The organism is Peribacillus deserti (assembly GCF_016909175.1).
GTDB lineage: Bacteria > Bacillota > Bacilli > Bacillales > DSM-1321 > Paraperibacillus > Paraperibacillus deserti.
Window position 1 is genome coordinate 1 of sequence record NZ_JAFBFI010000021.1, and the last position, 48,689, is coordinate 48,689.

49 protein-coding genes and 2 pseudogenes are annotated in these 48,689 nt (G+C 35.8%); 31 read left to right on the top strand and 20 right to left on the bottom strand.

The features are described from left to right. Positions 1 to 227: 227 nt before the first annotated feature. Both JOC77_RS17915 and JOC77_RS17920 read left to right on the top strand, forming a co-directional pair. A protein-coding gene (locus JOC77_RS17915) for an IS1182 family transposase (protein WP_204546359.1) occupies positions 228 to 1,576 on the top strand; the annotation gives its coding sequence in 2 pieces (ribosomal slippage) (positions 228 to 792 and positions 792 to 1,576; 1,350 coding nt in all). Positions 1,577 to 1,808: 232 nt separating this feature from the next. Continuing rightward, entirely contained in the window at positions 1,809 to 2,237 is a 429-nt protein-coding gene (locus JOC77_RS17920; RefSeq protein WP_204546362.1) for a hypothetical protein, read from the top strand. 437 nt (positions 2,238 to 2,674) lie between these two features. Here the strand turns inward: JOC77_RS17920 and JOC77_RS17925 are convergent, their stop codons facing one another. Further along, complete coding sequence (locus JOC77_RS17925) at positions 2,675 to 3,142, bottom strand: hypothetical protein (protein ID WP_239558883.1); 468 nt, start codon at positions 3,140 to 3,142, stop codon at positions 2,675 to 2,677. 227 nt (positions 3,143 to 3,369) lie between these two features. After that, positions 3,370 to 4,191 carry an STAS domain-containing protein gene (locus JOC77_RS17930; RefSeq protein ID WP_204546365.1) on the bottom strand — a complete coding sequence of 274 codons (822 nt, stop codon included), beginning with the start codon at positions 4,189 to 4,191 and terminating at the stop codon, positions 3,370 to 3,372. A gap of 296 nt (positions 4,192 to 4,487) precedes the next feature. On the opposite strand from JOC77_RS17930, the gene JOC77_RS17935 reads away from it, so the two are divergent. Further along, positions 4,488 to 4,922, top strand: a complete 435-nt coding sequence (locus tag JOC77_RS17935; RefSeq protein ID WP_204546368.1) for a GNAT family N-acetyltransferase — start codon at positions 4,488 to 4,490, stop codon at positions 4,920 to 4,922. A gap of 425 nt (positions 4,923 to 5,347) precedes the next feature. On the opposite strand, the gene JOC77_RS17940 is transcribed toward JOC77_RS17935, so the two are convergent. After that, positions 5,348 to 5,668, bottom strand: a complete 321-nt coding sequence (locus JOC77_RS17940) for a winged helix-turn-helix transcriptional regulator (RefSeq protein ID WP_204546370.1) — start codon at positions 5,666 to 5,668, stop codon at positions 5,348 to 5,350. 238 nt (positions 5,669 to 5,906) lie between these two features. Between JOC77_RS17940 and JOC77_RS17945 the strand changes: the two genes are divergently transcribed. After that, a complete protein-coding gene (locus tag JOC77_RS17945) occupies positions 5,907 to 7,313 on the top strand; it encodes a DHA2 family efflux MFS transporter permease subunit (RefSeq protein ID WP_239558885.1) in 1,407 nt (468 codons plus the stop codon). A 424-nt stretch (positions 7,314 to 7,737) separates the two neighbouring features. Here the strand turns inward: JOC77_RS17945 and JOC77_RS17950 are convergent, their stop codons facing one another. Further along, on the bottom strand, positions 7,738 to 7,950 hold the full coding sequence (locus JOC77_RS17950; RefSeq protein ID WP_204546376.1) for a hypothetical protein: 213 nt from the start codon (positions 7,948 to 7,950) through the stop codon (positions 7,738 to 7,740). A gap of 75 nt (positions 7,951 to 8,025) precedes the next feature. On the opposite strand from JOC77_RS17950, the gene JOC77_RS17955 reads away from it, so the two are divergent. Beyond that, positions 8,026 to 8,403 (top strand): DUF3888 domain-containing protein, encoded by a 378-nt coding sequence (locus tag JOC77_RS17955; RefSeq protein WP_204546379.1) that lies wholly within the window; start codon positions 8,026 to 8,028, stop codon positions 8,401 to 8,403. Positions 8,404 to 8,432: 29 nt separating this feature from the next. Here the strand turns inward: JOC77_RS17955 and JOC77_RS17960 are convergent, their stop codons facing one another. Together JOC77_RS17960 and JOC77_RS17965 are read right to left on the bottom strand one after the other, a co-directional pair. Further along, complete coding sequence (locus JOC77_RS17960) at positions 8,433 to 8,765, bottom strand: DUF3889 domain-containing protein (RefSeq protein WP_239558886.1); 333 nt, start codon at positions 8,763 to 8,765, stop codon at positions 8,433 to 8,435. A gap of 75 nt (positions 8,766 to 8,840) precedes the next feature. Next, positions 8,841 to 9,257, bottom strand: coding sequence for a hypothetical protein (locus JOC77_RS17965; RefSeq protein ID WP_204546384.1), 417 nt, complete (start codon positions 9,255 to 9,257; stop codon positions 8,841 to 8,843). A 244-nt stretch (positions 9,258 to 9,501) separates the two neighbouring features. On the opposite strand from JOC77_RS17965, the gene JOC77_RS17970 reads away from it, so the two are divergent. From JOC77_RS17970 to JOC77_RS17985, 4 genes are all read left to right on the top strand, one after another. Further along, positions 9,502 to 9,675, top strand: a complete 174-nt coding sequence (locus tag JOC77_RS17970) for a hypothetical protein (protein WP_204546394.1) — start codon at positions 9,502 to 9,504, stop codon at positions 9,673 to 9,675. A gap of 91 nt (positions 9,676 to 9,766) precedes the next feature. Continuing rightward, complete coding sequence (locus JOC77_RS17975) at positions 9,767 to 10,249, top strand: DUF3888 domain-containing protein (protein WP_204546396.1); 483 nt, start codon at positions 9,767 to 9,769, stop codon at positions 10,247 to 10,249. 451 nt (positions 10,250 to 10,700) lie between these two features. Then, complete coding sequence (locus JOC77_RS17980) at positions 10,701 to 10,961, top strand: NUDIX hydrolase (protein WP_204546398.1); 261 nt, start codon at positions 10,701 to 10,703, stop codon at positions 10,959 to 10,961. Between the two features lie 280 nt (positions 10,962 to 11,241). Next, complete coding sequence (locus JOC77_RS17985; RefSeq protein WP_204546401.1) at positions 11,242 to 11,760, top strand: NUDIX hydrolase; 519 nt, start codon at positions 11,242 to 11,244, stop codon at positions 11,758 to 11,760. Between the two features lie 281 nt (positions 11,761 to 12,041). On the opposite strand, the gene JOC77_RS17990 is transcribed toward JOC77_RS17985, so the two are convergent. Both JOC77_RS17990 and JOC77_RS17995 read right to left on the bottom strand, forming a co-directional pair. Continuing rightward, on the bottom strand, positions 12,042 to 12,473 hold the full coding sequence (locus JOC77_RS17990; protein ID WP_204546404.1) for a DUF3888 domain-containing protein: 432 nt from the start codon (positions 12,471 to 12,473) through the stop codon (positions 12,042 to 12,044). Between the two features lie 223 nt (positions 12,474 to 12,696). Further along, the gene (locus JOC77_RS17995) at positions 12,697 to 13,020 is read right to left on the bottom strand and encodes a winged helix-turn-helix transcriptional regulator (RefSeq protein WP_204546407.1); all 324 of its coding nucleotides are present in this window, start codon (positions 13,018 to 13,020) and stop codon (positions 12,697 to 12,699) included. Between the two features lie 120 nt (positions 13,021 to 13,140). Between JOC77_RS17995 and JOC77_RS18000 the strand changes: the two genes are divergently transcribed. Next, positions 13,141 to 14,061 (top strand): NmrA/HSCARG family protein, encoded by a 921-nt coding sequence (locus JOC77_RS18000; RefSeq protein ID WP_204546410.1) that lies wholly within the window; start codon positions 13,141 to 13,143, stop codon positions 14,059 to 14,061. Positions 14,062 to 14,526: 465 nt separating this feature from the next. Here the strand turns inward: JOC77_RS18000 and JOC77_RS18005 are convergent, their stop codons facing one another. Next, positions 14,527 to 15,744, bottom strand: coding sequence for an IS110 family RNA-guided transposase (locus tag JOC77_RS18005; RefSeq protein ID WP_204546413.1), 1,218 nt, complete (start codon positions 15,742 to 15,744; stop codon positions 14,527 to 14,529). A 448-nt stretch (positions 15,745 to 16,192) separates the two neighbouring features. On the opposite strand from JOC77_RS18005, the gene JOC77_RS18010 reads away from it, so the two are divergent. The 6 genes from JOC77_RS18010 (at position 16,193) to JOC77_RS18035 (ending at position 20,488) form a co-directional block, all read left to right on the top strand. Continuing rightward, complete coding sequence (locus JOC77_RS18010) at positions 16,193 to 16,522, top strand: hypothetical protein (protein ID WP_204546415.1); 330 nt, start codon at positions 16,193 to 16,195, stop codon at positions 16,520 to 16,522. Positions 16,523 to 16,932: 410 nt separating this feature from the next. Next, complete coding sequence (locus tag JOC77_RS18015) at positions 16,933 to 17,898, top strand: helix-turn-helix transcriptional regulator (protein ID WP_204546417.1); 966 nt, start codon at positions 16,933 to 16,935, stop codon at positions 17,896 to 17,898. 70 nt (positions 17,899 to 17,968) lie between these two features. Then, entirely contained in the window at positions 17,969 to 18,601 is a 633-nt protein-coding gene (locus tag JOC77_RS18020) for a type 1 glutamine amidotransferase family protein (RefSeq protein WP_204546419.1), read from the top strand. A 424-nt stretch (positions 18,602 to 19,025) separates the two neighbouring features. Next, positions 19,026 to 19,244 (top strand): hypothetical protein, encoded by a 219-nt coding sequence (locus JOC77_RS18025; protein WP_204546421.1) that lies wholly within the window; start codon positions 19,026 to 19,028, stop codon positions 19,242 to 19,244. 290 nt (positions 19,245 to 19,534) lie between these two features. Further along, on the top strand, positions 19,535 to 20,005 hold the full coding sequence (locus JOC77_RS18030; protein WP_204546423.1) for a GNAT family N-acetyltransferase: 471 nt from the start codon (positions 19,535 to 19,537) through the stop codon (positions 20,003 to 20,005). Positions 20,006 to 20,197: 192 nt separating this feature from the next. Then, positions 20,198 to 20,488 carry a DUF5316 domain-containing protein gene (locus tag JOC77_RS18035; RefSeq protein ID WP_204546425.1) on the top strand — a complete coding sequence of 97 codons (291 nt, stop codon included), beginning with the start codon at positions 20,198 to 20,200 and terminating at the stop codon, positions 20,486 to 20,488. Positions 20,489 to 20,639: 151 nt separating this feature from the next. On the opposite strand, the gene JOC77_RS18040 is transcribed toward JOC77_RS18035, so the two are convergent. Together JOC77_RS18040 and JOC77_RS18045 are read right to left on the bottom strand one after the other, a co-directional pair. Next, a complete protein-coding gene (locus JOC77_RS18040) occupies positions 20,640 to 21,473 on the bottom strand; it encodes an SDR family oxidoreductase (RefSeq protein WP_204546427.1) in 834 nt (277 codons plus the stop codon). A gap of 543 nt (positions 21,474 to 22,016) precedes the next feature. Continuing rightward, a complete protein-coding gene (locus JOC77_RS18045; RefSeq protein ID WP_204546429.1) occupies positions 22,017 to 22,229 on the bottom strand; it encodes a hypothetical protein in 213 nt (70 codons plus the stop codon). 983 nt (positions 22,230 to 23,212) lie between these two features. Between JOC77_RS18045 and JOC77_RS18050 the strand changes: the two are divergent. Continuing rightward, positions 23,213 to 23,985, top strand: a pseudogene (locus JOC77_RS18050) (Cof-type HAD-IIB family hydrolase). 223 nt (positions 23,986 to 24,208) lie between these two features. Here the strand turns inward: JOC77_RS18050 and JOC77_RS18055 are convergent. Next, the gene (locus tag JOC77_RS18055; RefSeq protein WP_204546432.1) at positions 24,209 to 25,810 is read right to left on the bottom strand and encodes a phospholipase D-like domain-containing protein; all 1,602 of its coding nucleotides are present in this window, start codon (positions 25,808 to 25,810) and stop codon (positions 24,209 to 24,211) included. 294 nt (positions 25,811 to 26,104) lie between these two features. On the opposite strand from JOC77_RS18055, the gene JOC77_RS18060 reads away from it, so the two are divergent. The 4 genes from JOC77_RS18060 to JOC77_RS18075 all read left to right on the top strand — a co-directional run bounded on the left by JOC77_RS18060 (position 26,105) and on the right by JOC77_RS18075 (position 29,692). Next, positions 26,105 to 26,752 (top strand): pentapeptide repeat-containing protein, encoded by a 648-nt coding sequence (locus JOC77_RS18060; RefSeq protein ID WP_204546435.1) that lies wholly within the window; start codon positions 26,105 to 26,107, stop codon positions 26,750 to 26,752. Positions 26,753 to 27,225: 473 nt separating this feature from the next. Continuing rightward, the gene (locus JOC77_RS18065; RefSeq protein ID WP_204546438.1) at positions 27,226 to 27,714 is read left to right on the top strand and encodes an RNA polymerase sigma factor; all 489 of its coding nucleotides are present in this window, start codon (positions 27,226 to 27,228) and stop codon (positions 27,712 to 27,714) included. Continuing rightward, positions 27,711 to 29,183, top strand: a complete 1,473-nt coding sequence (locus tag JOC77_RS18070) for a zf-HC2 domain-containing protein (RefSeq protein ID WP_204546441.1) — start codon at positions 27,711 to 27,713, stop codon at positions 29,181 to 29,183. Before JOC77_RS18065 ends, JOC77_RS18070 begins: the two co-directional genes overlap by 4 nt. A 242-nt stretch (positions 29,184 to 29,425) precedes the next feature. Next, positions 29,426 to 29,692, top strand: a complete 267-nt coding sequence (locus tag JOC77_RS18075) for a hypothetical protein (protein ID WP_204546443.1) — start codon at positions 29,426 to 29,428, stop codon at positions 29,690 to 29,692. Positions 29,693 to 30,510: 818 nt separating this feature from the next. Here the strand turns inward: JOC77_RS18075 and JOC77_RS18080 are convergent. After that, a complete protein-coding gene (locus JOC77_RS18080) occupies positions 30,511 to 31,275 on the bottom strand; it encodes a PAS domain S-box protein (protein WP_204546446.1) in 765 nt (254 codons plus the stop codon). Between the two features lie 230 nt (positions 31,276 to 31,505). Here JOC77_RS18080 and JOC77_RS18085 point away from each other — a divergent pair, with 230 nt between their 5' ends. The 3 genes from JOC77_RS18085 (at position 31,506) to pdxR (ending at position 35,327) form a co-directional block, all read left to right on the top strand. Next, positions 31,506 to 31,676 carry a hypothetical protein gene (locus JOC77_RS18085; protein WP_204546449.1) on the top strand — a complete coding sequence of 57 codons (171 nt, stop codon included), beginning with the start codon at positions 31,506 to 31,508 and terminating at the stop codon, positions 31,674 to 31,676. 221 nt (positions 31,677 to 31,897) lie between these two features. Beyond that, positions 31,898 to 33,205, top strand: coding sequence for an MATE family efflux transporter (locus JOC77_RS18090; protein WP_204546452.1), 1,308 nt, complete (start codon positions 31,898 to 31,900; stop codon positions 33,203 to 33,205). 691 nt (positions 33,206 to 33,896) lie between these two features. Then, a complete protein-coding gene (gene pdxR / locus JOC77_RS18095; RefSeq protein ID WP_204546455.1) occupies positions 33,897 to 35,327 on the top strand; it encodes a MocR-like pyridoxine biosynthesis transcription factor PdxR in 1,431 nt (476 codons plus the stop codon). A 91-nt stretch (positions 35,328 to 35,418) separates the two neighbouring features. Here pdxR and JOC77_RS18100 read toward each other — a convergent pair whose 3' ends face one another. From JOC77_RS18100 to JOC77_RS18115, 4 genes are all read right to left on the bottom strand, one after another. Continuing rightward, positions 35,419 to 35,841: a YfmQ family protein gene (locus JOC77_RS18100; RefSeq protein WP_204546463.1), complete on the bottom strand. Its 423-nt coding sequence runs from the start codon at positions 35,839 to 35,841 to the stop codon at positions 35,419 to 35,421. Positions 35,842 to 36,196: 355 nt separating this feature from the next. Continuing rightward, positions 36,197 to 36,658 (bottom strand): DMT family transporter, encoded by a 462-nt coding sequence (locus tag JOC77_RS18105; RefSeq protein WP_204546465.1) that lies wholly within the window; start codon positions 36,656 to 36,658, stop codon positions 36,197 to 36,199. Positions 36,659 to 36,670: 12 nt separating this feature from the next. Further along, positions 36,671 to 37,099: a DMT family transporter gene (locus JOC77_RS18110; protein WP_204546468.1), complete on the bottom strand. Its 429-nt coding sequence runs from the start codon at positions 37,097 to 37,099 to the stop codon at positions 36,671 to 36,673. 81 nt (positions 37,100 to 37,180) lie between these two features. After that, positions 37,181 to 37,495 (bottom strand): ArsR/SmtB family transcription factor, encoded by a 315-nt coding sequence (locus JOC77_RS18115; protein WP_204546470.1) that lies wholly within the window; start codon positions 37,493 to 37,495, stop codon positions 37,181 to 37,183. Positions 37,496 to 37,890: 395 nt separating this feature from the next. Between JOC77_RS18115 and JOC77_RS18120 the strand changes: the two genes are divergently transcribed. Beyond that, positions 37,891 to 38,628 carry a cytochrome P460 family protein gene (locus JOC77_RS18120; protein ID WP_204546472.1) on the top strand — a complete coding sequence of 246 codons (738 nt, stop codon included), beginning with the start codon at positions 37,891 to 37,893 and terminating at the stop codon, positions 38,626 to 38,628. Between the two features lie 97 nt (positions 38,629 to 38,725). Continuing rightward, positions 38,726 to 39,442, top strand: a complete 717-nt coding sequence (locus tag JOC77_RS18125) for a DUF4405 domain-containing protein (RefSeq protein WP_204546474.1) — start codon at positions 38,726 to 38,728, stop codon at positions 39,440 to 39,442. Between the two features lie 161 nt (positions 39,443 to 39,603). Here the strand turns inward: JOC77_RS18125 and JOC77_RS18130 are convergent, their stop codons facing one another. Then, complete coding sequence (locus tag JOC77_RS18130; protein ID WP_204546477.1) at positions 39,604 to 40,503, bottom strand: AraC family transcriptional regulator; 900 nt, start codon at positions 40,501 to 40,503, stop codon at positions 39,604 to 39,606. 216 nt (positions 40,504 to 40,719) lie between these two features. On the opposite strand from JOC77_RS18130, the gene JOC77_RS18135 reads away from it, so the two are divergent. From JOC77_RS18135 to JOC77_RS18145, 3 genes are all read left to right on the top strand, one after another. After that, the gene (locus JOC77_RS18135) at positions 40,720 to 41,703 is read left to right on the top strand and encodes an aldo/keto reductase (protein WP_204546479.1); all 984 of its coding nucleotides are present in this window, start codon (positions 40,720 to 40,722) and stop codon (positions 41,701 to 41,703) included. A gap of 35 nt (positions 41,704 to 41,738) precedes the next feature. Beyond that, positions 41,739 to 42,590, top strand: a complete 852-nt coding sequence (locus tag JOC77_RS18140; protein ID WP_204546481.1) for an aldo/keto reductase — start codon at positions 41,739 to 41,741, stop codon at positions 42,588 to 42,590. A gap of 194 nt (positions 42,591 to 42,784) precedes the next feature. Then, positions 42,785 to 43,099 carry an HPr family phosphocarrier protein gene (locus JOC77_RS18145; protein WP_204546492.1) on the top strand — a complete coding sequence of 105 codons (315 nt, stop codon included), beginning with the start codon at positions 42,785 to 42,787 and terminating at the stop codon, positions 43,097 to 43,099. A gap of 411 nt (positions 43,100 to 43,510) precedes the next feature. On the opposite strand, the gene JOC77_RS18150 is transcribed toward JOC77_RS18145, so the two are convergent. Continuing rightward, complete coding sequence (locus JOC77_RS18150) at positions 43,511 to 43,990, bottom strand: small multi-drug export protein (protein ID WP_204546483.1); 480 nt, start codon at positions 43,988 to 43,990, stop codon at positions 43,511 to 43,513. 1,109 nt (positions 43,991 to 45,099) lie between these two features. On the opposite strand from JOC77_RS18150, the pseudogene JOC77_RS21415 reads away from it, so the two are divergent. Together JOC77_RS21415 and JOC77_RS21900 are read left to right on the top strand one after the other, a co-directional pair. Then, positions 45,100 to 45,397, top strand: a pseudogene (locus tag JOC77_RS21415) (hypothetical protein). A gap of 1,150 nt (positions 45,398 to 46,547) precedes the next feature. Further along, entirely contained in the window at positions 46,548 to 47,009 is a 462-nt protein-coding gene (locus JOC77_RS21900) for a CBO0543 family protein (RefSeq protein ID WP_377337311.1), read from the top strand. 150 nt (positions 47,010 to 47,159) lie between these two features. Here JOC77_RS21900 and JOC77_RS18155 read toward each other — a convergent pair whose 3' ends face one another. Continuing rightward, complete coding sequence (locus JOC77_RS18155) at positions 47,160 to 47,981, bottom strand: STAS domain-containing protein (protein WP_204546486.1); 822 nt, start codon at positions 47,979 to 47,981, stop codon at positions 47,160 to 47,162. Positions 47,982 to 48,689: the final 708 nt, after the last annotated feature.

Consider the following 48,689-nt stretch of genomic DNA (forward strand, 5'->3'; position numbering starts at 1 on the left):
TCCTAGCCGTAAGATCAGTATGGACAGGAAACCCATTTTCATATTCTGTGGTGCAGCAGTGCTGCATGATTGGCTAACGGGTGCGTTAGTTGAAGAACATTCGGCTGCTTATGCAGCCTCAGGCTGTCGAGAAACTCTCGACAGCCTTTACTTTTTTTATACACTTCATTAATTCACCGCGTTAATTTGGCATAATATAGGTAATCAAATTTAGGACGGTGGATTGTATGTTTAAGCCAAAAAGAGAGATTCAGAATGAAGCTGAGTTTGTATTTATTGATGATTTGGTACCTCAGGACCATCTGCTTAGAAAAGTAGATAAATACATTGATTTTTCCTTTATTGGCGAGAAGGTGCGTCCGTTTTATTCGGCGAACAACGGGCGTCCTTCGGACCCCATTATGCTTTTTATGATGATGTTTATCGGTTATTTTTACGGTATCCGATCTGAGCGTCAATTAGAACGGGAAATACAAACCAACGTGGCATATCGGTGGTTTTTGGGATTAAAGTTGAATGATCCTGTACCTGATCATTCGACTATTAGTTGGAATCGGCGTACACGCTTCAAGGACACGAATATTTTTCAGGACATTTTTGATGAAATTGTTCTTCAAGCCATCAATCATAAAATGGTTGGAGGAAGAGTTTTATTTTCTGACTCTACCCACTTAAAAGCCAATGCAAATAAACATAAATTTACTAGAATGGAAGTAGAAGTAGAAACTCGCGAATATATGGAACAGCTGAATAAGGCAGTTGACGAAGACCGGAATTCACATGGAAAAAAGCTTTAAAGGACCGGGAGGAGGTGAAGGAAACAAAAGAAATACGGCAAAGCACGACTGATCCTGATTGCGGTTTTATGTCTAGGGAAAACAAACAGGAAATGTTTTGTTATTTGGATCACCGGACAACGGATATGAAGTTCAATATCATTACGGATTCTTATGTCACACCTGGCAACGTTCATGACTCTGTGCCTTACCTTTCCCGCTTAGATCGCCAAACTGAACGATTTGGGTTTAAAGTAGAAGCAGTTGCATTAGATTCTGGATATTTAACCAACCCTATATGTAAAGGACTTCATGATCGCAACATATACGGAGTAATCGCACATAGAAGATATCATCCGACAAAAGGTCTTTTTCCAAAATGGAAATTTACATACGATAGAGAACGTGATCTATATATATGTCCAAATAAACAGGAGTTAGTTTACCGTACAACAACTAGAGAGGGTTACCGAGAATATAAATCTGATCCCAAAAAGTGTTCACAATGCCCACTCCTGAAGGAGTGTACTAGGTCAAAAAACAAACAGAAAGTTGTAACACGTCACGTATGGGAAGAACACAAGGAGAAAGTAAGGCTAAACAGGCTTTCCCCTTCCGGGAAAGTTCTTTATAAATATAGAAAAGAAAAAGTAGAGCGAAGCTTCGCAGATTCAAAAGAACTGCATGGGCTTCGCTATTGCCGGTTGCGGGGACTACGAAAAGCGAGTGAGCAGGTATTACTCACAGCAGCCTGCCAGAATATGAAAAAGATCGCCACATACCTAGCCAAACAAGGCTAGGTATGTGGCGATCTTTTCCGTAACCAAAAAGCCCCTCTTTTTTAGGGTCTTATTGTAAATAAAAATGCTTGTGGAAGAATAAGCACCTTTCTCCACAAGCTGCGGCTGCTTATGCAGCCTTTTTTTCCACTAACGGACAGGTTAGGAAAAGAAGAATTATTATTAAATTCAATCGATTGGATAATTGTGGTAAAATAAAAAATAATTGAAAATAATTAAGGCGGGGAATATTTTGAAAAAGAGAATTATTGCTTTGACAGCTTTTGGTATTATAGGAATAGGTAGTTTAATCAGTTATCCTCAGATTTTTAATGAAAAGCAACATTCTTCTATTAAAGTAAGCCAAGAAAACATTGCAACAGCAAGTATGAATCAATCTGATATACCACTAAATCAGGAGTGGGTTATTACATACGACAATGGATTAAATCGGGATATAATTAGTGAAAAATCGATTTATGTTATAGACGATGATAACAACAAAGTGCCCGTAAAAGTAAACGTTGAAGATTCTAATAATTTGTTAATAAAACCACCAAGTGAGGGCTATCTGCAAGGGAAATCATATGATTTATACTTAGATAGAGACCTAGATTTAGAAAACGATGGAAATGAAAATTTGCCTTATCAATATCATTTCTCAACCATTAACAATCTTTAATAATTATTCAAGTCAATTTGTGAAGGAATGTACTTAAACTAAAGGGTGCGTTAGTTAAGTGTAACAATCGGAGCATAGGTGTATATACTAAATTAAGCTATATCACCACTTTTTCTATATATCCTTCAATGGGCAGTAAGCAGGTACTCTACTTCTGCCCATAAAAAAATCCCTCTTTGTTACTGAGGGAAGCAATGGATGTATGCATTAAAGGAAAATGAAAAGTAATTAAATATATGCACTTAGATTATAAAATAGAACGAGGTCTAATAAAGTCCGCAGTTGGTGGAGCTTTTTTGTGCAGAACTTCAATGCATGTAACCAAGAATGAGTTTTTTTTGAATAAAGATGTTCCCGTTTCTTGTACTCGGGTATAGTTGAAGAGTGTATGGTTGCTCGGCAAATTACTTGATGTTCTACAAAGTTGGTAGCTCGAATCAGTTTGATTTTCGGGCAAAAACTAATTCATGAAAATACTGATATCCATACATTAAAATTGATTTTAATAAAAATAAAAGTGAAAGCTGAAACTTATTGATTCTTATTAGTGAAACATAGCCAATCCGTTTAAACCAATTCATCATAAAATATGTGAAAAATGTATCGATTATAACATTAAGTAACAAGTATTTTTTAAAATTGCCAAAGGTTAATTTTAAAGTCCACAGTGAACCGACAAAAAAAGGCCCAAGGATAAGCGGCATCTCAGCTAACACGTTTGGTTTTATTGGATATGGAAACCACCACCATTTCTTCTTTTCCGCTAGATAACCTTCCAAAGTAACATATACGCTCATAAATATGGTTCCTGGAAGATATCTCTTAAAGCTACTTCTACCAAGCAATGGAATAGAAAGCCAAGGGATGAATAGCATTAAAAGGACATATATTGTTAATTTTCTCAATAAGAAAACATCCTCTAATTAGTTTTGTATTAGTATCTCAAAGCTTCTAAAAGAAATGCATAATTTAAAGTGCTTTTTAAACTAACTGGTGCATTAGTTTAAGAAGGATTAACCTCCTTTTTTTGTAGAATTCCTTATATGATAACGGGGCAGGTCGACTCACTAAGCCTGCATTTTAAAATGAATAAAAAATAAACAAGACCGTTTCAATGGTCTTGTTCCCGTAATTAAAGATATTTCTTTAAAGTCTCTTGGAGAGTACCTTTCGTTTCTGCGTCATTTTCAAATCGTATACCTGCATGTACCATCTTTCTTACAAGGTCAGGTCGCATTCCAGTTAGAATGGCTTTGCAACCCATCATAGATACCCCAGCTAAGATTTTTTCAAAATGATTAATTACATCCATCTCCATCATAGCTACACCTGATAGGTCTATAACAAGGGTTTGGAATCTTGTGGAACCTATTTCGTTTAATACTTTCTCTTCTATTATTTCAACCCTGTAAGTGTCAAGTGTACCAATTAAAGGTAAAACGGAAACATTTTCACTGATTGGTATAATTGGAACCGATAAATGTTCAACTATTTTTCTCTGGTTAAAGAGCATTTCATCTTTAAATTTTGAGTAACTAAGGAAAAAATTGTTGAGAAATTGGTCTATCTGGTCATTTATTACTTTTTCCAGCTCGAAAAATACTGAAGGTTCAAAAGTTATGTCTTTTTCCTCGTTAAGAGAATAAATAAACTGCCAGAATGTTCTTCTGATTGCTTGAACCCATTCTAATTTTAAAGCAAGTGTTAAAGAATGTCCCGCCCAAGCTATCCCCTCCTGCTTTGCAAAAGCGATTAAATCTTTTTCATTTTCTTCGATTATATAGTAAATTAATTTCTTGGCATTACTTAATAAATCGATGTTCCCCTTATTTAGAATATCCTTGATTTTTCCCGAAACATTTACTGCTTCAGTTAATAAATTTCTTTCAAACGTGGCTGTATTTTCATTAAGATAAGCTCTTAATTCATTCTCTAAGAATCGTTTTGTATTCATTTCTCTTATGCTCCCCCTAGCAATCCCCTTTATAAATAAAATAACTTAATAATTATACCCATAATAAATGACTTTAAACTTCATCTTTCTTTTTTTAGTTAGGGATAGCAAAGGTTCTTATTTAATTAATGAGGAGTGAAAGATTTGGCTTTAATATTAGTACCCCTTTGACCTGAAGATCATTCGGCTGCCTAAGCAGCATTTTTTTTTGTTTCACTAATGTACAGGTTAGTTTGAATAAAAAATCAAGTTTCTTATAGGTATAAATATGTTGAAAAAATTGGAGAGTGAAATGGATGGGGATTAGAAAAGCCGATGTTGAAGATTGGAAGCAAATATCTTTGTTATTAAACCAATTAGACTATCCAGATACGGAACAATTTATAAAAGATAAAGTGGAAACACTTCTTATGGACACCAATGAGGAATTATTAGTGTTTGAAGAAGATGAAAAGGTTATTGCTTTAATTTCCATTCATTTTATACCTCAATTAGCTGTAAAAGGAGATTACGCAAGGATAAGTTATTTTGCAGTTGATACAAACATTAGAAGTAAAGGGATAGGAAGAAAGATTGAAGAATACTGTAATGATTTAGCCATAAAAAGAAATTGCGATAGAATTGAAGTGCATTGCCATTCAAGGAGAACAGAGGCACATAGGTTTTATATCCGTCAAGGTTTTACTGAATCCCCAAAATACTTTATTAAAATGTTACCCAAATTTGACTAATTTCACTATTCTTATTCAACAAACGGGTGCGTTAGTTTAAGATCGTTTGGCTGCTTCGGAAGCTTTTGTTGTTTTACTAACGGGGCAGGTTAGTTTAATAAAGATTTAAAAATGACCATAACTTAACTACTTACAAACAGGCTAATACGTAAATTTCATTGGTGGAAAATCCTGTCATAAAAACTGCGCGTACTAGATTGTTACACACCACCTTGTTGAATTCGCTTGAAACAATTTCAGGGGATAGATAATATCAGGAAAACGATTCACTCCTTTTTACTTGTTTAATCTATTCCCATAAAACTAGTCTTAATTGTATGCAATGAAAAAACAGCCGGTCACCAGCCTGCTGTTTTACCGTCTATAAGACAAAATACTTTTGTTAGTTTGTTAAACAATCTTTTTTCATAAAAAGTTATCGATTCTTATTCTAAATTGCACTCTCCCCATTCAGACATACTACGAAGGATTGGTAAAAACTGCTGGCCAAGATTTGTTAAAGAATATTCTACTCTTGGTGGAACCTCTTTATAAATTTCACGATGTAATAGTCCATCACTTTCTAATTCTCTGAGTTGCTTCGTTAGCATCGATTGTGTAATATCTGGAAAAACGCGTTTTATCTCCCCAAATCTTCTTGTTTCTTCGGAAATATACCATAAAAGTGACAATTTCCACTTCCCACCAACCATTTTTTGAACTTTGTTTAGTCCACAATCAGACGAATACTTCTTGCTGTGGTTCATATTTTCCCCTCCCAAAATATATATTATGCTCTTAAAAGTGTGTAAAACCTCATTAGTATTGTTTTTGATAGTATGTTCTAAAAATAATCGTACTTGTATAAAATAAGATACTCCAATAAGATAACATTAGCAAGTCTAGTAAGAAAAATCATTACAATATATAAATTTTACTTTATAAATTATGGAGGAATAACGATTGAAATCTTCAGAGATAAAAAAATACAATACGCGTGCCATTATGGCATCCCTGCTTATCTGCGGTTTTGTAGGCATGTTTAGCGAGACCGCTTTAAACATCGCAATGACTAATTTAATGGACGTGTTCCAAATTTCAGCCGCCACCGCACAGTGGTTAACAACTGGTTTCTTGCTGACTCTTGGCATTTTAATGCCGATGAGCGGGCTGCTGCTGCAGAGGTTTACAACGAGACAGCTGTTTACAGGTTCGCTCATAAGCTTAATTCTAGGTACACTCATTGCGGCGCTCGCGTTTAATTTTGAGATGTTGATGGTTGCTCGAGTTTTACAGGCGGCAGGCATGGGGTTATTACTCCCGCTCATGTTCAATACGATTCTTGTTATATACCCGCCGGAAAAGCGGGGGGCGGCGATGGGCTTCGTTGGACTTGTGATAATGTTTGCGCCAGCAACCGGCCCGACCATTGGCGGTCTATTAATCGAGTATTTAAGATGGCATTATATCTTCTGGTTCTCGCTGCCGTTCCTGGTTATTGGGTTGTTGGTAGGGCTGAAGTATTTAGAAAATGTTACTGATGTCACGAAGCCCCGGATAGATCTGCTGTCTGTCGTATTGTCAACGATCGGCTTTGGAGGAGTTGTCTTTGGCTTCAGTAAGGCAGGCGAAGGATCTGAAGGCTGGGGCAGCGCAGTTGTGGTCACTTCAATCATTGTTGGGCTCGTCGCGCTGGTGCTGTTCATACTGCGGCAGAACGTTATGAGCGATCCGATGATGAATCTGAGCGTTTTCAAGTACCCAATGTACGTCGTTGGGCTGCTCCTGATACTGTCGTGTATGTTGATCATGATGTCGAGCATGATTATCCTGCCGATGTTTCTGCAGACGGGTGCAGGACTGTCTGTGTTCACTGCGGGACTCATGCTTTTGCCGGGCAGCGCGCTGAACGGTATCCTCTCCCCGCGTACGGGGAGCTTGTTCGATAAATATGGGCCGAAATGGCTCGTTATTCCCGGACTCGTGATCGTTGCAGTCATGTTATGGTTCTTTACTACCCTATCTCCTGCTTCTTCAGTGGCCTTTATCGTGGCTTTGCATATCGGGCTCATGGTTGGGGTAGGCATGATATGGATGCCTGCTCAAACGAACGGGCTAAATCAATTGCCGCCGGAGTTATACCCGCACGGCACGGCAGTCATGAACACACTGCAGCAGGTCGTGGGCGCGATTGGAACAGCGATCGCAATCAGTATCCTTACGGGCGGTGTGGAGAAATACTTGCACGGCTCCTCTGCTCCGGCCAAACAGGCCGAAATGGCAAACGCGATGACGGCGGGATCACAAAACGTGTTCTTGTTCACGATGATCATAGCACTGATTGGCTTGGTCACAGCGTTCTTCATTCGCCGCGTCGTAGTCAGCCGAGAAGAGGTGCATTCGCCACATTGACGTTTTGTCAGCGAATCCCTTATCGGTATCTATGAAGAACGTTCACACTAAATGGAAGGAAAAATGGGGTGTCGGTTGGAATTTTATGAGCTGGTATCATCCGGATCTACTCATTGTGAAGAACTTCCTTAAACAAACGGGGGCATTGATCCAATAGCTAAAGGGCCGCATTCCTGTAACAAAGAAAGGAAGTTTGTGAAACAATGTACTTAAGCTAACGGATGCGTTAGTTCAATAAGGAGGTTTAATAAGTAGAGCTGCTCTCCTTTTGATTTGAATATTATATTGCGACTATTAAAAACATTCCTATAAAGAAGTTGAGGACAAAACAGGCATTGGCGCTGATAAGAGCGAAGAAAAAGGAAGCATTAAACAGATAAACAGGTATAGTAATTTTTAAGGCAAGATTGGATTGTCTTTCTTATTATTTTAGCAAGCTACTTTCATAAAATGTTCTCTGTCTCTCTAATTGTTTTTTTTCGCTTATTACATCATTCAACTGCCTTAATATATCGCTATTGTTTATGTCCATTTCTAGTTCCTTTATCAGCTCCAATTGTTTGTTGTTTAGCTGTGATTGAATTTTAATGACTAATTTTAGTCTTTTTAGAGTTTTTTCCGTTCTCTTTACATCCATGTAAATCCACCTTTCAATAACATATTCTAGTAACTAGTGGGGAAGCTAAAATGGAGTCAGGAGGCGGTTACCTTTATGAAATATATTTTAACTGTTTTTGTCGCCACTGTGTCATTATTAGGATTAGGATTACAAACTCAAGTGTTTGCAGAAACAAAAATTAAGATTGAAGATAAACATAATGAATTCTATGATGCCTTTTTAACATTATTAAACCCTTATGCGGAAAAAGAAATTAATAAGAAGTATCCCGATCGTAGCTATGGGCTGTGGAATGCAGAGATTAAAGAAGTTAAGCGAATAACTAATGGTCAAGGTCAATTTCCATTTCATTTTATAGTAAAAGTTACATATGATACTTACACTGGTCCCCATAATCCGCCGGAGGGTCCCGTTACGTTAACGTTTGAAGTAAAGGTAGATGGAGTCACTGTAATTGATAGTAAAGGATAAAAAGAATTAAAGCTGCTACGGCAGCTTTTTTAACGAGTGCTCTCCTTAAATGTAACTTTTATGATTTGTTCTGTTCCTTTATCGAACGTAATGTCAATAAAGACCCCGAATTCTTTCTTCCCGTCTCTTAACCATAATTTAAAACTCTCCGTTGAAGTGTTAACTGTACTTGTTCTTCCAAGATGGGCATAATCAATGACTTGTGCATTCGGGTATTTCTGTTTCACTTTTTTCAAGGCATACACTCCCCATTTTGCATAGGGCGGGATGGGTTTTTGTTGTGCGTATGCAGGGTGATTCAAGATGGGGATTGAAAATGTGGTTGTAATAAAACAACAAGAAACTAACAGTAGAACAAACATTGCAAACTTTTTCACCGGTTCACCTCTCTCATATTAACTCTGGTATAATTCCAGCTCTTCCTGTTATTTAAGCTTTTATTCATTCAAATGTTTATAGTCTAATACATCTATTTTAAAACCATGATTACACAACAACTTATTAAGTTTTTCACTATCACACGATGGAGATATTTTTACTTTAACTAAATCTTCTATGTAATTAAGTTCTTTTTGATCGGAAGGGACTTCGATTTTAATATAAACAGTATAGGAATGATCCGTATTATATTTTATACATTGAATTCTTTTCCACTGCCAACCAATAAGAGCATCTTGACCATACTCCTTTATAACTCTCTGATCAATGGTTGGAAACACAATGTCTGCAACAATATCCTCCGTTGTAAAATATCCTTCCTTCTCTAATACTGAAATAGATTCAGCTGTAACCTTTTGTAAAGGCGTAAAAGCGGATAATAAAATTACTAACATGATTAAATATTGTTTAATCACTAGTATCACCTCAAATATTATTCTCTCCTACTTGCTATTCATTATTTATTCTGGGTTGCGAGAAAAACCATATGCGGATACGAGATAACTCTCTGCGTATAATAAGGAAAAACGGGGTGTGAGTATTTTGCAAATTCTTATTGCATTTATATGCTCTCTTTTCCTAATGTCAGGATGCGAGGGGAATCTTGAGAAATTCAACCTCCGCCCTCAAAGTTCTCTCAGTGAGGCTAAGCAAATACAAATGGACGATATTTTAGACAATGGCGGCTTATCAGTTGAATTTGAACAATTGCAAAAACTAGGGATTAAAGGGTATATGAAGGACTCCTACAACAATGTCATTTTTTATGTTGATAATCCCAATGAAACCGCAAGAAAACGGATTGAAAAAGGGCTGATACAGATTTTCGGTTAGTCTTTTGAATTTTCACTCCAGGATGCTGACCAATCCAACGTGAATCCATGAGGAAAGCCATAGAGATAATAATTTCTAAGGGGGATGAAAAATGAAAAAAACAGTGTTGTTTTTGTACATTTGTATTATTCTCCTATGGTTTGAAATAGGTGTTCCAGTAAATACGTCGGCATTTTTCTCTTATAGCCGTAATTCTTCTTCGCAAAAGGAAGAGAATAATTATCGAGTTCGTTCTAAATCTCTTAACGAAATTTACAGGGTTCCCTACCAATGTGATTACGTTGAATATAAATTATTTGAGAAGTCGTTAATTAACCAGTTACAGGCACCTATTTATTCTGTTCTGAGAATAGATTGGTTTAGAGGGAAAGAAAAAATTTTAGAAATAAATCAGTCTAAGAAATCAAAAGAGATTTTAAACGTAAAAGTTCAAGTAATAACTTTTCAAGGGGCTCATAATCCACCATATACAGAAGAAATCATTACTTTTAGATTTGAAGGCAATGAAATCAAACCGGTGGACTATTTCAACAGAATTTTGCCTGAAAGTGAATATAGTAATTATAATTTGTAGTGCTGCTTGTAACAACTGTTGTTTTACACCGTATGGCTGCTTCGGCAGCCTCTATTTTTGTTTAAGAAGTATGTTAGTACAGAAGTAAAGGTTTCCGTCGATTTTTTGAAAGTAGTAGGAAGAGACTGAAACTGATGAAACAATACAAGACAAACAAGAATCGCTAACTGCGGTTCTTTTTTAATATTTTATAAGGTGATAGGAATATAATGGGTAAATGTGGAATGCTGAGATATAATGATGCTGAAAAGAGGTGTGGAGGTGTGGATGTGTGGTTAAATTTCTAAAATGTTCTCTTTTACGGTCGTTGGGTTGTTACTCGTTTTTGTTTTGTTATTCAGCCTTTCACTTATAACAGGGCATGGACTTATAGCCGAACATTACGATGAAACAAATCCGGTACCAGAAGGAAAAATCACCGTAAGCATTAAGGAGAGAATTTCAAGAAGAATTGGGAGTAGATATCTTAATAAAGTGTTATATTTGTTGCCTGGAAAATATCTATAGAATAGGTAATGAAATCGGACATGAAATTACACAAATTTATTTGGTTGAGTTTAAAGATAAAGAATTATATAACAAGGATCTATTTACTGTAACAGAAGGAGATAGAATTACTTGTGCTAAATGGATTAATAAAAAAGAGATACTTAATGGAAATAAGGTTCTTTACCCTGATGGTTTAACTGATTTATTAAGTGAAAAAATGTGACTCTTTATTTAAGTAACAGGGGGAGTTAATCCAGGAGGAATTGCTGCCCTTTTTTGCTGTACTCATTATTGGACTAAGGGGTCAGTTTAGTATATCAAGAAGTATCGTCAGTTTTTATGTGGACTTTTAACTCTAAGTAAAAAAATGTTCACAAACACGCTTTGGGAACTTTTATCTACTTTACTCCAGTCCGTAAAATATTTTTTGTAAAGTTCATTATTATTTATATTTTTAGGATGCTGAGAATCTTGTTACAAAAATATACATAAGGAGTTTAGCAATGGAAAAGTGGGATTTATATGATAAGCATCGTAATAAAATAGAGAAACAAATAACTCGTGGAGATGAAATGACATCAGACGAGTTTCATTTAGTAGTGCACGTATGTATATTTAATTCAAAAGGAGAGATGCTCATTCAAAAGCGTCAGCCCTTTAAGCAAGGATGGTCGAACCTTTGGGATATCACTTGTGGTGGTAGTGCGGTTGCAGGCAATACAAGTCAGCAGGCTGCTTCAAGAGAGTTATTCGAGGAGTTGGGGATTCATTATAACTTTGAAAAGATACGTCCACAATTTACTATTAACTTTGAACGTGGCTTTGATGATTATTATTTAATTGAATATGATTTTGATTTGAATGAATTGACGTTACAGACTGAAGAGGTACAAGCAGCCAAATGGGCTTCTAAAGAGGAAATCTTAAAGCTAATCGAACTAAGAAAATTTATACCTTATTATGAGAGTATCATTGCGTTTCTTTTTGAGAGTCGACATCATTATGGCTCTGTTCGTCTTTAAATGAATCGTGCAAGGACTCAAACATATTCATTCAATAAGACATTTCCAAGTAAAAGCCTGGAAACGTACTAAAAGGACACGAACACCGTTAAATCAGTGTTTCGTGGCTTTTCTTAAAGAACATTGCTTATGCGTCTTTTTAAACGCATTTAAGGATTTAAGTTTAAAAAGATGTAAAAAAGATTGTGAAGTATTGTACTTAAAGTAACGGGTGCCTTAGTTGAAAAAAGAAGGTTGTGCTGGCAGCTTTTTTTGTAGTTGACCCATTATGTGCAATATATTTATTGCCTTATAATATGTTTCCAGTTAGGCGGAAGATCATAAGTTTTTATGTGATCAAACTTAATAAGTTTAACTAATTTCGGTATTGTAGGGTCAATCTTATATACCAACTGATCTTTACCCACTGAAAGATGGGGACCTACTGCCGGTACTACTTCGAGTGTATATAGAAAGTGAAATGAACGTAATCCGCCAATTCTCTGAACTTGTATCACTTTAATTTCATACGGATAAACAGTAGGATCTATCGTTAATATTTTTGAGTAGTATTTTTTAATTGAATGTTCAATTGGTAATAAAAGCATTAATGTATCTTGATACTGAAGCTCTCTAGAATCTTGACTGGTATCAATATATTCTGCTTTGATAGCAAGTTGAAACGAAAAGATTAGCGATCCTAATAAAGTGAAAACAACTAACTTTTTAATCATAAAATACCTCTGAAAGTGTAATTTTATAGTTAGTTTCCCAAGTAGAAAATAAACAATACTGTTTCTGGCATTTAATTGATGTAGGTTTTGGCAGTATGTTTATTAATCTTTATGAATCATTATTTAAGGGTAAACCTGTATACATACTAATATTTATTCACTTTTGTGAAGCAATGCTTACTGCATTAACGGGGCAGGTTAGTGGAATAAGGAATTAACCCTGTTACGTATGTTTTTTCCCCCAGTCACACATAGTTTTTGTTATAGGAAGCAAAGATACCCCTTTATCGCTTAAAGAATATTCAACTTTTGGTGGGATTTGAGAATATTCCTGACGTATTATTAATTGTTCTTTTTCTAATTCTTTCAGTTGCTTGCTTAACATTTTATGTGTAATCCCATTAATGGCTTTTTTTAGTTCATTATATCGCATCACTTTATTTCGTCCTAAAAAGAAAATAATTAACATCTTCCATTTTCCACTCATAATGGAGAGGGTATATTCGAAGGATTCCAATCCTTTGAAATCTTCATTGCTCTCGTTCATTCTAATACTCTCCTTTTGGATAGTAACTCACTAAAAAGTGCATACTATTTTTTAATCACATTATATACTATCCTATGATTATTACTACATCAATAAATTTCGTAACAAAGGAGTTTTAAAATGAATAATAAGCAAAAAGTAATATTAGTCACAGGTGCAACAGGTTTACAAGGAGGTTCTGTGGCACGGGAAGCATTAAAACAGGGATTTCAAGTTCGTATTTTAGTTAGAGATATAAACTCTTCTAAAGCCCAAACACTTATTCAAAGTGGGGCAGAAGCTGTGGAGGGCGATTTTAATAATCCGTCTTCTTTGGAAAGAGCCATGCAAAACGCAGATGCGGTATTTTCCATGACAAACCCTGCCAAACCAGGTATGGATAGTGAGCGACAGCAGGGATATGCATTAATTCAATCTGCATTAAACAGTGGAGTTCAACAGTTTGTTCACACCTCCGTTGCCCGTGCAGGTACACACACTGATTTTCCACGATGGGAGTCAAATTATTGGTCTAAACAGTATTGGACAGATAAATGGGAAGTAGAGGAAGCTATTCGTACAGCGGGATTTTCATCATGGACTATACTTAAACCAGCCTTTATGATGGATAATTTTCTCAATTCTGAACATCGTAAGGTTTTGTTTCCTCATTTCCAACAAGGTGAACTAAAAACGGCTATGCTTCCCGATACACGATTAGATTTTATTACAGCAGATGATGTAGCTACTTTTGCTTGTGCCGCATTTAATAATCCAGAGAAATTCAATGAAAAAAATATTGAGTTAGCCTCAGAGTCCCTAACAATGAATGAGGTAGCCGCTATACTCTCTAATGTAACGGGAAAAAGGCTTACAGTGTATTCGCTTAGTCCTGACGAAGCAGTAAACCAAGGTATCTTTTCAGGGGTGGTACAATCCCAAGAATGGAATAACGAAGTGGGATACAATGTAGATATTGATTCGTTAAAAACTTATAATATCAAATTAACCCCGTTTAAAGAATGGGCAGAGAAATATAAAGACAAGATTAATATCGGTTAGTCCCTGAAAGTATTAAAGTAATATTTCCATAAGTAACCTACTGGAAAACACAATAACACGCAAAATCCTCATCATAAAACAAAAAGATGAGGATTTTTCTTATACGGTTTAATATATTATGTTTTGTTATTTGGGACAGTTACTAAGCTAACGGGTGCTTTAGCAAAATAAGGAATAAAAATAAAGAGCCTAAGATATGCAAGGTTTTATGCACTACTTGCGTATATCGGCTCTTTTTACATTCAAAAAACATTCTGCCGTTTATAGCATTTTTTAATTGCCAAATACAAAACAATACTAGTTGTTGCATATTTCGAGCATTATTAGCACTACAAGTGGCTTTACTTCACTACCATGAAAATTAAATTCTGCCACTTTAGAAAAATGGCCATACTTAAATAGACGCAGCTCAGTCAGTTTTTTAAAAAAGGAGAGCGTCTTATTAGTCAATTGTTTTTTAAAATACTAGGATGCTTCCGAAATGGTTACGGTGAATCCCAGGTTCTCAAGTCTCCGGACTGAATGCCGAACAATAGAAGCCTGTCTCTGTTTGTCAAAGTAATCTTCGCCTAGGTCAACGTACATTTCTTTTCTGGTAAGAAGGTAATACGCGATTCGTAACATCGCGTGGGCAACGACAATGGCTGCACGTTTCTTACCTTTTCGACCGGCTGTCCGTCTGTAAAGGGCACCCAGGTAATTTTTCGAACCCCTGACTGATTGAGCTGCTTCTGTTAATACTGAACGAAGATACTTATTGCCTTTTTTGGCTCTCGCAGATTTCCTTTTTCCAGCACTTTCATTGTGGCCCGGTACTAGGGCAGCCCAAGAACATAAGTGTGCGGCACTAGGGAACTGCGTTCCAACATCGGGACCAATCTCAGCGAGGATCTGTTCGGCCATCCTTTTAGCTATGCCAGGAATGGAATCGAGCCGTTCAATATCTTCCTCATAGAAACTTACCCTCTCTGAAATCTCGTTATCCAGCAGTTCAATTTGGTCAGTAAGGAAGTCAATATGCGTTAGTATTGTCTTTAACATAAGCCGTTGGTGAGAGTTTACATATCCTTTTAGTGCAAGCACAAGTTCATCTTTCTTCCGTTTCATTGTGCGTCGAGCCAAGTTTGATAGTTTTACAGGATCGTCCTCGCCATCCGCGATAGCACGAAGCATGTCCTTTGCAGAAACACCCATGATATCGGAAACTACCGATCCTAGTTTAATATTCGCCCCTTCAAGCACCTTTTGAATCCGGTTGTGCTGCCTAGCACGTTCCTCGATAATGCTTCTACGATAACGAACAAGTTCTCTTAGTTCTCGTTGGGTCCGGTTGGGGATGAAACTGGCTTTTAAAAGTCCATGCCTCAGAAGTTGGGCTATCCATTCTGCATCCTTTACATCGGTCTTGCGACCCGGAAGGGACTTCATGTGTTGGGCATTGACGACAAGGAATTCTATTCCTTCAGCTTCCAAAAGGTTAACCACAGGCTTCCAGTAAACGCTTGTGCTTTCCATTGCGACGTGGCTGCATCCTTGTTCCTTAATCCAATCGATTAACTCTAAGAGAAAAACAGTTTTAGTAGAAAACGTCCGAACCTCCTTTCCTTTAGATGTCATGATGCAGGCAGTAATATTGTCCTTATGGACATCCAACCCACAGGCTCTTTCAATGATTACATCCAATGAACTCTTCCTTTCAAGGCTTGTTAAAATGGAGGCTGGTGCAGCAACCAGAATTAGGATTAATCTACCATGAGTGCTTCCCGCAAGGGAGCGACAGTCGGTGGTGCACCGTGGTCGTTGGAGTCAGACTAACGGATGGGCTCAATGGCACCATAGTGTATCGACCTTCCTCTCCTGCCCTAGAAACAGTATGGACGGCTTGGGAACATTTTCATTCTCTGTGGTGAATCGCTGGTTTTGCGATTCATGAGAGGCTAACGGGTGCATTAGTTTAGGAATGTAGTAGCTGTTTAAGTAGCGTTTTAAATAATTAATTCATTAGCAACACTCCACCAACAAATGGAAAAAAGAACACCAAAGGATCGCGACTGCGGTCTTTTTTATTTTGCGATTAATAAGGAATTAAATGGTAGTATGGGTATGTAAATAAACATAGAGGAGTTGTTGTATGTACAAAAGGGCAATTTACGGGCTATTATCAGCTTTTCTTGCCTTTGGGCTAGCTTTTACTTCCTGTAATAGTGAAACAAAAACAAAGCATACTGAAGAAGTTGGAACTAAGAAGTCCTCTACCACTAAATACAATCATCCCAAAAGCAATTTAACCAGAGAGATACCTGATTATTTTAATATGTCTGTAATGAGAAATATCAATTGGGAAGAAAGCCCAACATTTACTTATAAAGCTTTGAAATTACGCGGGGAAGAATACAAAATCGGCATACTTTCTAACTTCAATGAAATCTTATACGGTCAAATCACCGTTAATGTAAACTAATCCAAAATAAAAATAAGTATTACAATGGAACTTTTTAGGTGTAATACTTTAATACCTTATACCTTCTAGAACTCCCATGAAAATAAAAACTGAAAAAAGCCATACAAAAATAGACCCAGAAAAACCAGTTTTTAAAAAGAGGCTGGGCCTCATAAAAGTTAGATATAAATTGGTGGTACAGGGCCCTGAATTCAGGCCCTTCTCGTTGGAGTAAAATAAGTGCAGCTGGAGCAACAACCAGAATTAGGATTAATCTCCCATGAGTGCTACCCATTAAGGGTGCGACAGTCGGTGGTACACCGTGGTCGTTGGGGTCAGACTAACGGATGGGCTCTAAGGCACCATAGTTTGAGTTATACCAAAAATCTGAAATATATAATAGAAAATAAATTTCATATAGAGGTGGAATTATGTCTAAGATTGACAATATGTTAGCAATTCTATGGATGCTTCGTTCAGGTGAAAAAATTACTGCAAAACAAATTTCAGAAAAGTTAGAGATGAATATAAGGACTGTGTATCGTTATATTGATACAATTTCAACAAGTGGCGTACCTATAATTTCAGAACCAGGACATAATGGTGGATACACTTTATTGAACAATTTTATTGAGGCTCCTCTTTTTTTTGATTTTGAGGAGCAAACTTCACTATTTCACGCTGCTGTTTTTGCAGAAGAAGCCGGATATTATGGAGGTGAAGCACTAAATAGGGCCATTTCAAAACTAAGTAAATACTCAAATCAAGAGCAGGAAACAAAGATAAACCAACATTTAACTAGTCTTGAAGTAATAAGTCGATTAAGTTCACTCTCTATGGAACCTTTTTTGAAGGAATTGGAGCAGGCCGTTGCTGACGGGTACTCAGTAAAAATTCTTTACCATAAAAGTGGCGAAAAGCAATTAAATTATAGATTGGTCGATCCGTACAGAATTATCTATTGGAATAATAAGTGGTATGTGATTGGATTTTGTCATCTTAGGAATGATATCCGTAGCTTTAGAGTAGATCGAATTGAAAGTCTAATGCTAACCGAAAATAAGTTTAACCGGCCAGAAAATTTTTCAGCACGTGACTTTTTTATAAAAAGTCTTCTTCCCACTATAGAAAATAAGGAAGGGATTATTTCTTTGGTTATTAATGGGGATAAAAGTGTATTGGCTGATATTTGCCAACATTGGTTTTTAGGACATTATTTACAAGAACGGACTTCAAATCAAGCAGTTTTTCTTCTTGAAAAAGATATGATACATACATATGTACCTTATTTACTTTTACCGTACAATAAATCTATTAAAGTTATTGAGCCAATAAGTCTTAAGAAAAGACTTATTGAAGTTCTGTCGGAATTAATAAAATTTTATCAAGTAAGATAACTTCCCTGACGTTAACTGTCAGGGAAGTTATCTTATAATAGATATAAATTGTGATTGGGAGTGTTATTGGATGCAAACAAAAAAAGTTTTTCTATATGTATTTAATACAATGTCGGACTGGGAATATGGATATTTAATTGCAGAACTAAACTCAGGAAGATATTTCAAAAAAGATTTAGCACCTTTAAAAGTAATTACAGTAGGAGCTAATAAAGAAATGATTACTACTATGGGAGGACTGAGCATAAAACCAGATATTTCACTTGATGAATGTACTCTTGAGAGTAAAGATCTTTTAATTTTACCAGGAGGGACTACTTGGAGTGAAGAAATTCATCTACCTATCTTGGAAAGAATTGGCCAAGCTTTAAAGCTTGGCACTATTGTTGCTGCAATTTGTGGTGCAACTGAGGCCCTTGCGAATATGGGATACTTAGATACTAGAAAGCATACAAGTAATAATTTAGAATACACTAAAATAGTATGTCCTAACTATAAAGGAGAAAAGTTCTATGAGGTTGGATCTGCGGTATCTGATGCGAATTTAGTTACTGCATCAGGAATAGCTCCTCTGGAATTTGCGATGGAAGTACTGAAAAAATTAGATGTATTTGCACCAGATACTTTACATTCATGGTATAACCTAAATAAGACTCATAAACCTGAATACTACTTCCAGTTAATGAATTCAATAAATAGCTGAGCTAAAAAATCAACTTAGCAGTTTTATATTAGTTCAAATAAAAATAATGAACTAACTGAAAAGCTCACTTTCTCTATTTTGTTTTGCAGAGAAGTTGGGCTTTTTAATTTGGAATTTCCCTTATCGTTGTAAATCCGCATTTTCCTGACGCTACCCCTTATTGAAGATACGTGCAACATTCCTGAAAGAAGTTTGTGAACAAATGCACTTAAACTAATGGGTGCGTTAGTTTAAGATACGCAGCTGCCATTAAGGTGGCTTTTGTTATTTCCTAAAAAAGGTATTTATAGAATTACATAGTATAATATTAAAAAGGGATAATGGCTCTGTACCAGCCCTTCGCGTTATTTTTCTGTCAGTCGCTTGGCCAAAAAAATAATACATTGTTTCAAAAAACTAACCATACACAGAGGGAGGTTATATTATGAAACATCACGATATAAAGGATAAGGACCAATATTCAGAACAACATAATAACAATGAACATTTAGAACTCTACAATAAAACAATGACTGGAGGAGAATATAATAACGACAGCTTCAATATGAAAAGGAAGCCCAAATTTATCAGATTTATAGGCTATGTAATAATTCTGTTTTTTATATTGATGCTTATCTTGCCCATATTGAATTTTCTAAGATAAAATTAAATATGTGAAATCTCATAAGAAATAAAGCCAACAAATAACAATTAAATGCCTACCCCTGTGACTTTCAGCTGCCTTTGTGTCAGCCTTTTTTATAGCAATAAAGGCGAAAGTTAGTATGGATTGTAGAGTATTGTACTTCAACTAACGGGTGCGTTAGTTGAAGATCCAGCTACCTTTCTAGGTGGCTTTTTTGATTTGTTGAACTAATGGAGTAGTTTGTTGAAGAAGGACTTTGTTCCTTATAAGAGAATATTTTAGGTAATAATTTTTTATGGGGTGTATTTATGCAAATCAGACTGGAGAAAGCAGTAGAAACGGATGCAGAGGCTATCTTTGATATTCAAGTAAAGGCATTTAATCCGTTATTGAATGTATATAAAGATTACGATACAAATCCTGCTAATGAAACAATTGAAAGAGTGCTGATAAGGATGAATAATCCCGATGGAGGATTTTATAAAATACTATTCGATGATGTTCTTGTAGGGGCTATTTGTATATTTTGGAGAGAAGAGACGCAATTTTGGATAAGTCCAATGTTTATTTTACCTGCATATCAAGGGAAGGGTATAGCACAGAAAGCGATACGTTTAATTGAAGGGTTATACCCTCAAGCAACAACTTGGGAATTGAGGACTATTTTACAAGAAAAACGTAACTGCTATTTGTATGAAAAAATGGGATACAAATTAGAAGACTGGAAACATAGCTTAAATGAAAAGGCTACGCTTGTTCACTATAAAAAAATATGTTAATGCTTCTTCCGGTAACGAGTGCGTTAGTTGATCAAGAATGGCAGTTTAGTTGAATAAATTAAAATGATAAAATTTATCAATCAGATAGAGGTGAAAATGTGAAATATTGTTGCATCCTTTTTGTATTTTGCTTAGGGATGAGAAATGTAATTAAAGTTTCGCGTATAAATATAGAAATCAGGAGGGGTATCCATGAAGTATTTATCAATTGGAATTCTGCTTTCAATATTAGGTGTTTTACTATCTTTATTTATATGGGGAATTGATAAGGCTTATTTAATTACTGGAGGTATAGGAATCTTATTTATTGTAATATCCCTCCTGATTTCAGGTTCGATGGTAAGTGGAGATCGAATGAGAGCTAATTTTGCGACTGAATCGGCTGAAGATAGGCGTCAACGAACCAGTACTACTACTCGCACAGTTTTAATTGGTTTGCCTAATGTTATTTTGGCGGCGCTACTTTATTTTTTAATCAACTAACGGGTGCGTTAGTTCAAGAAGGTGGGCTGCCAAGGCAGTCCTTTTAAGCGGAATTCCACTTCAACTAAAAGAAGTGTTAAGGGAACAACAAAATATTTATCAAAAAAAATACTGCCTCATTTCTAATTGAGACAGCATTTTGAGATTCCTTTCATTGTTCTGCTGGTTTAAGTGGTCCGTAAAAATAAGCAGCAGTCGCTCCACCGTCAATCAGGAAATCAGATCCTGTGATGAAAGCTCCCTGCGGCATCATCAGCAGCTCTGCCACATTTGCAACCTCATCAGCTGTTCCTGGTCGTCCGGCAGGGCACATGGCAAACATATTTTTATAGAACTCTCCTCTTGGACCATTGAATTCGTCTATAGCCAATGGCGTTACGATAATCCCTGGAGAAATGGAATTGATACGAGCGTTTTTTTTTCCCCAACGTATAGATTCAAACATTACCCGTTTCTCATTGCACCGTTTCGCCAATTGATAAGCGTGCAACGTGTCCTTGATGTTTTCTAGTCGAAGGACTTCTAAACTAAGGAGTTCTTCAGTTGGTGTCGTTGCCAACTGTTCGTCAATCTCAGTTCCCAATTGAGGCATTCTATGTCCAGACTGACTGGAAATTGTTACACCAACGCCTCCAGGAGCTATTACCTTACCTACTTCCTCCAGCAATACTGCCGTTCCATACAAATCCACCTTCAAAATCATTTCAATAGGTGCCTGACTAGGTGACACGCCCGCTGCATTGATAAGAGCAGTGATTTCACCATATATCTGACCTTCTGCAATCAAATTTAAAATAGATTCTCTGGAAGAAATGTCGGTTTCGAAAGGCACGACATCAAATCCGGCTTCATTCATAATTTTCGCACTAGCCCTGGCATTATCTAGGTATTTATCACCAACAATAATTTTCTTACCAAAGCCGATTCTTCTTGCTATCGCCATGCCGATCTGTCCAGCACCGGTCCAAAGTATAACTTCTCTCATTGGTATATCCTCCTTACATTAACCAAGGCTCACATCTATTTTTAATGTTTTCAACGGCCCGCTTCTTTAGCTTCTGATGAGCCTCCTATTCTCATACTAACACTTAGAATTAAGTCCAAGTCAACTCTTATAAAATTTTGTGAGCTTTAGTTAGTTAAAACTTTTTGTATTTTTAGATGCCAAAAACTTTATAGATCAGAAAAATGGAGTGATTCAAAAAGGGGCTTTATGTAAACTGTACCGACTGAAGTTACCCTACTCACTTACTACAATATTTTATAGTTCTTCAGTTTTTAACCGTTAAATATACCGTTGATAAGTATAACGATGAAAGACTGCAGAAGTGTTGAAGGGAACAACATTCAGCATGGTTGTGACAGGATCACAAGTTTCATATTTTATTAAATTTATAAAAAAGAGAATTATGAGTTATTACCGTTTGCTGAAAATCATCCCCGGTTATTTATAGTTCAAGCGGTGGGGGACGTCACCGATATGGTGAAACATCACCAAAGGGCTCATTTATATTTTTCATCTCGTGGACTATTCTAATAAACAATGCTCATATAGTTTTATCTGTACGTTTAAATCGTTCTTTTCGTTTATAATGTTTTTCAATTGATTTAATATCTCGATGTTAGTTTTATCCTTTTCTAATTCCATCACTAGCTCCAATTCTTTTTCCATTAACTTCACTTGAACTGTAAAAACCAGCGTTAATCTTTTTAAAATTCTTTCTGTTCTTTCTGCATCCATGTTAAGCCGCCTTTCATAACGCGAGTATTTCGAGCTAAGACATAATACGGTAAGTTTCTCCTCATAAGTTTTAAGCATCATTGATCACCCGGCTATAGAAAATCTTACATAAGGTACCTATACTATAACAATAATTAAACTCCTGTTATTTATGCCTAAAACTAATTTACAGGAGAAATACAAAATAGAATAAAATGAGGGAGTGAAGCTACTATGGGAAGAAGCAAACATGGAAAAATTTCAACTATATTGTGTACATTAGGTCTACTTTTTGTAACTTGTTTCTACTCGATGAAACTGAATGAAGCATTGATATTTTATTTAGGAACCTTACTCTTTTTTGGGGGTGTTTTTTACACTGTTAAGAGTTTTGTTAGAAAGGGAAAAGGGGTATGGAAGTTTTCTCCCACTCATAGCAGGAGTCTATATTTTAGGTATTTTACTATCCGTTATATCAATTAAGTTTATAGGGGAGGAATAAATTACTTTAACCAATCAAACTGCTAAAATCATAGGTTAAGCAAGTAAAAGAGCTTTCTTTGTCTATAATATAGCCTTAACACTTACCAGACTTACTCTGCGTTATCGTTAAAAGTATTTTTAATAAATTTTTCCACATTTACCTCACTCTTTGTGATTTTATCACCATTATTTTCTAAAAGTTGAGAAACCCCCTCTTGCAAAAGGAATAAAAATGTAATCTATTTTTAATGTTTTTTGGGAGAAAGATGCACGGCACGAAACCAAAACGAAAAAAGGATTAACTGCAATGGTTATAGAATGTTAAGAATTGAATCCATCCTTATTTATGCCTTTGGTGAAATAAGTGTTATTACTAAAGGGTGCGTTAATTTAATAGGGTTGTCTGCTGCGGCAGCCCCTTATGTCGTTGCACATAGAGAGCAATTCAGTGAAAGAAGATTCCGTATTTTAAAATTGAATTAATAATGTAGCTAACTAAGAAATTTTATAGGGAGATTTATATGGAGTATAAGATTGTTTTTTTCGATGTAGATGGGACTATCACACATCACTCAGATGGCAGCATTCCACATACTACTATACAAGCTATAAGAAGGTTAATGAGCAAAGGTATTAAGGTGGTAGCAGCAACAGGGAGACCTTTGTCTATGTGTAAGGAAATACAAGAAATAGGAATAGAAACATTTATTACAGCAAATGGTGGTTACGTAAAACACAGGCACGAGGTTATTCATAAAGTACCGATGGATAAAAATATAATTCGAGAAGTCATGGAATTTGCCGAATTTGAGAATAATGGTTTGTCTTTCTACACTGAAGAATATTGTATGAATGGTGTTATGGAAAATGATATTTTAGAAGCATTGAAAGAAACTTTATCACTGAATGACTATCCTGCAATTAATCGTTTTATCCATGAACAAGAGGTATTTTTAATGTGTCTGTTTGCTAAGGACGAAACTGTTAAGAAGTACATTCAGAATTTCCCTCATTTAACATTTAAGAGATGGCATCCCTATGTATTAAATGTTTTACAGGAGGATGTTTCAAAATCTCTAGCTATCATTAAACGCTAGAGTACTTTGATATCAATAAATCACAAGCTATTGCTTTTGGAGATGGCGAAAATGATATTGATATACTGGAACTCGCAGGGCTTGGCATAGCGATGGAGAATGGAAGTGAAAAATTGAAACAGGTTGCGGATTTCGTAACGAAAAAATCTAGTGAAGATGGTATTGAATATGCATTAAAAAAGTACGGGGTAATTTAGTTTAATTAAGACTTAAGACCAATGTTTTTTGACCAGGATTCACTATAGTTAAGTTTGAGCTGATGAGTTAGAACACAAAAAAAGGAAGGTCAAATCCTTCCTTTAGTTAGCTGGTGATTATTCTATTCCTGAGGTGGAAACCGAAAATTTGATTCAAGGTTAAATTTTGCCTTTAAAATCACCAGATGGACCGAATAAGTATATCTTTATCGTTAATAAAAGATTAGGTTATGCTCTTGGTCATCTTATTAATATAGGTGCTGGGATGTAAAAGCGGGTGTTCAAAGAATTCTTTACGATCCGTGATCTTTTTTGAAACCTTGAGATCGTGATCTATTAGTTCTTTCATCTTGTCTGAAAAAGATTTACCTTTTATAAGAACGCCAAGTTCAAAATCCTTGCATGCACTTCGCTCATTTATGTTATACGAACCATGGAACACACAATGAGACTGTTTGTCGTACGCAATTTTCCAGTGAGAGAAACGGCCGGTATGACTATAGTCAAAGAAAGAAACTCCTTTTTCAAAAGGATGATACATGTTGCTGCGAACTGCAGTCCGGTTAGTCGGATGATCATTCACATACAGGGGATTACAAATCGTAATGTGCTGCGCTTGCTCCTTACTGATATTCTTTAAAGATTCCCAAAAAGCCTGGTCAATTAGATACGGATTTACTATAATCGTTTCATCAATAGCATATTGGATTAGAGATAAGTAGTATTGCTGAATAAGATTTACAGGGTTGCCAGGAAAACTGGCGAACAGTGTACATTCCTCATTTCCGCATTTTAGATTATCCTTAGGATAATAAAAAGGATCAGCTGGATCGAATAAATCCCCGCCAAGAACGGTCCATTGAATTAAGAACATTTGATTCAGCGAGTGAGCTGCACCCCCTCTAATACGGAAACATCCGTCATGCCATTGTTCTTCTTCACTTGGAATACCTAGATTTCTGCCATCTATAGAAGCTGCTGGGGTCTTGTCAATCGGTGTATCAAAGGTATATTGATCACCTATATTCAAACTGCCTACAATCGCAGTAACTCCATCGATTACTATGAATTTCCGATGATTAATAACATCCAGATCTACGGTATATTCCTCCTGAACAAAATCCTGCAGAGACAAGATGCTCTCAGAAACACCCTTATAGGCAAGCTCTGCCCTTTTTTTAGGCCATTCTTCTTTATTGTAGCAATTATCAAATGTATCGATTAACTTACAACCAGCAGTCTTTAGCTTTTCTGATATCTTTTTGAATTGGCCGACTTCCAGGTTTTTCTCGTAACCAATCGCTGTAACGCCATAGTCGGCCATCAGCCTGACGGTCACTCCTCTTTTCAAGGCATTTAACAAGGCTTCTCCAACCTTGTTCCCCGATTTGTCGTTATAAAATAGCATGACAGATAAATGGATATAGCGTTCAGCTTTATTTATTTCATCTATAATTAATTTCAGGCAGTCTGGTCCATTCACATAAGCATCAACCTGATTATTCCTTGTTGTTTGAGGTGATAATATTTCCAGTACACTAAGATCCAAATCTTTAATCAGGAAGGCTAAATGTTCTATTACTTCTCGGTTCATCCCCGGTATATTCATTAGCTGCGAGTGACACGTGAAAACCCCGCCCAAATGCTGACGATACCGTACAGCTGCAGTAAAGGGGATATGAGTGTGTAAATAATCAATTGCATTCTTCGATCCCTCAACTACACGTTCCAAAGGCCCTTCAGATAAATAATAGTTTAATAAATTGGTCATACCCGCTTTCATCGTATTATTCCATGTATTAATTGATAGCTTCTCCTTTATCATCGCAATATTCCTCTTTCAATAGATTTATAGTAATGTAATACCCCTATTGTTAGGTTTGTTAACTCAGAAGCGGCCGAGAGTTACTGGTAAAAAATGAATATATGGTTGTAAGAAGATATTAAGGAATATTAGCCGAAATAGGAATCTTCTTTTACTAACTCATCTGTTAGTAAAAATTACGTTTTGTACACAGCTTGGTAAAAAAATAAAGACTACTTAACTTATTAGTTTTTAAGTAGAGTTAAATGAGATCGTTTGAATAAAAATTTTGCAGCGGCATATTAAGGGGATACTTTGACAAAAAGAATAAAAATTGAACTTCCAAAGTTAACCTCAGATTTAGAGGAGGTTAATTTTCAGGATATTTATGATGAAGAAGACCCTCAGTTGTTGAACTGTATGGTGGTTGGTGCGCGAGTGGATCATGAGGTAATGGAGAAAGTAATCTTTTCAAAAGTCTTATTTAAGAATGTATCATTTATAGATGCTTCTTTTCATCACATTGATATGACTGATGTTATTTTTGAAAATTGTAATCTATCAAATGCTCGATTGTGTGAAGGCATTGTGCATAGAGTCACTTTTATAGACTGCAAACTAGTAGGCTTAGATTTCTCAGAAGCTAATCTTGGGAACGTTTCTTTTGAAAATTGTGATGTAAATTTAAGTAACTTTGCAGATGCGCGTTTAAAGCAAGTAATCTTTGATAATTCGTCTTTAGCTGGGGCTAACTTTTATGATTGTAAACTTAGCAAGGTGAATTTTAACCGATGCGATATTAACAATATTGATTTTACACAAACTATTCTAAAAGGAATTGATATCAGTACGTGTACATTTGAACAACTGAATGTGTCTTTAGAAAATTTGTACGGCTGCGAAGTATCAGCCCATCAAGCAATTGCCTTTTCAAAATTGTTAGGGTTAAAGGTTAAAGAATAGTATGTTTTGAACTATAAAGGTGCATTTATTCTGGTCTCATCGCAGTAGTCTAATTACAGGTTGGATGAGCTTGTTTATGAAACACTCTGCATAGTTACTCAAAAAAGCTCGTATGCTTAATCTATAGCATACGAGCTTTTTGAACAGATTGAATGGGAGATAAAGCTCTTCCGCTACAATGATGATGTTATTCCTATCCATATAATATAGATTGTTAAAGTAATTGTTCCTGATACGGATAGTAATATACTAACTTTCTTATTAAACTAAGGCGAGCTTTAATTTAATAGGAACTAAGAAAGGACCAATTAAGTAAAGTGGTCTTAAATTTGGTCTGCTATATAAAAAATTCTCTCTTTGAACAGGTGGAACGTTACACAACATGAAAACAATCCGAAATAAAAGGTGAATGTATGAATTTTTGTAACCTTTTCCATTTTCGGTTGTCCTTTATCAATGAGAGGAGAGAGAACATGCCAGATCCGCTGGAAGAAGTGTATCAAGCATATAAAAATCCGGTTTTCCATTATCTGTACAATATGTGCCGCAACCGCACTACTGCCGAAGAATTAACGCATGATACGTTCATTAAGGCAATCAAGGGATATGGACAGTTTCGTGGAGAATCTTCCCTCAAATTATGGTTGTTTAAAATTGCTCGGAATACATACTTGAATAATGCCAGGAAATTTTCACAAAAGAATGAAATTCCTTATGCTGAACCGGAACTTCAAGTCAGTGGTACAACTTGGAATATCGATACCGAAATGATGGTAAGGCAGACTCTTCACAAGCTTACAGAAAAAGAAAGGACGCTTTTAGTTTTAAGGGAACAGGGTTTTTCCCTTAGCGAGATGGCTGATATCCTAGTTCAGACTGAAGGCAGCATAAAGGTAGGAATCCATCGTGCAAAAAAGAAGTTCAAGGAATATTATCTTGAAGGGGAGGGGGAAAGAAAATGAAACTGGATTGCGGCCTGGTAGAGGATTTATATCCTTTGTATGAGGAAAATGAATTGAGGGAGGAAAACAAACAGGCAGTTGATGAGCATTTAAAACACTGTAAGAATTGCAGTGAATTGTACCAACAGGAGAAAGGATTTTCGGACCTGACTCTTTCTGACGGATCTGGCGAGATATCAAAGGAAGTGGATGACCGGATCCGTCTCCGCTTCAGACTAAGAAGGATGAAAGGTATAGCGGCTCTTCTGGCTGCTGTTATTATTGTTTCTGGAATCAATAACTATGCCGCCAACCGTGAAAAAGTAGCGGAACTTCTGGATGGTGTTTATCTATATAGCGAGTCACTTAAAGAAATAGCGAAAAATCCCTATGAAATCGATATGAACAGGGATATTCTATCTTATGCCGCAGAAGACATTTCAGATTTAGATAATGAATTGAATTGGCTTGAACGAAATCAGTTTAATAATACCTCTATTCACCTTCTTGTTAATAGCCAGGAGTTTGATGAAATGGCTGCAATCCTTAAAGAGCGGAAAAACCAGGGACTTGAGGATGAAACTGACCTTAAGGTGACCCAAATTTTAAGGAAGCATACCAACACTCTTTTTAATCAGGCTCAGAAGGAATATAGAGCCTTCCATCACGGCTATAGTTCATATTTTGAAATACTAGATATAGAAGGAATAGGGAAGCCAATAGGCAGAATAGATGAACTTTCCTTTTTCTATAACAGATACCACAAGCTTCCTTCCGAGATGAAGCTAATAAAAGAGAAGGAACTGAAGAAAAAAATCATAACGGCATTCAATGCTAAGGCTGGCAGGGTCGCGTTAGAAAAGACACACCCGTCCAACAAAAATAACGGAGTTTACCGTTTTGATCTTAAAAATGGCAGTACAAAGATTGATGGAGAGATTGATGGCTATTCCGGCCTTTTAATATCTGCAAATGTTTATTCACACAAGTTAAATGAAAGAAAACCTAAAAATATGGAAGATGTGAAGAAAAACGCAGAAAAAATGCTTAAATTGATATATGGGAAAAGTGCCCGTTTTGAAATTAAGTTAGAACAAAACAATGAAAAGGAAGAAGGACAGCCTAATCTGTACAGATTTAGATATACTCCTCTTACAGGGCAGTATAAATTACTCTTTCCATTAGGAGATCCTTTTTACATTGAGTTTGATGCGGGAACTGGGGAGTTTTACCAGTTTTCCGGTGAACCTGCCATCCAATCAAGAGAGTTTTTTTCGAAAAAATTTAATCATATTCCAAATAAAGCTGCTCCCGAAAACAAGGCATCACAAATTTTAGGTGGCAGGGTTAAAAAAATGGGGAAAGGCATTATCTACTCAACAGTTTCAACTGACTATGTCCTTGTCCATATTTATGAAGGTAAGGGAAACCGAGTCTATATAAATGCGGAAACCGGCATAGTAGAAAGACCTTATTTGTCTATCCATTGACCCTTGTGAATAAGTTTGAAATGATTTTAGTAAAAATTTATTTCCTGTAACCTGTTCATTTAAGGTAAAAATGGTTTGCTGAAGCTGGCAGGTATTATTTGCTACAAAAACAGAAGCTTTGCAAGCAGCTTATATAGATCCTGTTAATGGTAGTCCCAATACTAACCACTAGCTTGAATGGACTGCTGCTGATGAAGAAATTGGTATTGCTTACCTTTTCTAGGACATAAGGAGGGTTTAGCATGAGTTTTTGGTCAAAGGGTATGGCAGGGTGGTTAATTCTATGTATTGTTTTTATTTACTTAGTAGATTTATTTACAGTTGACCCTGATGTCACATCAGGGAACGGTAACTTAGGACTTTTATTTGTGTTACCAGCCTTGTTTGTTTTTTTACTTTTTGCAAGTAGCTTTTGGAATTTTTTAGGGAGGCTTGAATTTAAATCAAATACTTGGATGAAGTTAGGCTTGGGGGCACTTGCTCTTTTACTATGGTTTTTTAGAATATAAGTTTGCCTTACATTATTAACAATTTAGGAGGTACTCCTGAAATAGAGTCCTCAAGAATCTACCCTTACGCTTGGCTAAATCAGTATACAAATACTATCTTGGTTAACTTTTATACCCTGGGTATAATGGTTATTGGGGTCGCATTTATAAAATTTATTATTAAGAAAAATCCAACTGCCAATCAGTATTAATTACTATAAGTATAATTGAGTTTAAGTTATACTACTGACATTTATGTCAGTTATCATTCGTGGGAAAGATAAATTATTTCCTTACCATCAATAAGGCTATTACTGAGAATCAAGAAACGGGTCAAAAGAGCCGTTGCAGGCTTCGCGAAGATGAGAAGAAGATTACAAGACATAGACGGGTACATACGGAAGAGATTAAGAGCTGCCTTTATCCATAAGCATCACTCTCAAAGTAAAGAGAAGAAAATAAGATATAAATGGATAATCCCTTCTTTGTAAAATCGGTCTCATTTCAACTTATTGGCTTTATTTGAATGAAATCTACGGATATACAATAAAACATTAATCGAAGATATGAATACCCGATCAAAGAAGAAAATAAAACGACAAATGGAGAATTATAAAAGAAACGGTAAGGAGTATTATACTCCTTACCGTAAGCAAAAGATTCAGAATGCCTGGAACGCATCCTCTTGACCATCATTGTAACATATGGGTAAGCCGTATGCCTTATAGGGCACGTACGGTTGCCCTGAAAGTGGTTCCCCTATACTGGCAGAGTTTAGGAAGGGATAAATGTAAAAAAGCAATGCTTAGTTAGCATTGCTTACCAAGCTCCCTGTTATCTTAGGATTCGGTATAATTTACACCTAATAAGTGAAGTGCATCTTTTACCGTTGAGACAGTGGGTGTGGAATTAAAATTCGTACCTAATTGTATGGCAACTAGAGCTAATTCAGGTCTCAACCCTGTGACAATAGAACGTACACCCAGCAATGACAATACGTTATTAATTTTAAAAATGTATTCTGTTACGATTAAGTCCAATTTATAAATGGCTGAGAAGTCTATAATCAGGCATTTTACGTTTTGTTTCTGAACATTTACAGGTACTTTTTCCAGCAGCTGTCTGGCTCTTTCTTCATCTATAGAACCCAACAAAGGAAGTATAGCAATCCCTTCAAACAGTGGAACTAATGTTGAGGACAATTCATTTAATTCCTTTGACATCTGTTTCTGTTTTTTTTCATTTGCTTTTCGTGCTGTTATATCTCGTACATATGTCTGGATAGCTTTTGTATTACCCATTAACACAGGATGACAGTATAATTCAACATCCACCGTTGTACCGTCCATTCTATATATTGTTTCTTCTATAACATCTGCAGGTTGTTCATAAGCAGATTGTATTCTATTATCTATTGCTGCCTTAGATGTCTCCTTGAAAATATCTAAAGGACTTGCCCCGATAATATCTTCTTTTGGAGCCCTAAAAAATATCTCGGCTGCACGATTAATATAGATAATTTTTAGCCGTGAATGAATAATTAATGGTTCTAAAGCATACTCCATTACTTGTTTGTAATCTATATGTGAAATATTTTGATTCATTCAATTCACTCCCAATTAAATTTAAGTTTATATTAGTTTCGGACATCCTTCAAGAATTGTTAGCCTTTTACCGTTATTCCGTCAACCGGGCAGATTATGTTGTACGTAAACAATCAAGCTGAGGCAGTACATTTTGGACGGAAATCGCTAACGCGTTCTTTTTTAAAATAAGGAAAATTACCAAATACTACAAAATTATATATTATAATAACTATAAGGAGGGTATTCACATGATCTGGACCTTGGTAGGCATCATAGCCATCATAGTGGTTGTTCAATTAAAGAGGGTTCTTGGAAATCGAATATTTATAAGAAATTCATCTGATGCACAAGAGATGGAACGAATTAGAATTGAAGAGCAATCGAAAAACATTTTTCCTGGCGGGGATAATCCAAATTAATACATTTAATTTTAGGGCTGCTATGGCAGTCTTTTTCTTTGTTTATCTAATGGCGAGGTTAGCAAAAAAAAAGGATTTAAAATATAAATATAGAACTTATAGTATTTGTAAATAAAGTAGGTCCTGTCAATGGAAAGAATCGATTATGAATTTAGGCAGAAGTTTAAGGGGACAGGGCTGTTGTTTTTATTTCTACTTGTAATAGAGGGAGGTCAAATCAAATGAATCATCGTGCGTATCTAACATTGGCGATTCCTCTAACAATCTCTACGATGACAACGCCCTTATTAGGTGCTGTAGATACAGCTGTCGTCGGGCAGCTTCCCGACCCAGCTTATATTGGAGGTGTTGCACTAGGAACCCTTATTTTTAATACGCTATACTGGGTATTCGGTTTTCTACGGGTTAGCACCTCTGCTTTTGCCGCACAAGCGAACGGGGCAGGAGATCCAGGTCAAGGAGTACTTACTTTAGCTCGTCCATTTTTATTAGCTGTAATAGTAGGGATATGTTTTATTCTCTTACAATGGCCTATTGAATATGCAGCTATTATGATGTTTGCCCCTGATCCTGATGTCAGTAAGTTTGCAGTAGAGTATTTTCGAATTCGAATATGGGGAGCACCTTTTACATTAATGAACTATGTGATTCTTGGCTGGTTAATGGGGATGGCGAAGATAAAGGAATCCTTATTTCTACAAGTGTTAATGAATGTTATGAATATGGTATTGGCCATTCTTTTTGTTCATGTCTTTTCTTTTGCCGTAAAAGGGGTTGCAGCAGCTGCATTAATAGCTGAAATGACAGCTTTTATACTAGGGGTACTTATTGTCCTAAAGGCATCACCTTTTGAATGGAAATACCCATCCTTTCAAGAACTTCTAGATACTCAGTCTATGAAAAAGATGTTTCAAGTCAACAAAGATTTGTTTATTCGAACAATTTGCTTACTAGTCGTAATTAATATGTTTACAGCTAAAGGTGTTTCGTTTGGTACCGAAATTCTTGCTGCAAATGCTGTATTATTTCAAGTTCATTACATAATGGCGTATTTCTTTGAGGGGTTCGCCAACGCCTCTAGTATTCTTGTAGGAAAAGCGGTAGGATCGAATGATAAAGAATTATATAAAAAAACACTTGCCTTATCAAAGCAATGGTCGGTGATAACAGCTTTTGTTATTGCTTTTGTATATGGATTATTCCAAGAACATATCATTGGCCTCTTTACGAATCTAGCTAGTGTAATCGAACTTTCAACCAGATATGGAAATTGGCTTATCATTTATCCGTTTGCGGCTTGTTTTGGCCTTGTCATTTATGGTGTCTTTACAGGAGCAACTGAAATAAGTCCCGTTCGAAACTCTATGTTATACGCTATGATTGTCTATATCATTATACAAATTACGGTTACACCTATCTGGCATAATCATGGTTTATGGCTCGCTTTTATTGTCTATTCAATTGGGAGGTCTGGATTCCTCGTCATGTATATTCCAAGTTTAAATAAAAAATTTTTACATTACAGCTAGACAGAGGAATCTAAAATTCCTTACTTGAGAAAAAGAATAAGGTTCATATTTATGTACTTAAACAAACGAGTGCGTTAGTTGAACAAGACTGGCTTGGGCTACACCCATGAACGAATGCTCAGTTCGATTATGACAAATTAGGTTTACATTGGATCTTTACGTCTAAAAATGAGGGGATAAGAATTACTTGTTTAGTATAAGGTAGAGAAATACCCATTCCGTAAATAAGCGATTAGTAATTTATTGAGCCTATTAGCATTACTATATAGTTAATAGAAGTGGATGGTCAAAATTGTGAGAAAGTGGATGGGTTTTTCATGCTGCCTCATTAGTATAATATATATATTAATAAGTCTCCGATAGGAGGCTATTGAATATATATTAGCAGGGGTGCACAATGGGTTTTGCAATAATTTTGGTCGTACTAATCTCGATTTTTTCCCTAATAGCTACAATCCTACTAGCTGGTAAGGGAGATGAAGGATACAGTTAATTCTGTTAAACGTAACACGTCCAATCTAACTATGATTTATATCATAGTCATTTTCCTCTCCTTAATTGCAGTTGGAGTATATATTAGATGGTTTGCATAGATTAAAATAATTAGGCATGATAACCTATCGTCTTGGACGATAGGTTGTTTTTAATAACAAGATAACGGGTCTAAATAAAATTCTTAGAAGGTGAAGATATGGACTGGAAACCTGATAGAAGCAAAAAAAAGGCTATCTATAGGCAGCTGGCAGAGTATATTGAAAGTGGTATCGCAAATGGAACCTTTCCTTCCGATAAGCCTCTCCCTTCAGAAAGACATCTGGCAAAAGAATTAGGTATAAACAGGAGTACAGTCGTAGCTGCTTATGATGAGCTTGAGTCAAATGGCCTTATTGAAAGAAAAAGAGGCAGCGGCACCATAATTAGCAAGGATATATGGGGGATAACAAAAAAGCGTGTGCCAAGCTGGAATAGATATATTGAGGCTGGATCTTTCTTACCAAACTTACCAGTGATGCAGAGGATTAGAAAAGAAACTGAAGTTCAAAAAATTGTTAACTTAGCAAGCGGGGAGCTGTCAGAAGATTTATTTCCTCTCACTGCTCTTAAAGAAATTACATCAACCAGGACATTCAACGGCCGCCTTGGATACGATCATCCCCAGGGCAGTGGTATTCTTAGAGATACTATAACAGAACATGTAAAGAAGTACCGCGGAATCGAAACGAATGCTTCCTCTATCCTTATTACTTCCGGGGCTCAACAGGCTCTGCATCTAGTGGTTCAATGCCTCTTAAAACCAGGAGATGCTATTGCATTAGAGGAACCTTCATATCACTATAGCCTCCCAATTTTTCAATCTGCTGGGTTGAGACCCTTTTACTTACCGGTTGATAAGGAGGGTATTAATCCTGAAGATTTGTTAGAAATGTACAAAAAGCATCGTATTCGTATGATATTTCTAAATCCGGCATTCCAAAATCCCACTGGGACATACCTAAATAATTACCGCCGTCAAAGGATATTAGAAATTTCCTCAGAGTATGGAATTCCTGTGGTTGAAGATGACCCTTACAGCTTGACATCTTTTACTGGCAGACCTGCGTCCCCGTTAAAATCTATTGACTATCATGGGAATGTTTTATATATCAGTTCTTTATCTAAAATTGTTGCTTCAGGGTTAAGAATTGGCTGGATAATTGGACCTGCACCGGTTATTGAGAGATTGTCTGACGCCAAACAACAAGTTGATTTTGGACATGCGAGTTTTACTCAATGGATTGCACAAGAATTCTTAGAATCAAAATACTTTGATGTCCATATTAATTATTTAGTTAAGCAGCTGCGAATCCGTAGAGACCAGATTGTTACAAGTTTGAATGCCTACATGAAAGAACAAATAGAATATCACTTGCCAGAAGGTGGCATTCACTTATGGTGTAAGGTACTACGGGAGCATAATGAAGGACAATTGCTGGAAAACTCCATAAAAAATGGTGTCATTTATGTACCTGGATCAACAATGGGGACACGTAAAGGCTATATTCGTTTTACTTTTGCAAGAGAAAATGATGGAAATATAGATGAGGGTATTAAAAGGTTTCGAGATGCAATCTCTGATTTATAATATTGAAGCAAAAAAGAATCATGTGGCAAAATATGATTCTTTTTTGTTAAATTGTATATCAAGCTTTTTATTACCATTTATACTATATCTCTTAGTGGATATGTTTTTGTAAATAATCAGACCTAAGACAATAAGAAACAACCTTCTTCTTGTACTGCCTGACGACATCTACGTGGTCATCATAACTATAAACAAACATATTTACATCTTTCTTGCCTCTTTTAACCTTGATAACAAATGGAATAACATTAGTCTCTGGATGTAGAAATAACATTTCATTGCCTGGAAATATATAATATTTTTTTAAAAATGAAGCTTTATTCAAATAGTCAGTAAATCTACTTTTTTCTTCCTCTCCTAAGTTTTTTCCGTTAAATGTTACAGTAATATCTTTTGAATTAAGTTTTTGATGGAGTTCAAATTTACTTTCAAACCATTCGACAAAGGCACTTGGAGGACTCAATAAAAATTTAAAAATACATGCAATCGCTATCGTAGCAACAGTCCATATCATACAATATCAACTCCTTAAGTAATAGTATCAAGTGTTCCTAATTTACCTGTAGGAACTTATTTTAAAGCAATAATATTTAGATTAATATGATCACAAAATATATTAAGGTATTATGAATTTTAATGAACCATCCAATTCTCAAGATTTTTAACCATCCACTTGGTTTGCAGAACCTTCTTCTCTTTCACATCAAGACTATACTGTTAGCTGTTATCTCACTATCTGATTTTTATTATTTTCATCAACAAGCAATCGTTTTTAGAGTAGAAGTTGTTGATTTCAGTGTGATAAGAAAGTGTATATTCTTTCTAATTCTCTCGGCTTTTCGATAAACTCGTTAATAATAAACTAACCATCATGAGTTCTCTTTATTGGAACCTTTATTACCCTTATAGATAAAATAAAGAGAGATAATCATAAATAGCAATGCGAAAGCACGTTTAGCATCTAATTCTATCACTAAACTATTAAACCACCCAAAATGATCGATAATCACTCCTATTATTAGCTGACCAGCTATACCAGCAATATTGGTTGCGATAACCCCAATTCTAGGTACTGCCATAACAGTCAGAAGCAAATACATCGTACCCATGAATGCTGCACTTAATTGCCATTTAGGTGCATCTAACAGTGCAAGCACATTCCCGCTGCCAAAAAATAAAATGAAGATAGTAAGAAACATTGTTCCAGTTAGAAACGTTAAAAGTGTTGTTTCAATTGTTCCAGCTTTTCTGCTAAAAGTACCATTGATTGAAGATTGCGCACTCAATGTGATACCGCCAATTAATGTGAACAAAATCATAAATAGTCCCATAATAAAGACCCCCTAATTTATTAGTATAAGTGAGATAATCATTGAAATAACTGCAAAAATCTTTTCTTTATTGATCTTAATTTTCTTACTCCCAAGCCATCCAAAATGTTCAATAACCATACTCATGACTAATTGTCCGATAATTACAGCAACCATTGTTATGCCAACCCCAACGAATGGAACACTTACAACAATGGAGGTTAAATAAACAACACCCAAGACACCTCCAAGTAAGGACCATTTAGGTGCTTCAAGTGTATAGGAAATCTTTCCTTTTCCAAAAAAGAGCCACAATAGCCCCAGTATGATAGAACCCATAAAGAAGTTATAAAAACTTGTTTCTATTTGTCCAATTGTTTTTCCTAGTTCAGCATAGATAGCTCCTTCAAAGCTAAGTGCTGCTCCAGCCAATAAGGCTAGCAAATAAGATATAAATCGCATAAATTAGATCTCCTTTTTTATATAATTAAATATCTAGAAATATAGATATAAAGTGGTGCAAAAAACAGACATCAACACAAATTAGATCTCTGTTTTAAAATATTTAGCAAACTGTTGAATAAATTCTTCATTACGCCTGTAGTAAGTCCATTGTCCATGACGAATCGATTCAAGCAGACCAGCTTTTTGCATCAAGTTCAAGTAGCTAGAAACGGTAGATTGAGAAACTTTGGCTTTTTCTTGAATATCCCCAACACATACTCCACCTTTATAACTTACCTCCTTGGGCAGGTGAGCACCTTGTTTTGGGAAATGCTTCTCTGGTTCCTTTAACCACTCTAAAATATTCAATCGTGTTTCGTTGGATAATGCTTTGAATACATTAATAGGTTTCATAGGCGTAATTATATATCTAGATTTCTCGATATGTCAAATGGAGAAAGAAAAAAAAAAAAACGGATAGTTAAATGCTCCAGAAACGGAATCTGAAATGGAAAAATCTTGTGAACGAATGTACTTTAAGTAAAGGGAGCGTTAATTCAAAACGTATGGCTGCATCAGCAGCCTTTTTTTATTGGTTAATTAATTTGTAACTTAGTTAAAGATTTTGGATGTGAGAGGATTAGGCAAACATTTAAGAAGAATAGGATATCGGCCGCTTTTTCACCTGTTGCATAATAAGGATACCTATACATTATTTCGACAATTCTTAAAAAAGAATGCCAGATTGGAGTCGTTTGGAGGCATTTAACGATTCAACATAGGATCGAAAATAAGAGGAGGAAAGCAGTATGAAACAACGATTATTAGTGTTCCTGACAATTGTGATTGCACTCACTCTTACAGCTTGTAACAGTAATAATGATATGAAAAGGATTTCCCAACAGAAGACATCTGGTGACACTTCCAAACAGGAGCAATCCGAATCTAGTCGTGAACTTGTCAACTTCCCTGAGAACTACGATAAGGGTGTGAACTACACGACTGTGAATCGAGGAGATGTCAGAGAGGAACTATACACAAGCCGGGAAGCGATCGAAGCGGTGCAGAAGAGGAAGCCAATCCCTGATGGCACAGTAATTACTCTGGAGATCTATAAAGATGAAGAGCTTTCTGAAATCTTCGTGATGGAAAAGCGTAATGGCTGGGGTGACCAGAATCCCCCTGAGATGCAGAATGGAGATTGGCTATACCAGGAATTCAATGGTGACAAGTCAGTTGATTATGAGGAAGACATTGGTCGCTGCTTTTCCTGCCACGCGAATCAAGAAAGAGATGACTTCGTAAACACATTGGATGAAATGAAAGATTATGAACTCAATGAATCTGCTAAATCAAAGGAAAGCAGTACAAAATCCCCGATTGCAGGTATCCCTATCGATCACTGGAACGTGAAAGCGGCAGATAGTAATCGGGCCGGTTCGCAGGATTTTGTGCATGGGAAAGGAGATGGCTTATTGGAAGGTGAGAAAAAAGCAGGAATCATTCAGAAGGTACTTTTGATGGTTCATTTTAAACAAGAGACATAAGCAATTTTTTAGCATTAGAACGAGATTTGATGTTATCACCAATAATACAAGCAGAAAACCGATTTTGGTATTCTTAATAAGAAAGAGGAGAACTTTTTTGAATCAAAATATGTTAATCAGGCTAGTTATTGACCTTTCTATGACAGTTTGTATGCTGGTGGTAATGGCTTACTATATTACTGGAAATGCAATTCACGAACTGGCTGGAGTTATATTATTCTTGTTGTTTATCACACATAATATTTTTAATCGTCGATGGTATAAGACGATTTTTAAGGGAAAGCACTATGTACGACGGCTGCTAAGCATTGCGGTCAATCTGCTTTTTCTCGCATCTATGACTGTGGTGATGATAAGTTCGGTTCCCATATCCCGTGACATTTTTCCTTTTATCTCCACGAAAAATGACATGATTCTATTGCAGATACATGTTATGACCTCATATTGGGGATTTATCTTCATGGCTGTACATATAGGGATGTCCTGGGGAACAATTATCAATGCCGTACGAAAGATGACGGCAATTACTAGCACTAGCCGTATCCGAACAACCGCCTTACGCATCATAGTGGTGTTGATTGTTATTTATGGAGTACAGGCATCTTTCAAGAGAGATATGTTAAACAAGTTAACCATATATAATCCCTTCGGTTGGAACTTTGATGAGTCTTCCTTGGGATTTATAATTGATCATTTATCCATCGTAGGAATATATATCAGTGGTACTCATTATGTACTGAAATTTGTTCGAAAGCGAGAGAAACCTAAGGTTCTAAAAGCAGATACAGATTTATATCAGAGGGTTACCAAATGAATTGTTGGAAAGGGTCTAATAAGGGACATTTGCAGAATGAAAAAGTGCACTAATCCAGTTTGGATTAATGCACTTTTTTATACATAAGCCGCCTTTAGCAAGTTTATATTTACTTTTAGTGGAAAAACAAACATACGCAAATATTCACAGCTGGATTCAATTCATGCTTTTACCCTCAAGCGTTTTATATCCTCTATAGGTGGAAACCCAAACATACGTGAATACTCACGGCTGAATTGCGATGGGCTTTCATAACCCACACGAAATGATACATCAGCAGCATCTGTTGACTCTGACAACAGCAAGCGACGGGCTTCCTGCAGTCTAATTTGTTTTTGGAACTGAATAGGACTCATAGCGGTAACCTCTTTGAAGTGCCTATAAAACGAAGGGACACTCATATTCGCTAGATTCGCAAGTTCCTCTGAGCGAAAGGAGCTATTATAGTGGTTTATGATGTGCTCAATAATATCTCTAATTCGATAAGTAGAACTGCCTTGTACCACAGCTTGTTTAAGCATCCCTCCATGTTGCCCCTGCAGAACCCTGTATAGGATTTCCTTTATGAATAAAGGAGCAATTACCGGGATATCTTCTGGACTGTCGAGTAGACGAACTAACCTGATTACCGCATCGACCATAGAAGAATTTATACGATTCACATACATAGCACGTTCGGTCTTTTCTTTTGATACAGTTGCTATGTCAGAGTTGCGAAGAACTTCTAAGATTTGATCGTGTGTAAATTCAAGTTTAAGACCTAAATACGGAATTTCAGGAGACGCCTCCATCACTTGACCAGTAATCGGCAAATTTACAGAAGTGATGAGGTAATCTGTAGGACTGTACTCATACCGCTCCTGTGCTAACCATATCTCCTTTTTTCCTTGTGCCACAATGCATAAAGAAGTATTGTGAACTCCATGACTTGGTCCTATCGCATGAGAGTAACGGGAGAAAAATAGACCGGGTATAGCTGTTTGGTGAGAACCATCATCAATGGTATATTGCTCAATTATTTCGGCAAGCTCTTCCTGCTGTTTATGAATTAGTTCAGACATAGAATCCCTCCCCTGTCTTTATTGTAGTCAGTTTATTATAAAGCATATTTCTAACCCGTGTAATAGATGTGATAAAAATAGGCAATCATTTGAGAAGATTGAGATATCACATGTCTTTTTAATTGCTGCATAATAAGGATACCAAGCTGTTCTTTATTATGGGTGTGCTAGATTCCGAATTCCACAATTCAAGGGAGCAAGAAAGGAAGATACTTCATGCAAAAACGCAAATTAGGTAATACTGGTCTCGAAGTCTCAGCAATCGGACTAGGTTGCATGGGAATGAGCTACGGTTATGGTAAGACTCACGATAAGAAAGAGATGTTTTCTCTAATTCATGCGGCGGTTGACCGCGGCGTTACTTTCTTCGATACAGCTGAAGTATATGGTCCATATGTAAACGAGGAGTTGGTGGGTGAAGCACTTGAACCATTTAAAGGAAATGTGGCTATAGCAACTAAATTCGGTATAAAAATGGTAAACGGAAAGCAAGTGCTTGACAGCAAGCCCGAGCATATCAGGCTATCAGTGGAGGGTTCACTTAAACGTCTTAGAGTTGATTGCATTGACTTATACTATCAGCATCGAGTGGATCCAAATGTTCCTATTGAAGAAGTAGCGGGACTTGTACAAGAGCTAATTAAGGAAGGGAAGGTAAAGTACTGGGGGCTTTCTGAAGCTGGGGTCGAAACGATTCGTCGTGCACATGCGATTCAGCCGCTGACGGCTATTCAAAGTGAATACTCGATGATGTGGAGAAATCCTGAATTAGAACTTTTGCCTGCGCTTGAGGAACTAGGAATCGGCTTTGTTCCGTTCGCCCCGTTAGGAAAGGGTTTTCTTACCGGGAAAATCGATAAAAATACAAAATTCTCCGGTTCTGACTTCCGCAGCATTGTTCCTCGTTTCAAGTCGGAAAACCTTGAAGCAAATCAAGTTTTGGTCAATCTGATAGAAACCATTGCTGCAGAGAAAAATGCATCGCCTGCTCAAATTGCACTTGGATGGGTACTAACACAAAAACCATGGATTTGTCCAATTCCCGGAACCACTAAATTAGAGCGTTTGGAAGAAAATCTTGGTGCAGTGAAAGTAGAACTGACAGCGGAGGAGCTAACTAATTTGAACCAAGCCCTCTCGAAGATTAAGATTTTGGGAGATCGCTATCCGGCGGAATACGCAAAAAGGGTAGGTAAATAACAGATATTCTATATTGAAAAACAGGAGGATATTATATGCAAAAAGTCACTTTAAATAATGGTGTTGAGATGCCTATTTTAGGTTTTGGGGTTTTTCAGATTCAAGATGAAAATGAATGTGAACAAGCTGTTTATGACGCTATCATGGCAGGATATCGTTTGATCGATACTGCTGCCTCTTACCTAAATGAGGAAGCTGTCGGCAGAGCAATCAAACGTAGTGGTGTTCCGAGAGAAGAATTGTTTATTACTACCAAACTCTGGGTTCAGGATGCAGGTTATGAGAGCACAAATAAAGCATTCGCAAGATCACTGGAAAGACTTCAATTGGATTATTTGGATTTGTATTTAATTCATCAGCCCTATGGCGATGTATTTGGATCGTGGCGTGCGATGGAGGAATTGTATCGTGAGGGAAAAATCAAAGCTATAGGAGTGAGTAACTTCCATACAGACCGCTTGATTGATTTAATCATTCATAATGAAGTCATTCCTTCTGTCAACCAGGTTGAAACTCATCCTTTCAATCAGCAAATAGAAAGTGCTCAATTCATGAAAGAGAATAATGTGCAAATACAGTCTTGGGGTCCATTTGCTGAAGGGAAAAATAATATGTTCCAGAACGAAATTTTAGTATCAATAGCCGAAAAGTATAATAAATCTGTTGCACAGGTGATTTTACGTTGGTTGACACAGAGAGGAGTCGTTGCGATTCCAAAGTCTGTTCGCAAGGAAAGAATCATCGAAAACTTCAATATCTTTGACCTCGAGTTAAGCCAAGAAGATATGGAGAAGATCTCTACGTTAGACTCGAAACAGAGCTTGTTCTTTTCACATAGAGATCCTGAAATGGTGAAATGGATTGGTACCAGAAAACTAGAAATTTAATAGGTGGAAAACCTCTCAAAAGTTTAGAAAGCTCTGGAATTATTTAGTCAAATACCTATCCGTCATGGAATCTATATCTGTTGGACTCTGTCTGCTCTGAAATTTGTAGAAGAAGGAAAAAGAGATTTACTAAAGTGCAGCTCAGAAAAAAACATTTTCGTTTGTTGATAGATGATTATGGAGAGAGCAGGTTGATGATTACAAAACAGTATAATATTATTACAAGTACGGGTTTTGCACGTCCAGCAACGTTACTGGTACAAGTTTCTAGGTTGTTTACATCAAGAATATCTCTGGAATATCAAAAAAAATCTATTGATTTAAAATACTCGACTGATTCTATAATGGATATTTTGTCGCTTAGAATTAGACCTTACAGTATGATTAATATAAAGGCTGAAGGAATTGACGAGTATGACGCTTTACAAACAATAGATAATCTCTTCAATAAAAATAAGCTAATTATAGATCAGACGGAGTTCCTATCCTGTAAGAGTAACCCGAAATAAGAAATGGATAACGGATAAAAATGTAATTGGCAGGATCAACGTTTTTGTTCTTGCCAGCTACAAATGTTAATTAATTTCTTATTTAACTAAAGGGTGCGATAGTTAAAGAAGGAAATGGCTGCTTTAGCAGCCTTTCAGAGTGTAGACAAAATCAATTTCAAACAAACTTTGTCGCGAAAAATGAGGTTTGTCAATTTATTTCTTGCATATATGGTGGCTTTTCTTAAAGTTAAGCACTATATATTGAGGGTTAAATATTATTAAAAAATAGCTGTCGACTTTGTCGACAGCCTGAATGGCTGCTTTAGCAGCCTTTTTGTTTACCCTGAGAGAAGGAGTTAAGAGTGTGTTAATTGAGTTATGTAAATACAATAGGAAATGTCACCGAAAAACTCAATCCTAGATATTGTTTTATTGAATGAAGTTCAAAAGACTAAAACCATACACTGATCCCACAGCAAATATTATGGTCCACACGGCTAAACTAATAGTCATCCATCCTATAACGCGGGTCTTAGAACTCCCAAATGTAAGTGCTATTATTGCTGCAATGTCAGTCCCAACAAAAATGGGTGCTAATAAGGCCAACCCTGGGATTCCATACTTCTCCCAAATTTTCAGAGAGCGTTTTTCTTTTTTTGTTGGATTCTTTAGGCCTTTCTTTTGTTTTCTATTTTTCCTCCATTTTTCTATTTGCTTAAAAAAGACACCAAGTAAAAGGATTAACAAAAAATTACCACTGAATGCTGCTATGCTGACCCCTATAGGCGGTAGTCCCCAAACAATTCCAAGGGGTACTATTATTGAAACATCCATCCACGGAGCTGCCGCAAATAAAAATAAAACTATATACTGGAGAAATATATTTGCATCCTGAGCCCACCCGATCAACAGCATAACCCTCCTGTTTAACGTATTATGTAGACAACCATTAATACTTTCTATTATAAGAAAATAGGAGGTAAGGTTACCAGCGATTCTTCTTACAATAAACCGTTCTAACTTACATTTTTGTCAGATTAAAAGGCATTTGTGAATTGAGAACAAGTGAAGCCAGACTGAAGGATGATTATACAATCTGGAATGATACCGAAAAATTTCAGGGTGAAGCGTTTCGAATTTATTCTAAATCCAATTATTTTGATTTTATAGAAAAGGAATCAAATCTAAATAAGTTTATGCCAGGAGAAAGTTTTTCACATTACTCAATAGCTTGTATTGAACATAAGGTAGATATAATCTCCAACAAGGAACAATTATTACAGAACTAAAGTAAGTATATTCCTCAACTAAAGGATCGTTAGTCCAAAAAGTATTGGCTGCTGCGACAGCTTTTTTTTTATTCCACTAACGTGGCACTTTAGGTTAATAAACCAAATATTAGACTAAATATAATTTCTAGGAATTGTTATTTTTTGAAGCAAGTGAATTAAGAATCCAATAGTAAAAGGATTAATAAATGAACCAACTGTTCTTCCTATGTATGGTTGGACAAAAGGAATTTTGATAGGGTTGTTGAAAACCAGATTAGATTAATTAAGAAGGCTAAAAGGATTCTAAATGGACCAAGTAGCCATTCTCCATTAAGCATAATTGCTACAAAGCCACCTGTCATTGCTATTCGTAAATATATGAAGTTCAGAAAAGAATTTTAAACTGACTCGTTTAAATCCTCAATTTTTTTTGTAGAATGAAAAATTTACCCGTTTTACTGGAATTATTTGTTAAAATGAATACCAGGCTTAAAATATATTTTTTATTGTGGGTGAAAAATGAGTAAAAAAATACAAGTGTTCAACCTCATTACTGTATGTAATTATTGCTTTATTTTTTGTATCCTATTGGCTTCAAAAAGTCAATATTATTAAGTTTACAAAGGTTCTAGGTATTATAATTACCAGCTTACTGATGTTATGGACATTACCTATCATACTTGATTACTTCTTTCCTTTTGCCCCTTGACCCCACACACGAAAGGTTGTGCTTATTTGGAAACGCAAATGGTTATTTTGAAGAAGAACAGTGCAATTAGTTATGTTTCTTTAGTCATTGGAATTGTTTGCTTTTTTATTGTTTTCGTAACCTCTACAAGGATAGCAAATATGGAATTTCAGCGGGAGGTTTAATAACATTCTTTCTTACGGCTTTAGGTATCGTATTGTCTATCGCTGCATTATCTAAGAAAACGAGAAAAAGGTAATCCCTGTAATAGCATTAATACTTTCCGCCTCTAATATTATCTTTTGGATAATTACGCTTATCTTGTTGTTTACTGGCGTAACTGATTTTGGTCCGTAATATTTGCATTGGAGTGTCGATTCTAGGGATTCGCTATTCAATTTGTTAGGTAATTTCGCTACAGTGATATTAGGATCCAATGTCTCCTGACAGAAGAAAAGATCAATGAAATTTAAAACGATTGAGGAAAGAACCGTGGTTTCAGGAGGTTTATTTCGAGCATATAAATCAATTCCTGCAGAATAAAGAGGTTAGACTTACCGTAGGTTTAGCAAAAATGAATAGAATCCTAAATAATGAAAATAAGAGAAAAAATTTTCTCGAAGTTCTTACAATTTTTTAATAAGCGTTCGCACCTTAATGAAAAGGGTTGATTTCTTTGGAACATATATTTTGTACAGTGTTTAGTTGGGTATCTTTCACCCTATTTGTACTTTCTCTAATCTGTAATTTTCTTGAAGTTTCTATATCTAACTCATCTTATATTGTGTTTTATGGATTAAGTATTGCTGGTTTACTCATCAGTATTGCTGGACGAAGTATAAAGTTGAAAACGATTAGCTTGGTAACTAGCTTCATTTGGAAAATTGGATTTTACGGTAATATAGCGATTGTTATTCTGTTTTTTCCTCTCGTTTATCACATTTGGGGAACGTTGATTTTTGGCCCATGATTATAAAAACGTTAATCATAAGGTAGGAAACAATTTACTTGGTATATTTATAGGTTTCTTTATTGTCGGTGTGTTCGTTTATTGCTTGAAGGGAATATGCTATACGCCTTGATTGCTTCTATAATCCCCTCGGCTTTTTGGTGTTGCACACTTAAGTAATAAGTAAATAAGGTGGGTCATACTCGTTGTCAAAATACCTATCGTATGTATTTTTAGTTATTACCCTTATTCTATTTGCCCTCATTAGGTACGGAGTATCTTTAGGTTCGTTAGGTAGAGCTGTTATCATAGCAATTTTAATTTTAATTACCGATTTTAATAAGAAAAAGAACTTAAAGAACTATATGAATAATTAATAATGATCTTTAACATCTTACACCCATTGGATTTTCAACTAACTGGTGCGTTAGTTTAAGAAGCTAAAGATGTCAAACGGAAATTGCCAGCTTCTTATACTTATTAGAGAAGCTGAGTAAGGGCTGCGAATAAAAATGGAAGAAATGTAAACAATGTTACTAAAACAACTAGGTGAAATATATGTGGATTTTAGTTTACATCTTTTTTATTATTCTTAATGCGATTGCTTATTTCGTGCCCAAGAACATAAAGAAAAGTGAAATATACTCTACATCCATTTTTGCGATATTGTTTGGGTTTATTACAGATGAAGTTCTAAATCTTCATTTAAACCTATATGGTTACTTTAACCATGGGTTTCAGTGGCAAGGTTTCTTTAGTAGTTTTATGTATTTTATTCCGATTAATAATTTATTTCTTAACTACTTCCCAGTAAAAAAGGGACCCCTAATAAAGGCAAAATACATTGTTATTTGGACCCTTTTTTCAGTATTGTTTGAGTGGCTAATACTACAAACAGAATATCTTTACTATAACGGATGGAAGCTATGGTATTCAGCTTTATTATATCCGTTTATTTTTCTTATTCTGTACATTAATCTAATTGTAGTGAGGAAGCTAAATAATTCTGAAAAATGCTAATAGCACCTTGCATTAAATCAAGTTTGGAAGGATTATTTAATCATTTTTTAGCTACGGGTCAAGTGTTAGTTGAAGAGGCAATGATATTGCAGCTATTCATTGATCAAAGGGGAAGAACAAAAAAAGACCGCTGTAAACGGTCAATATTAGTCAAAGATATTGCTTTAAAGTTTCCTGGAGTGTACCTTTTGTTTCTGCATCTTCTTCAAAGCGGATTCCCGAATGCACCATTTTTCTTACAAGATCAGGACGAAGGCCAGTAAGAACCGCTTTGCAACCCATCATTTTCACCCCAGCCAATATCTTTTCAAAATTATTTATGACATCTCGTTCCAACATGGCAATACCTGAAAGGTCCATAACTAGTGTGTGAATTCTTGTATTTGCTATATCGTTTAAAACTTTTTCCTCAATTATTTGAATCCTGTAGGAGTCTACTGACCCAATTAGTGGCAAAACAGAAACGTTATTGCTTACAGGAATAATTGGAACTGACAAGTGCTCCACCATTTCTCTTTGTTTTAAAAACATTGTATCTTTGAATTTTGTATAGTTAAGAAAAAAGTTATTTAGGAACTTGTCAATATTATCGTTGATATTTTTTTCTAAAGTATAAATTCCTACCCGGTCCTTCGTAATATTTTTTTTCTCGTCGAGAATACCTACAAAATGCCATAAGGTTCTTCTTATGGCTTGTACCCACTCTAATTTTAATTCAAGTGTTAATGCGTGCTCCGCCCAAGCTATGCCTTCCTGTTTAGCGAACGCTACTAAATCTTGATCTTTCTGGTTAATTACATAATAAATCAATGTCCGAGCATTTTTTAACAAATCAATGTTCCCTTGATTTAAAATGTCTGTAATTTTTGATGAGACATTTACTGCTTCCGAAAGCAATTTGCTCTCAAACGGTTCCTCATACTCTTTAATAAAAGACTCTATTTCTTTGCCCAGTATCTGTAATGTTTTCATTGCCTTAACTCCCCTTTGATGTACAATTCTTGATAATTGATAATCGTAAATATATTATATTGTTGTTTTTCTAACAATTGCAATTTTATAACTACCTTGAAATAATTAAAAAAAATGGAAAAAAGACAATTACTTAAAAAAATCTACTCAATCGTTAATAAAAGAGGATATATTGAATTGTGCTATGGATTATGTTGACTGAATCAAGGTCATTATCAAATTGCCACTTCCTATCCATTTTATTGTCTGTGGAGCAGTATAATTTCATGCTGAATTATGGCTAACAGATACATTAATCAAGACCAGGCTCGCTACGGCGGTCCTTCTTGTTGTACAATAGGTCAATTTATATGGTAAAAAACTTAAATGAGTTTTTTAACTACCATGAAAATAGTTTAAAAGTGACTTAAGAAGACTCAATAATATACAAAAAAAGTGGCCCACCCGTTAAGGTGAGCCGGTTTTTTTTAAGTCGCTAAACAGCGGAATTAGCATTTCAGACGCACTGATTACAAACCCTATTTACCAATTATCGGCTTAGGGGTTATCGGAGGAGCTATTATTGGATGTTTTATTGGCTAAGGTATTTAGAATGGTTGTATCAGTAATCTTATTTAACTCCCATGAAAATTAATTCTGAGATACAGTCAAAAAGGCAATACTAAAGAAGACAGCTCATTCTGTATTTTTAAAAGAGTGCCTGGTTGC

Excerpts from the sequence above, each read along its gene's own strand:
- JOC77_RS18120 (WP_204546472.1), top strand. The coding sequence starts at position 37,891 with ATGAAACAACGATTATTAGTGTTCCTGACAATTGTGATTGCACTCACT.
- JOC77_RS18045 (WP_204546429.1), bottom strand. The coding sequence starts at position 22,229 with ATGGATGCAGAAAGAACAGAAAGAATTTTAAAAAGATTAACGCTGGTT.
- JOC77_RS18040 (WP_204546427.1), bottom strand. The coding sequence starts at position 21,473 with ATGAGAGAAGTTATACTTTGGACCGGTGCTGGACAGATCGGCATGGCG.
- JOC77_RS18135 (WP_204546479.1), top strand. The coding sequence starts at position 40,720 with ATGCAAAAACGCAAATTAGGTAATACTGGTCTCGAAGTCTCAGCAATC.
- JOC77_RS17950 (WP_204546376.1), bottom strand. The coding sequence starts at position 7,950 with ATGGATGTAAAGAGAACGGAAAAAACTCTAAAAAGACTAAAATTAGTC.
- JOC77_RS18030 (WP_204546423.1), top strand. The coding sequence starts at position 19,535 with ATGCAAATCAGACTGGAGAAAGCAGTAGAAACGGATGCAGAGGCTATC.
- JOC77_RS18070 (WP_204546441.1), top strand. The coding sequence starts at position 27,711 with ATGAAACTGGATTGCGGCCTGGTAGAGGATTTATATCCTTTGTATGAG.
- JOC77_RS17975 (WP_204546396.1), top strand. The coding sequence starts at position 9,767 with ATGAAAAAAACAGTGTTGTTTTTGTACATTTGTATTATTCTCCTATGG.
- JOC77_RS18015 (WP_204546417.1), top strand. The coding sequence starts at position 16,933 with ATGTCTAAGATTGACAATATGTTAGCAATTCTATGGATGCTTCGTTCA.
- JOC77_RS18075 (WP_204546443.1), top strand. The coding sequence starts at position 29,426 with ATGAGTTTTTGGTCAAAGGGTATGGCAGGGTGGTTAATTCTATGTATT.
- JOC77_RS17930 (WP_204546365.1), bottom strand. The coding sequence starts at position 4,191 with ATGAATACAAAACGATTCTTAGAGAATGAATTAAGAGCTTATCTTAAT.
- JOC77_RS18025 (WP_204546421.1), top strand. The coding sequence starts at position 19,026 with ATGAAACATCACGATATAAAGGATAAGGACCAATATTCAGAACAACAT.
- JOC77_RS17935 (WP_204546368.1), top strand. The coding sequence starts at position 4,488 with ATGGGGATTAGAAAAGCCGATGTTGAAGATTGGAAGCAAATATCTTTG.
- JOC77_RS17940 (WP_204546370.1), bottom strand. The coding sequence starts at position 5,668 with ATGAACCACAGCAAGAAGTATTCGTCTGATTGTGGACTAAACAAAGTT.
- JOC77_RS18140 (WP_204546481.1), top strand. The coding sequence starts at position 41,739 with ATGCAAAAAGTCACTTTAAATAATGGTGTTGAGATGCCTATTTTAGGT.
- JOC77_RS18105 (WP_204546465.1), bottom strand. The coding sequence starts at position 36,658 with ATGGGACTATTTATGATTTTGTTCACATTAATTGGCGGTATCACATTG.
- JOC77_RS18020 (WP_204546419.1), top strand. The coding sequence starts at position 17,969 with ATGCAAACAAAAAAAGTTTTTCTATATGTATTTAATACAATGTCGGAC.
- JOC77_RS18035 (WP_204546425.1), top strand. The coding sequence starts at position 20,198 with ATGAAGTATTTATCAATTGGAATTCTGCTTTCAATATTAGGTGTTTTA.
- JOC77_RS18090 (WP_204546452.1), top strand. The coding sequence starts at position 31,898 with ATGAATCATCGTGCGTATCTAACATTGGCGATTCCTCTAACAATCTCT.
- JOC77_RS18155 (WP_204546486.1), bottom strand. The coding sequence starts at position 47,981 with ATGAAAACATTACAGATACTGGGCAAAGAAATAGAGTCTTTTATTAAA.
- JOC77_RS17990 (WP_204546404.1), bottom strand. The coding sequence starts at position 12,473 with ATGATTAAAAAGTTAGTTGTTTTCACTTTATTAGGATCGCTAATCTTT.
- JOC77_RS18145 (WP_204546492.1), top strand. The coding sequence starts at position 42,785 with ATGATTACAAAACAGTATAATATTATTACAAGTACGGGTTTTGCACGT.
- JOC77_RS17955 (WP_204546379.1), top strand. The coding sequence starts at position 8,026 with ATGAAATATATTTTAACTGTTTTTGTCGCCACTGTGTCATTATTAGGA.
- pdxR (WP_204546455.1), top strand. The coding sequence starts at position 33,897 with ATGGACTGGAAACCTGATAGAAGCAAAAAAAAGGCTATCTATAGGCAG.
- JOC77_RS17945 (WP_239558885.1), top strand. The coding sequence starts at position 5,907 with ATGGCATCCCTGCTTATCTGCGGTTTTGTAGGCATGTTTAGCGAGACC.
- JOC77_RS18115 (WP_204546470.1), bottom strand. The coding sequence starts at position 37,495 with ATGAAACCTATTAATGTATTCAAAGCATTATCCAACGAAACACGATTG.
- JOC77_RS18010 (WP_204546415.1), top strand. The coding sequence starts at position 16,193 with ATGTACAAAAGGGCAATTTACGGGCTATTATCAGCTTTTCTTGCCTTT.
- JOC77_RS18080 (WP_204546446.1), bottom strand. The coding sequence starts at position 31,275 with ATGAATCAAAATATTTCACATATAGATTACAAACAAGTAATGGAGTAT.
- JOC77_RS18130 (WP_204546477.1), bottom strand. The coding sequence starts at position 40,503 with ATGTCTGAACTAATTCATAAACAGCAGGAAGAGCTTGCCGAAATAATT.
- JOC77_RS18055 (WP_204546432.1), bottom strand. The coding sequence starts at position 25,810 with ATGATAAAGGAGAAGCTATCAATTAATACATGGAATAATACGATGAAA.
- JOC77_RS18065 (WP_204546438.1), top strand. The coding sequence starts at position 27,226 with ATGCCAGATCCGCTGGAAGAAGTGTATCAAGCATATAAAAATCCGGTT.
- JOC77_RS17970 (WP_204546394.1), top strand. The coding sequence starts at position 9,502 with ATGGACGATATTTTAGACAATGGCGGCTTATCAGTTGAATTTGAACAA.
- JOC77_RS17995 (WP_204546407.1), bottom strand. The coding sequence starts at position 13,020 with ATGAACGAGAGCAATGAAGATTTCAAAGGATTGGAATCCTTCGAATAT.
- JOC77_RS18100 (WP_204546463.1), bottom strand. The coding sequence starts at position 35,841 with ATGATATGGACTGTTGCTACGATAGCGATTGCATGTATTTTTAAATTT.
- JOC77_RS21900 (WP_377337311.1), top strand. The coding sequence starts at position 46,548 with ATGTGGATTTTAGTTTACATCTTTTTTATTATTCTTAATGCGATTGCT.
- JOC77_RS17985 (WP_204546401.1), top strand. The coding sequence starts at position 11,242 with ATGGAAAAGTGGGATTTATATGATAAGCATCGTAATAAAATAGAGAAA.
- JOC77_RS17960 (WP_239558886.1), bottom strand. The coding sequence starts at position 8,765 with ATGTTTGTTCTACTGTTAGTTTCTTGTTGTTTTATTACAACCACATTT.
- JOC77_RS18085 (WP_204546449.1), top strand. The coding sequence starts at position 31,506 with ATGATCTGGACCTTGGTAGGCATCATAGCCATCATAGTGGTTGTTCAA.
- JOC77_RS18000 (WP_204546410.1), top strand. The coding sequence starts at position 13,141 with ATGAATAATAAGCAAAAAGTAATATTAGTCACAGGTGCAACAGGTTTA.
- JOC77_RS18110 (WP_204546468.1), bottom strand. The coding sequence starts at position 37,099 with ATGCGATTTATATCTTATTTGCTAGCCTTATTGGCTGGAGCAGCACTT.